Origin of the sequence: Agromyces sp. Leaf222 (genome assembly GCF_001421565.1) — a bacterium.
Classification (GTDB): Bacteria; Actinomycetota; Actinomycetes; order Actinomycetales; family Microbacteriaceae; genus Agromyces.
This window is the reverse complement of record NZ_LMKQ01000002.1, coordinates 228,305-285,975: the sequence shown is the minus strand read 5'-3', so window position 1 is coordinate 285,975 and position 57,671 is coordinate 228,305. Positions and strand designations below refer to the sequence as shown.

Genomic DNA, 57,671 nt, shown 5'->3' with positions numbered 1-57,671 from the left:
CGTCGAGTACGAACGAGAGCACGGCGCCCTGCCCGCGAGGCAGGTAGCGCTCGGCGAGGTCGTGCGAGGGGTTCGACGGCAGGCCGGCGTAGTTGACCGACAGCACCTCGGGCTGATCTTCGAGCCAGGTCGCGAGGGCGGCGGCCGTCGACGACTGACGGCCGACGCGCAGCGAGAGCGTCTCGATGCCCTGCTGGATCAGGAACGCGTTGAACGGCGAGAGCACGGGGCCGAAGAGCGCGGCCGTGACGCCGCGGATGTACGCCGTGTAGGCACCGGCACCGTGGGCTTCGAGGTAGCTCGCGCCCTGCAGCCCGGTGTCGGGCTCGGTCAGGTGCGGGAACGCCCCCGGCGTCGCCGACCAGTTGAACGTGCCGGCGTCGACGACCACGCCGCCGAGCGCGGCGCCATGGCCCGAGAGGAACTTGCTCGCCGAGTGCACGACGAGGTCGGCGCCGTGCTCGATGGGGCGCACGAGGTAGGGCGTCGCGAGCGTGTTGTCGACGATGAACGGCACGCCGGCCGCCTGCGCGACCTCGGAGACGCCCGACAGGTCGATGACGTCGTTCGTGGGGTTCGCGATCGACTCGGCGTAGAGGGCGCGGGTGTTCGGGCGGATGCGGCGGCGCCACTCGTCGAGGTCGCGGGCGTCGTCGACGAACTCGACCTCGATGCCGAACCGGCCGAAGCCCTGCGTGAAGAGGCTGCGCGTGCCCGAGTAGACGCTCTGCGCCGAGAGCACGTGGTCGCCGGCCTTCGCGACGGCGAGCACGGCGACGGCGAGCGCCGCCTGTCCGCTCGCGACGACGACCGCGTCGCGCCCGCGCTCGAGCTCGGCGAGTCGGCGCTCGAGGGCCGAGTTCGTCGGGTTGCCCGCTCGCGTGTAGACGTAGCCCTGGTCGTCGCCCGCGAACCGGTCGCGAGCCTGCGCGAAGTCGTCGAAGCGGAAGCCGGCGCTCAGGTAGATCGGCGTGATGCGCGCCCCGAAGGCGGCGTCGTCGTGCTCGCCGGCGTGCACCTGCTGGGTGGCGAAGCCCGGCTCGTCGAGCGCTGATCGGAATGGCATGCCCCATCTTCAGCCGCGTCCTCGCCAGCGTCGAATGGGAGGCGACGCGCGGTGTCACCGGCGGTCATGCGCCGTCACGATTCCCGGCGCGGAGCGCACGACGCCACCCGCACGGTTCGACGGGCTTCGGCCTCAGGATCGGCCACGGCGTGTACCGCCTCACCCACCGCCGGCGGTCGTCGAGCTGGCGCGCGAGCGGATGCCGCGGCATCCGCCGTTCGCATCCGTCTGTCGAGACCCTTGCCGTCGACGCTCCCGAGCGCGAGAGTGGGCGTGGGCGCACAGGGCGGTGCGCGCAGAACGGAGCTGACCATGAAGGATCCCGAGAACACCCCGCGTTCCTCCTCCGAGGCGGATTCCGAGGGCGTGCCCGGCGACTACACCGAGACCGACTTCGGTGAGGGCGGCGAGCAGTCGGAGCCGACCGCGACCGAGGGCGAGGGCGAGTACACCGAGACGGACTTCGGCGACGGAGCCGAACCGCCGGCGGGCGGCAAGGGCGACTACACCGAGACGGACTTCGGTGGCGGAGCCGAACCTCCGGCGGGCGGCAAGGGCGAGTACACCGAGACGGACTTCGGCGGCGGCTCGCATCGGGAGGCGCCGAAGTCGAAGTAGCCCGCGCACCGGCGAGGCTTCACGGCGCGTGTTCGGTGCTCCTGAGATCGGTGCGATGAGCGGATGCCGAGGCATCCGCTCATCGCCTGCTGCCGCCGCGGCGCTGTCAAGCCCTCGCCAACCGCTGGCAGACCCCGCAGAGTGGACCCACGCGCTGCTCGGCGCGGCGAGGGATGGAGCGACCATGAAGGATTCCGAGAACACCACGCCGCATGCCACGGGTGAAGACACCGAGGCCGAGGTCGGCGACGGCGGCCAGCCGTCAGACGTCGAGGTGCCCGCGCAGGTGCAGTCCGTCGACGAGGGCCTGCCGAACGACGAGCTGCCAGACGACGAGACCATCGTGCGCGACACGCAGAGCGAGTAGGCGCCGCACGTCAGAACAGCCGGGACTGCGCGACGACGGGCGCGCCCTCGAGCTCGAGCAGCAACCGCTTGCGCTCGAGGCCGCCCGCGTATCCGGTGAGCGACCCGTCGGCGCCGACCACGCGGTGGCACGGCACGACGATGCTGAGCGGATTGCGTCCGACGGCATTGCCGACACGGCGAGCGAGGTTGCGGTCGCCGAGGCGCACGGCGAGCTCGCCGTAGGTGACGGTCTCGCCGAACGGGATCTCGCGCAGCATGGCCCACACGGCGTGCTGGAACGCATCGCCGGCCGGGGCGAGCGGCAGGTCGAAGCTCGTGCGCTCGCCCGCCAGGTACTCGCCGAGTTCGACGCCGAAGCGGCTCACGACCGGGTCGGATGCCGCGTCGACCTCGACTCCGAGGCGGTCGGCGGGCAGCGGATGCCAGTGCCCCTCGAACGTGATGCCCGCGAGCGCGTCGCCGCTGCCGTCGTCGCTGCCGTCGTCGCCGCCGCCGTCGTCGCCGTGCTCGACGACGACGAGCAGGTCGCCGAGCGCCGTCGGGAGGGTCGCGTGCCGCCGGGTCATGAGTCCATGATCACCCCTGCGGCCGCGTGCCGGGGCGCTTCGGGCGGCGGGAATCGGACGTCATCCTCGGCGGGCGCGGCACTCCGGCGTTGCAGCGCTGCGGCACTCCGGCGCTCCGGCGCCGAACCTCGAGCCGAACCGCCCGACGCGCTACCGCTCGCCGAGCAGGAGCCCGCGCTGAGCGGTCTCGCGACGCATCGCGTCGACGAACTCGGCGTAGGCGTTCTTGCTCTTCGCGTAGCCGATGGCGCCGCCCTTGACCGCGCCGAGCGCGCCGTCTTGATCGAAGCGCAGCCAGGTGTTGCCGTGCTGGTCGACGCCGATGTCGAAGGTGAACGAGATGTGGAAGTTCTTGCCCGCCATCGCCCCCAGCAGCAGCGTCTTCGTCAGGTTGCCGCGCTCGAGCTTGATGCTGCGCTCCGACGGCTGCGTCGCCTCGTAGCCGAGGCCCTGCGCGATCGAGATGACGACCGGCACGGTCTGCTGTTCGGTTCCGGAGAGGATGAGTTCGGGCACGGATGGAGCTCCTTCTGGTGTGTGGCCAGACGACGATACCGCGGGGCCGCCGTCATCACCGACACCGGCTCCGAGGCGACCGAGGCGAACGCTCAGCGCCCGAGCCATCCCCCGTCGACGGGCAGCACGACGCCGTGCACGTACGCGGCATCGCTCGACGCGAGGAACGCCGCCGCGCCCGCGATGTCGTCGGGCGTCGCCCAACGACCGGCCGGGATCCGCTCCGAGATCTGGCGGAACCGCACCGGATCGGCCTGCAGGGCCTCGTTCATGTCGGTCGCCACGTAGCCGGGGGCGACCGCATTGACGTTCACCCCGTGCGCGGCCCACTCGTTCGCGAGCGCCTTCGTGAGCTGCGCGATGCCGCCCTTGCTCGCGGCGTAGCCGGGCACCGTGAGCCCGCCCTGGAAGCTCAGCAGCGAGGCCACGAACACGACCTTGCCGCTGCCGCGCTCGACCATGCCGCGTCCGAGCTCGCGCGCGATGATGAACGGCGAGCGCAGGTTCACGCCGAGCACGGCGTCCCAGTCGTCGGTCGGATGCTCCGCGGCCGGCGCCCGGCGGTTGATGCCGGCGGCCTGCACCAGCACGTCGGGCGTTCCGTGGCCGGCGGTGATGCGCGTCGCGAGGTCGAGTGCGGCATCCGGATCGGCGAGGTCGGCGGCGAGCCCGTCGAAGCTGCGGCCGAGTGCGCGCACCTCGGCTGCGACATCCGCGAGCCCTTCAATCGACGAGCCGACGCCCACGACGTCGGCACCGTCGCGGGCGAACCGTAGGGCGATCGCGCGCCCGATGCCGCGACTCGCACCCGTGACGACGGCGAGCCGTGCGACACCGGATGCCTCGCTCACGACGCCCTCCGCGGCGCCCCCATCGAGGCCGAGATCTCGGCGGCCGTGTCGACGATGCGGGCACCGAGCTCGCTCGCCGACTCGGGCAGCACGCGGGTCGCGGGCCCGGCGATGCTAACGGCGGCGATCGCCCGACCCTCGTAGTCGAACACGGGGGCCGCGAAGCCGCGGATGCCCTCGCGGTTCTCCTGGTTGTCGATCGCAAAGCCGCGCTCGCGGGTGGCGACGAGGTCGCTCGCGAGCGCGGCCTCGGTGACGATCGTGTGCTCGGTGCGCGGCTCGAGGTGCCGCGAGATGTGCGCGAGCCGGGTGTCGTCGGGCGTCCACGCGAGGATCGCCTTGCCGATCGCGGTCGCGTACGCCGGCACCGAGGCGCCGACGCGGCTGAACACGCGCACGGGGTGGGGGCTGTCGACGAGCTCGATGTAGACGACATCCGTTCCGCTCAGCACGCCGAGGTGCGCGGTCTCCTGCGTCTGCTCGACGAGCGAGCGCATCGACGGCAGCGCCGCCGCGCGCAGGTCGAGGCGGTCGAGGTACTCGGAGCCGAGCTGCACGTTGGCGACGCCGAGCGTGTAGACGCCGAGCTCCTCGTCGTAGCGCAGGAACTGCCGCGCCTCGAGCGTGCGCAGGATGCGCAGCGTCGTCGGCTTGGAGTACCCGAGGATCGAGCTGCACGCCGCGAGCGTGAGCCCGGGCGGCGGGCTCTCGGCGATCTGCAGCAGCACCTGGAGTGCACGATCCACGCTCTGCGTGCCGGCCGTGGCTCCGGCGTCGCGCCGGCTCTCCGACGTGTCGACCATCGGGCGTCCCTTTCGATGAGTGGTGAAGTCGGGCGGATGTCGCAGGTGGGTGGTGCCCCTACGCTAGCGGCAGCCCGGTGGGCCGTGGCAGCCCGTGGCGGGCCGCCTCGGTCAGGCGAGGGCCGTCACGGGGATCTGGTCCATGTCGGTGAACGCCTGGTTCTCTCCGGCCATGACCCAGACGAACGCGTAGTTCGTCGTGCCCGATCCGAAGTGCACCGACCAGCTCGGCGAGATGACGGCGTCGCGGTCCTGGAGCACGAGGGTGCGCGTGTCGTCGGGCTCGCCCATGACGTGCTGAATTCGGTGCCCCTCGGGCAGGCCGAAGTAGAGGTAGACCTCGGTGCGGCGGTCGTGGGTGTGCGGCGGCATGCTGTTCCACACGCTGCCGGGCTCGAGCGAGGTGATGCCGAGCACGAGCTGGTCGCTGCGCACGCCGTCGGCGTGGATGTGCTTGTGCACGGTGCGGCGGTTGGCCGTTGCGGCGTCGCCGGTCTGCGTGGTCAGGGAGTCCTGCAGGCGCACGAGCTTCGTCGGATAGCCGCTGAACGAGAGCGCGGAGGCGAGGTAGAACGCGGCCTCGTCGCCGCCGGCGCCGGCGGCGAACGTGACGCTCAGCGAGCCCTGGCCGATGTAGAGCACGTCGCGGTGCTCGAGCGTGTACTCGACGCCGTCGACCGTGACGGTTCCGGTGGTGCCGATCTGCACGACGGCGAGCTCGCGGCGGTCGCAGAAGCGCTCGCTGCGGAGTTCGGCTGGAGCCGTGAGCTCGATCGGCGAACCCGCGAGCGGCACGATGCCGCCGATGACCATGCGGTCCTCATGCGTGTAGACGAGCACCTGCTCGCCGGGCACGAAGAGCTGGTCGGCGACGAATCGCTCGCGAAGGGCCGCCTTGGGCAGCGCGCCGACGTCGGCGGGGTGTGAGGCGTGTCGGATCTGCATGCGTGGTGCTCCTGGTTCCGTGGGTGATGCTGATGCTCAGTGGATGACGTTGGTCGGCGTGCCGGCGGCGAAGGCGACGATGTTCTCGGCGGCGAGGCGGAACACGTCGTCGGCCTCGTTCGTGTGGAACCCGATGTGCGGGGTCAGCACGGCGTTGCTCGCGACCGACGGGAGGCCGGCGGTGTTCGGCGGCTCCTCGGTGAAGACGTCGATGCCAGCGCCGAAGATGCGGCCGGCGGCGAGCAGCTCGTCGAGTGCGTCAGTGTCGACGACCTCTGCTCGCGCGGTGTTCACGAAGATCGCGTCGGCGCGCAGCTGCTCGAGCAGCTCGCGGCTCACGAGCTTGTCGGTCTCGGGCGAGTGCGTGAGGTGCACCGAGACGACGCGCGAGGTCGCGACGAGCTCCTCGAGGCTCACCTGCTCGGCGCCGAGGGCGGCACTGCGGTCGGCGTCGACGGTGCGAGCCCAGTAGACGGGCTCCATGCCGAGGCCCTTCGCGAGCCGGATGACGCGGGCGCCGATCGCGCCGGCGCCGATCACGCCGATGCGCTCGCCGGCGAGCTTCGCGCCCTGGTGCTTCGCCCAGCCGCCCGAGCGAACGATGCCGTCGCCCTCGACGATGCGGCGTGCGACCGCGAACATCAGCGCGATCGCGTGCTCGGCGACGCTCTGGCTGGCGAAGTCGGGCACGTTCGTCACGGCGACGCCGGCCCGCTCGGCCTCGGCCATGTCGACGAAACGGCGGGCACCGGTGCCGACGAAGCTCACGAGCTTCAGGCTCGGCGTCTGTTCGAGGAGGCCCGCCGGCAGCGGCCCCTGGTCGCCGATGACGTAGAGCGCGTCGAACCCCTGCGCGGCCGCGATGGCCTCCTCGGGGCGATCGAAGCGTCCGCCGTCGATCCACGCGAACTCGTGGCCCTGCGCCTGCAGGGGCGCCACGACGTCGCGATCGACGATCTCGCGGTACTGGGCTTCGGTGTCGATGCAGACGATGCGCATCAGGGCGGCTCCTTCGTGTCCGGCGGTGGTTCAGGCGGTGCTGGTCGTGCTGGTCGTGCGGGCGGTGCTGGCGGTGCGGTGGTGCTGGTGGTGCGGTCGCGCAGGGCGACGGGGTTCAGCCGAGCGGATGTCGCGGCCGACGAACGGCCGTCAGCGGCATCCGCTCGGCTCGAATCACTCGCCCAGCCAGCGGTTGAACTGGTCGAGCACCTCGTCGATGTTCTCGGAGTAGTAGCCGACGTCCTGCTTGATGGAGTCGGTCACGTTGTCGCCGATCGGCAGGAACTGCTGCACGTCGTCGGGGAACGACGACGGCTCGAGGCCGATGACCGAGGCCGGGATCGGCGTCGGCACCTTGCTCGCGAACGCGATCTGCCCGTCGGTGTTCTCGATGACGTGGGCGAGCAGCTCCTGCGCGGCGGCGGCGTTCGGCGCCTTGGCCGGGATCGACCAGACCGAGTTCGAGTAGCCGGCCTGGTTCCACGTGATGGAGGCCGGGAAGCCGTTCTCGGAGGCCGCGACGAACGCGCGGTTCGCCCAGAGGATGCCGATGTCGCACGAGCCGTTCTCGAAGGACTCGATCGACTGGGCGCCGCTGGTCCACCAGGTGATGTCGCTCTTGATCTCGTCGAGCTTCGCGAGCGCGCGGTCGACGTCGAGCGGGTAGAGCTCGTCGGGTGCGACCCCGTCGGCGAGCAGGGCTGCCTCGAGGGTCCAGCCGTACTGCGGGTTGTTGAAGAAGCAGCGCTTGCCGGGGAACGTATCGAGGTCCCACAGGTCGGCCATCTCCGACGGCTTCTCGTCGGGGTAGGCCTCGTCGTCCCACGTGAGCACCATGCCGAACGTGCCGACCTCGATGCCGTACTCGCTGTAGGTGCCCTCGACGAGCTTGTCGACGGGCACGATCGAGGTGTCGATCTTCGCGAGGTATCCGTCGTCTGCGGCCTTCTCGGCGTCGTTCACGGTGGGCAGGAACGCGAGACTCCAGGGCACCTGACCGGCCTCGGAGGCGGCGAAGAACTTCGTCGCGGCCTCGTTGTAGTCGTCGGTCACGGTGACGCCCGTGTCTTCGGTGAAGTCGGCGAAGAGGGTGGAGTTCAGCTCCTCCCAGACCTGGCCGCCGCTGGTGTCGTAGAAGAGGATGTCGCCGCTGATGGCGCCGTCCTCGGCCGGGGCGGCGCTGTCGCCGGAGGAACACGAGGTGAGGGCGATCGCCGAGGCGATCGTCGCGGCTCCTGCGAGCAGGAGGCGGTGACGACGGATGGTTCTCATTGCTGCTCCTAGATTTCTCGTGACGCTGGGGGTGGTGCTCTGGCTGTGCGGTGCGGTGCGGTGGTGAAGGCTGGTGCGGTCGGTGCGGGTTCTCAGGCGGTCGCGGCGGGTTCTGCCGCGACGAGGGCGATCTCGCCTGGCCGCACGAGCAGCGCGACGCGGTCGCCGATGGCGGGCGCGGGCGCCGCGGGGTCGAGGTCGACCGAGCAGGCGATGCCGTCGGCGTCGAGGTGGATGCTGCGGCGCTGGCCGAGGAAGCGCACCTCGGTGATCGCGGCGTCGGCGATGCGCTGGAGGCCGGCGGGAACCGCCGAACCGCTGCCTGCGGCGCCGAGGATCAGCTGCTCGGGTCGCACCGAGCACACGACGTCGTCGCCGATGATCGCCGGGTTGGCCCGCGCCACGAGGTCGTTGCCGCCCACCCGCACGGCGGCGCGCGCCCCGTCGAGGCCCGTGATCTGACCGGGGAACAGGTTGGTCTTGCCGAGGAACTTCGCGACGAAGAGGTCCTTCGGCTCGCGGTAGAGCTGCTCGGGGGTGCCGAGCTGGCAGATGCGGCCGTCGCGCATGACGCCCATGCGGTCGGAGAGGATGAACGCCTCCTCCTGGTCGTGCGTGACGTAGACGGCGGTCGTGTTCGACTCCTGCTGGATGCGGCGCACCTCGGCGCCGAGCTCCTCGCGGAGTCCGCGGTCGAGGGCGCCGAGCGGCTCGTCGAGCAGCAGCACGCGCGGGTTCTGCGCGAGGGCGCGGCCGAGGGCGACGCGCTGCTGTTGGCCGCCGCTGAGCTGAGCGGGGTAGCGGTCGGCGAAGCCGCCGAGCGCCACGAGGTCGACCATCTCGGCGACACGTGCCGCACGCTTCGCGCCAGGGATCTTGCGCACCTTGAGGCCGTACTCGATGTTCTCGGCGACCGTGAGGTGCGGGAACAGGGCGTAGTTCTGAAAGACGAACCCGATGTCGCGCTTCTGGGTCGGCGTGCGCGTGACATCCGTGCCGTCGATGTGCAGGGTGCCGCGCGCGGGGTCGAGCAGGCCCGCGATGATGCGCAGCAGGGTCGTCTTGCCCGAGCCGCTGGGGCCGAGCAGCGTGAAGAACTCGCCCGCGTGCACGTGCAGGTCGGTGTCGGCGAGGGCCGGCACGCCGTTGTAGTCGAGGCCGATGTCCGAGACGACGACCTCGCCACGGCGGTCGCCGGCGGTCGGGGTTTCGGCGCCGCGCGTGCGGCGTGCGGTCGAGAGGGTCATGGCTTCTCCTGTCGGGCCGAGGTTCGGCGGCTGGTCGCACGGTTCGTCATGCTGCGCACGACGACGATGAGCACGACGACGAGCACGAGCAGCGAGGCCACGGCGGGCACCGTCGGCACGATGCCGCTCTCGAGGTACTTGTAGATCGTGACGGGCAGGGTCTTGGTCGGACCGGTCTGGATGAAGAGGGCGAGCACGACCTCGTCCCACGAAGTGACGAACGCGATCGCGAACGCGCCGATGACGCTCGGCATGATGCCGCGCACGACGATGGTCCAGAAGGCTCGCGCCCGTGAAGCCCCGAGGGTCCAGGCAGCGGCCTCGATGCCGCGGTCGGCCGAGCTCATGGCCGCGACGATGAGCGCATAGCTGAGCGGTGCGGCGATGATCGTGTGGGCGAAGATCAGCCCGATGACGGTGCCGGTGAGGCCGAGCTTGAGCTCGACGTCGAAGATGCCGATCGCGAGCAGGATCGCCGGGGTCACGATGGGCGCGAACGCGAGCCCGCCGATGACGGCCTTCCAGGTGGTCGAGGTCATGCGGCTCGTGACCCTGGCGAGGATGAGTGCCATGCCGACCGAGAGCACCGCGGTGCCGGTCGCCACGATGATGCTCTGCCAGATCGGGCCGAGCCACGCCTGGCTGGTGAACACCTCGCCGAACCAGCGCAGCGTGAAGCCGCGCGGCGGGAAGACGACGGTGCCGGTCTCGCCGACGGCCAGCGGGAAGACGAAGAGCACGGGAATCACGAGGAACGCGATCGTGATGACGCTCACGACGGCCGAGACCGCCATCCACGGCGACCAGCGGAACGGCAGCGACGTGCTGACGCCCTTCGCCTGCGCCGGGCCGATGCCGCCGGGCTGGAAGCTGCCGGCCACCTTCACGACGCCGACGTAGCAGATGATCGTGGCGATGAGCAGGAGGATGCCCATCGCGCTCGCGATGCCCCACTGGTACACGTCGATCTGCTGCTGGATGTAGACCGAGATGGTCTGCTCCTGCGGGCCGCCGAGAATCGCCGGCACGAGGAAGAAGCTGAGCCCGAGGATGAACACGAGCAGCGCGCCGCTCACGAGCGACCCGCGCACCATCGGCAGGTAGACGGTGAAGAAGGTGCGCACCGACGAGGCGCCGAGCGTGCGGGCGGCGAGCACGAGGTTGTCGTCGACCGAGGTCATTCCCGCGTAGAGCACGAGCACCATGTAGGGCAGCAGGTACATGACCGTGCCGACGAGCGTGCCGGCCTGGGTATAGAGGAGGGAGGTCTCGCCGAGCCCGAGCGCGAGGCTCAGCTGGTTGACGATGCCGTTGGGGCTGAGGATCGACGTGACCGCGAAGAGGCGCACGACGATCGAGACCCAGAACGGCACGAGGATCAGCAGCAGCAGCAGGCCGGCGGTGCGCTTCGGGAGCCGCGAGATGAAGTACGCGGTCGGGAACCCGAGCAGCACGGTGAGCAGCGTCGAGTTGATCGCGAGCAGCACGGTGCGCCATTCGATGCGCAGCAGGAAGTCGTCGACGAAGATCTTCTGGTAATTCGAGAAGTCGATCACGGGCGCTGCGGCATCGAACTTGCCGTCGGGGCTCAGCGAGCGCAGCAGCACGCTGACGACCGGCCAGACGAAGAAGACCACGTAGATCGCGACGACGGGGGCGAGCAGCGCGACGCGCGCGGCGATGGTGCCGATGCGTCGCCGGATGACGGGGGCGGCGTTGATCGCCAGGGGGGTCGTGGGGGTCGGGGCGTCCGTCGTCACGGTCATGTCAGCTCCTCTCGTTCGGTTCGTTCGGTTCGCTCTGGTGCGAGGTCATGATTTTGAAACACCGTACCGAAATCGGATTTCGGTCAGATGTCGGCGGTGTTCCGCTGGGTTTCGGATGCCGCGTCGGGCGTGTCGGCGTCGGCTGCTGCCGCGGTGTCGACGTCGGCCGGCGCCGCTGCGTCGAAGATCGTGTAGACCTTGCGCACGGTCGCGGTGACGCGCCAGGTGCCGGTCCAGCCGGGTTCGAGCGCGACCACGGTGCCGGGCGCGATGCGGGTCGCCGAGCCGTCGGCGTGGGTGATCGTGCCCTCGCCCGAGAGGAACTGCATGACCTCGCCGATGCCGTGCTTGGCCGAGGCGAACTCCCCCGGCGTGACCTCCCAGACGCCGATCTCGAGGCCCTCGCGTGCGACGAGCACGTGCTCGGCGGTCTGCGGGTCACCGGCGAGCACCCGGGCGGGTGCGCCGGTGGGCTCGAGCGCGAGGTCGCGCAGGTCGGCGGGCGAGTAGTCGGCGGCGAGGCTCATGAGTGCTCCAGCGTGGGGGTGACGGTCGTGGCAGTGGTGGCGGTGGTGACGGATGCCGCGTGGCGGCCGCCTGCGCCGGGCGCGAAGGCCGCGGCATCCGAAAGCCCCTGGCGGTTGACGAGCGACGGGATCTCGCGGCCGCGCAGCACCGCGGCGCAGCGTGCCGCGAGACGGGCGCGCAGGCGCTGCTCGGATGCCTCGGAGTACCAGGCGAGGTGGTTGGTGATGATCGTGTTTGGCGCCGAGAGCAGGGGGTCGTCGGCGGCGGGCGGTTCGGCCTCGAGCACGTCGAGGGCGGCGAACGCGAGCCGCTCGCCCTGCAGGGCCGCGGCGAGCGCGACGCCGTCGACGAGGCCGCCGCGCGAGACGTTGACGAGCGTCGCAGTGGGCTTCATGCGGGCGATGGCGTCGGCGCCGACGAGGTGGTGGGTGTCGGCGGTGAGCGGGCAGTGCAGGCTCACGATGTCGCCTTCGGCGAGCGCGGTGTCGAGGTCGACGAGCTCCACGTCCTCGAGGTCGCCGGCGAACGGGTCGTGCGCGATGATGCGGCCGACGAACGGGCGCATCATGCGGATCACCTCGCGCCCGATGCGACCGACGCCGATGAGCGAGAGGGTCGCCGTCGAGAGCGGACGGATCGGTCGCAGCTGCGCCCAGTCGGCCCATTCGCCGCGGCGCACGAGCGCGTCGGCGGCGGTGATGCGGCGGTTCGCGTCGAGCATGAGGGCGACGGCGTGCGTCGCGACCTCCTCCTCGCAGTAGTCGGGCACGTTCACGACGGCGATGCCTCGGGCGGATGCCGCGTCGAGGTCGATCGTGTCGACGCCCACGCCGTAGCGGCCGATGACCTTCCACGTGGGATTCGCGTCCATGACGTCGCCGGTGATGTTCGCGTACTGCACGAGCACGCCGTCGGCGGGCCGGCCGCCGTTCAGGCTGCCGAGTTCGCTGCGCGCGTCGCGCACCATGACCTGAGCGGATGCCGCGGCCGCCGCCTCGATCTCGACGCTGCCGTACGAGGAGTCGAGCACCTCGAGCAGCGCCTGCGCGCCGCCTGTTCCCCACGTTGTCGACACTCGATCACCCTCCGTCGTTGCGATTTTGGAATGGTATTCCAAGATTCGCGGATGCCGCAAGGGTCAGTTGGACGGATGGTCGCGCCGGGGCCTCCGCACCCCCTGCCCCGTCGCTGCCGCCTCGCGGCCCGCGTCGCGCTCACCTGCCCTCCCCACCGCGCTTCCCTGGTGACCCGGATCGGCATGTGGACAGCCGCGATCGCTGGCCGGCGGGCCCGCCTATGGTGGTGGGCATGCCCTTCCCCCGTGCGCGAGGAGTCGCGCTCGCTGCCACCGCTGCTGCTGCGCTCGCGTGCGCGATCTCCCTCAGCGGATGCGGCGCCTCCCCCGAACCCACCGCCGCGCCGACGCCTGCAGCGAGCGACGCCGCCGCGCCCATCTTCGCGTCGGACGAGGAGGCGCTGGCCGCGGCCGTGGCCGCCTACGAGGCGTACGCCGAGGCGTCTGACGCCATCATGCGCGAAGCGGGTGCGAATCCAGGCCGCCTTGAGGGGCTCGTTACTGCTCGGTACGCACCTCAGCTCTATAAAGAATTCGAATCGATCGCGGAATCAGGTATCCGTGTGGACGGCCCATCCAAGGTCGACACAACTTCGATTGCTACTCGCGACGAATCCGATGGCTCAGCCGAGGTCTCCATTTATATGTGTCGAGACGTGACGGGAGTACGAGTACTCAACGCAGCCGGTGACGACATAACACCGCCCGACCGAGAGGATCGTGTCCCCTCTCAGGCATTCCTCGTGTCAAGTGCAAATGACGCCCACATCTTGGTCGTTGATGAGGTGACGAGATGGTCTGGCAAGAGCTTCTGCTAACAGCGGTGCTCTCGATCGCCCCCCAGCCCGGTTTCTCCGTGGCAACAGGTTCACCGGATGAATGCTCTGCCTCCTCTGTGTTCATTGGTTGTCCTGACGTTGCCGCCCGCTCGGACGGAAATGCCGTCGATCTCATTGGCGTAATCGCGGGCGCTGACCAGTCCCGACCTCCACAGACAGATTCAGACGGCTTCGCTGACTCGTCCGGCCCTGAACCGAAGCGGGAGCCAGTCGAGTGGACCGAGGTGTGCCAGGCCGGGCACATCGAGTGCGTCGAGGTTCCCATCCCCCCGGGTCCGCCCGCGACTCCGGCACCTGGCGCCGCGCCCACGGTGGTGACGCTCCGCGACATCGCCGCGTTCCGTCCCTCGACGCCGGGCAACGGCATGGAACCCGGCGGGTGGGCCGTGGTCGGGCTTCCGGCGAACTTCGTGGCCGCGGCATCCGCTCAGGTGGTTCCCGGAACGCTGCTCGGGCAACCGGCCGATGTGCGCTTCACGCCGGTCGGCTACCGCTGGCTGCACAGCGACGGTGCGACCGTCGAGAGCGCTGGCCCCGGCGCGACCTGGACGCAGCTCGGCCAGAAGGAGTTCACGACAACGGCCACCAGCCACGCCTACGCGGAGTCGGGTGAGTACACGGCCACTCTCGAGGTCGCGCTGGCGGCGGAGTACCGCTTCGGCGGATCCGCGTGGCAGCCGATCGCCGGAACGCTCTCCGTCGCGAGCGAGCCCACCCGCGTGCTCGTCGGCGAGGTGGACACGGTCCTCACCCGAGGGGACTGCACGGCCGCTCCGGGCGATCCGGGTTGCTGACCCGGAGACTCGCGCAACTTTGCAACATTGCAACCGCTTCTGTGGGAGTAACTCTCACCCGTCGACAGGCGCCGCGATGACCACTCCCGGCGATCGCGACGCACGCTGAGCACCGCGAAGCGCTGCTACCTCGCGCCACGACACTCGCACGCCCCTACGCCTCCGGCACTCCAGCACTCCAGCGCCCGGCACCCCGGCACCCCGGCACCGCGACACTCGGACGCTCCCACCTCCGGCACTCCGGCACTCCGGCACCCCGGCACCGCCCTCGAGCGCGAGACACCTGCTTCAGCGCAGCGACTGCGCTCCGATGACCGACAGCAGTTCCAGCTTCTCGGCGCTCTCGCTCCCGGGCACGGCGGTATAGACGAGCAGCGAGTGCGACTGCGCCGGGTCGAGCAGCGTCTGGCAGGCCAGCTCGAGCGTTCCGAGCTCCGGGTGCACGAAGTGCTTGACGTCGCGCGGCCGCACGCCGACCTCGTGCAGCTCCCACACCGAACGGAACTCCTCGCTCTGCGCGAGCAGCAGCTCGACATACTCGGCTGCCCGCGAGCCCTGGCCGCGCAGCGTCGCGACCTCGCGCAGCCCCGAGACCCACAGGCGCGAGAGGAACTCGTGGTCCTCCGGCGCGTAGAGTTCCCGCGCGGCCGGATCGGTGAACCACCGGTAGCCGATGCTCCGGGCCGGCCCACGATACGAGGTCAGGTCACCCGTGAGCGCGACCCCGAGCGGCGTCTGCCGCAGGCTCTCCCCCAGCTCGGTCACGATCTCGGCGGGGGTGTCCTGCAGGCGGTCGAAGATGCGCTGCAGGCCCGGGCTGATGTGCTCGCTCGCGACGCCACGCGTCGGCGGGGTGTGCCCGGCGAGACGGAACAGGTGGTCGCGCTCGGCCAGCGAGAGGTGCAGGCCCTGGGCGATCGACGCGATCATCTGCTCCGACGGTTGCGGCCCGCGCTCCCGCTCGAGGCGCGAGTAGTAGTCCGTCGACATGTGGCTGAGCGCGGCGACCTCCTCGCGCCGCAGCCCGCTCGTGCGGCGACGCTGGCCGCGCGGCAGCCCGACATCCTCTGGTTGGAGCGATTCCCGGCGCCGGCGCAGGAACCCCGCCAGTCCGGCCCGATCGATCTCCATGCGTCCCCCTCGCGGCTGCCGCTCCCTTTCTACCGCGTGAGCAGCAGCGCAGCCACGGCCCGCCGATCCCCCGATCAGCACCGGGCCCCGCTCAGCACCCGCCCCGATGAGCCCGAAGCCTCGGATCGCGTATCCGGGGATCAGCAGGCCCTGAATACCTCGGCGCCGATCGACGACGGTGGAAGCAACGACCCACGACGACGCAAGACCAACGACAGGAGCAGCCCATGCCGCGCAAGAACCTCGACATCACGGTGCCCGACCTCACGGGCAAGCGCGCCGTCGTCACCGGCGCCAGCGACGGCATGGGCCTCGGCATCGCCGCGCGCCTCGCCGCGGCGGGCGCCGAGGTGATCATGCCCGTGCGCAACCGCGCCAAGGGCGAGCGCGCGATCACGCGCATCAGAGAGGCCGACCCCCGAGCGGATGTCTCGCTTCGCGATCTCGACCTGGCCTCACTCGTGTCCGTCGCGGCCCTCGGCGAGACCCTGCGAGCAGAGGATCGCCCGATCCACCTGCTCATCAACAACGCCGGCGTGATGACGCCGCCCGACCGGCAGACCACTGCCGACGGCTTCGAGCTGCAGTGGGGCTCGAACCACCTCGGCCACTTCGCGCTCGTCGGTCACCTGCTGCCACTGCTCAAGGACGGGCGGGCGCGAGTGACCTCGCAGATCAGCGTCGCCGCGAACCAGGGCGCGATCAACTGGGACGACCTCGACTGGGAACGCTCGTACGACGGCATGAAGGCCTACAGCCAGTCGAAGATCGCGTTCGGGCTCTTCGGCCTCGAGCTCGATCGGCGCAGCGCGGCCAACGGCTGGGGCATCACGAGCAACCTCTCGCATCCGGGCGTCGCCCCGACGAACCTGCTCGCCGCCCGCCCGGAGCTCGGACGCGGCGAACAGGTCTCGGGCCGCAGGCTCATCAGCGCCCTGTCGTCGCGCGGCATCCTGCTCGGCACCGTCGAGACTGCAGGGCTCCCCGCGCTCATGGCCGCCACCGACCCCGGCGCGAAGCCCGGCGCGCTCTACGGTCCGCGAGGGCTCGGGCACCTCGGCGGTGCGCCCGCCGAGCAGAAGCTCTACTCGCGCCTCCGAAGCGCCGACGACGCTCGCCGCATCTGGGAGACCTCCGAGCTGCTGACGAAGACAACCATCGCGGTCGGCTGACGCTGTGGCTCAGATCCAGCCCTGCTGCCACGCCCGCTCGGCCGCCTCATGCCGCGACGACGCGTCGAGCTTCGTCATGGCCGACGACAGGTAGTTGCGCACCGTGCCCTGCGCGAGGTGCAGGCGATCGGCGATCTGCTGCACGCTCATCGTCGACCGGCTGTAGCGCAGCGCGTCCAGCTCGCGGTCGGTGAGCGGGCAGCGCTCGGCCGTCAGCGCGGTCGCCGCGATCTCGGGGTCGATGTACCGCCGTCCGGCAGCGACATCGCGGATGACGTGCGCCAAGTCCTCGGCGGCGGTCGACTTCGGCACGAACCCCGACACCTTCGATGCGAGCGCCCGCCGCAGCACGCCCGGGCGTGCATGTCGCGTCACGATCACGACACGCGTCGGCACCGCGGCGAGGATGCGCGCCGCCGCCTCGATGCCGTCGGCCTCCGGCATCTCGAGGTCGAGCAGGCACACGTCGGGCTTCGTGGCGATCGCCTGCTCCACCGCGGCGACCCCGTTGTCGGCACTCGCGACGACCTCGATGTCGGGCTCCAGGTTCAGCAGCGCGACGAGGGCGCCGCGAATGAGGTGCTCGTCATCCGCGACCAACAGGCGGATGCCGCGTGCCGCACCGCTCCCGCCGGCGACGGCGGCCCCGCTCACGCTGCCACCCGCTCGCCAACGGGCACGGTTGCACGCAGCTCGAAGCGGCCGCGCGCGGCATCCGTCACCGTTTCGAGCGCCCCGCCCACCGCCGCGAGCCGCTCGCGCAGCCCGGCGAGCCCAGACCCCCGCGCCTCGGCACCGGCACGGCCACCACTACCGCCACCCGCACCCGAACTCGCGCCGGCCCCGGCGACGCCGCCATCACGCGCAGCGGATGCCGCGGCATCCGTCACCCCGTCGTTCGCGATCAGCAGCTCGGCGAACCCGCCCGCCGACGTCAGCTCGATCGTCACCGCCGTGGCCTCGCTGTGCCGCAGGATGTTCGTCGTCGCCTCGCGCACGACCGACGCGAGCGCGCGCTGCGCGGCGGCATCCGCCGGCAACGCCCCGAGCCGCAGGTCGCAGGATGCGCCCGACGCCGTGAGCACCTCGCGGGCGTTCTCGAGCTCGTCATCGAAGGCGACCTGGCGGTAGCCGGCGACGAGCGAGCGGGTCTCTTCAAGGGCCTGCTTCGCGATGAGCCGCGTCTCGTGGATGTGCTCGCGCGCTGCCGCCGGATCGACCTCGAGCAGCCGCTCGGCGAGCTCGGCCTTGAGCGAGATGACCTGCAGGTGGTGCCCCTGGATGTCGTGCAGGTCGGACGCGAACCGCAGCCGCTCCTGCGTCACGGCGAGCTCGGCGGCGGTGCGGCGGTTGCGGTCGAGCTGCACGACGACCTCCCACCACCACAGGCTCGACAGCAGCATGATCGGCAGCATCGCCGAGAAGAGGCTGAGCACGAACGGCTCCGACGTGGCGGTGACCGAGAACGGCACGCCCGTGATCCACGCGGTGAGGATCGGGTGCGAGACGTACAGGCCGATGCTCGCGAGCAGCAGCGTACGTCGGCGGGGCGTCGGCAGCAGGCAGGCGATGACGGATGCCGCGGCCCAGAGCGGCACGGCGGACGCGAGCTCGGTGCCCGGGATGAACAGGCCGAGCACCCAGACGGATGCCGCGGGCACGAGCAGCGCCGCCGTCCAACCGGGATGCGGCAGCCCGCCGCCCCGCCCGGCGCGGAGGAACCAGCAGTACCGCAGTTGCATCGCGGATGCGACAAGCGTCAGCAGGACGAGCACCGCGGATGCCGGGTCGCCCGTGGCACGGTACGTCTCGAGCATCGTCAGCAGCACGACCAGGTCGAGGAAGCCGATGAAGAACACGATCGACCCGAGCGTGTAGAGCCACGTGGTGTGCACGCTCCGGGCGGGTTCGGCAGGCATGGGTCAGAGCCTAGGCCAGTGACATTTGTCACGCTCCGGCGTGCGGAATCGCCCGCGAACAGCTGACACGGCGGCACTGCCGCGCCTCGTCCGGGTCGCGGAGGCTTGACCCATCGCCACCGGTTCACTCCGAACGGTGGCTCGGTACACCTCCGCTCTCCGCACCTCCCGCCCCCGATGAAAGGCCCCGTCATGATCGACGTGCTCCAGGACTTCACCTCCTCCTTCCCCGACTTCCTCCGCTGGCTCGGCGTCATGATCGTCGCGGCGGTGCCGTTCGTCGATTCGTACTTCGGCGCGGTCATCGGCGTGGTCATCGGACTGCCGACCGCGGTCGCGATCGGCGCCGCCGTGATCGGCAACGTCATCTCGATGCTGGTCTTCGTGTTCACCGCGCACGGCGCCCGCACCAAGGCGGTCGCGAGCCGCCAGCGCAAGCGGGCGCTCGTCGCGGCCGGCGGTGCCGGCGGTCGCGATGCCGATGAGAACGCGGATGCCCTCAGCACGACGGCGACTGAGGAGTCGCCCCGCCGTGAGAAGCTGCGCCGGGCCTTCGACCGGTACGGCGTCGCCGGGGTCAGCCTCATCGGCCCGACGATCCTGCCCAGCCAGATCACGTCGGCGGCCATGGTCTCGTTCGGCGCGAACCGCAACGTCGTGATCTTCTGGCAGATCATCTCGATCATCCTCTGGGGCACCGTGTTCGGTGTACTGGCGACGCTCGGCGTCTCGCTCTCGCGCTGATCAGCGCCGGATGTCAGCGGCAGGCGGGGCCACGCCGTCGAAGCCGAACCCACGAAGGGCCGCGAGCATCCGCTCCCGGCCCTTCGGTTCGCGGAATCGGGCTACGCGGCTACATCGCGACGACTGGTACCCCGACGGATGCCGCGGCACGGGCGAGGTGCCCATCGAACGTCGCGAGGGCCGATCCTGTCGCCATGGCCGCGTCGAGCACGCAGCAGTCGGGGAGCTTCAGCCCGGTGTCGACGCGAAGGCGGACGAGCCGGGCGGCTCCGCCCGACGACGGGATCCACTCCGACGCCCCCAACGCCTTCAGCTGCTGCTCCGCGAACTCGCCACGGCCAATGCGGGTCGGTCCGACCAGGATCTCCGTGAGCGTCAGCGTGTGCACCAGGAAGTCATCGTCGAGGTGCTCGAGGAAGAACTCGGTCGCCCGGCGATGATGCACGTCGTGCGATGCGAACTGGGCGATGACCACGCTCGCATCGAGCACGATCATTCGGGCCACTCGGCACGCAGCCGCTCCAGGTAGTCGGGCTCGTACGCGGTGTCGAGGCTGCCTGCGGAGAGGTCGACCGCCCCGCGCCTGACTCGACGGCGCTCGGCGCGCTCGCCCTCGATGGCATCGGCGCCGGCCTGGAACAGCCGCAGCACCCGCTCGGCGCGACTGAGTTCGGGCCACGCCTGCTCGGCGACCTTGAGGGCGTGCTCGATCTCGGGCGTCTCAGTCACCTGAAACCTCCGCAGCAACGTGGGCATGACGCGAGTGTACCACCGTCCGCCTCGGTGCAACACTTGGCTGCACATGCACGCAGCTCCGTGAACGTCGCAGTGCCGGCCCGCCAGCCGCAGGAACACCTCGACCCGCTCGCCAAGGTCACAACTGGGTCACTTGTCCCAGTTGGCTCTTGACCCGGATGCACGCAGTCCCCATGCTGATCTGACCCGAACCCCCGTCACGATGGAGTGTCATGCGTCAGGCCCGCCGTCCGATCGTCGCTGTCGCCGCGACCTCCGCTCTCCTGATCGTCCAGGCGGTGATCGATCCGACCGGACTCCTCGCGCTCGTCGGCTGGCCCGGCGGCACGCCGCAGCTCGACCTCGGCTGGCCGGTCGCCAGGTACCTCGTGTTCGTCCCCGTCATGCTGGCCGTGGTGTGGTGGGCGGCCGTACGGGCCGGCGAACGCTTCTGGACGATGACCGCGGGCGTCGTGCTCGCGGCGCTGGTCGCGCAGGCGGCGGCGTGCTTCGCGATGACGGGCGACCTCGCGCTCGCGGCGTGGGCGGGCGGCTTCATCACGGCGAAGGCCGTGCCGTCGGCGCTCATCGTGGCCGCGGTCGTGCGCTTCGCGGGCGGCCCTCGCGACATCCGCCTGCACGAGCGCGGCTCGGTGTGGCCCGGCGCGATCGCGTTCGGGGCGGTGGCGCCGCTGCTCGCCGGCGCGTGGTGGACGGGTGCCGCGTACGCCCCGCTCATCCCGTCCCCCCGGCCCGACGACGGGCTCGTGCTCATGCTCGTCGCCATGGCGCTGCTCGTCGGCTCGGCCTGGCTCGGCCTCCGGTGGATGCGCCGGCGCGTCCCCGGATTCCTCGGAACCTGGCTCGGCGCGCTCGTCGCGGGCGGACTGTTCGGCCTCGTCCAGGCGGTCATCGGACTCGTCGTCGACGACGGCTTCCGCGGCGACCTGTGGCCACTGCTGGCCGCCTACATCCACGTCGCCGACGGGCTCGCGTTCGGCGCCTGCACCGGCTGGATCGTCGCCGTCGTCGCGCTCATCGCCGATCGACTTCGGGCGCAGGCGCAGGCACGACGCACGGCGACGGATGCCGCGGCGGGCCCGCCCGAGGCATCCGTCACGGCCGCACCCGAAACGCCCGAAACGGTGACGCCCGAACCCGCATCGCCGGCGAAGGTCGCCGCCGGCGCCGGCATCGCGCTGGCCGTGATCGCGGCGGCCGCCCTCACCGCCTCGCTCCTCACCCCGGCGCCGGCCACGGCGAACGCCGGCGCGACCGCAGCCGGCCGCGCCGAGACATCCGCGACCGAGTTCCTGCGCGTCGCGAACGGGCGCATCGCCGACGGCGACGACAATCAGGTGCTGCTGCGCGGCGTCAACGTGAACCAGCTCGTCGACTTCTACCAGGCCCGCGCCGAGGTGCCGGTCACGCGCCCGCTCACCGAGGCGGACTTCGCCGACATGGCCACGTACGGCTTCAACGTCGTGCGCCTGAACCTCTCGTGGTCGGCCCTCGAGCCCGAGCAGGGCGAACTCGACGCGGAATACCTCATGAAGGTGAAGCAGGCCGTCGGCTGGGCGAAGGCGCACGGCATCCGCACGGTGCTCGACATGCACCAGGACGGCTGGTCGAACGCCCCGACCGCCGAGGGCACCGAGTGCCGCCTCGGCACCGACCCGATGTGGGGCTACGACGGCGCACCCGAGTGGGCGACGCACTTCGACGGCGCCCCGCGCTGCTCGTTCACCGGCCGCGACATCTCCCCCGCGGGCGACCGCGCGTTCGAGCACTTCTACTTCGACACCGACGGGGTGCAGCAGGCGTTCGTGCGCACCTGGGGCGAGCTCGCAGGCGAGTTCGCCGACGAGCCGGCGGTCGCAGGCTTCGACCTGCTCAACGAGCCCGGCTTCGGCGAGACGGCGCCGGTCACGACGTCGCTGAAGCTCGGCGAGTTCTCGGATGCCGCGATCGACGCCATCCGCGAGGCCGGCGCTCCCCAGATCGTGTTCGTCGAGCCGAGCATCCTGTGGTCGGGCCTCGGCATCGACAGCGGGCCGTCGCTCGGCTTCACGGATGACCCGAACGTCGTGTTCTCGCCGCACCTCTACGCCGAGTCGATCACGATGGACCGCTCCCTCGGCATCCCGACGATCGTGAGCACCGAGCGCCAGTTCAAGCTCGCCCAGCGCGTGGCCGACGAGCACGGCATGCCGATGTGGTCGGGCGAGTACGGCTACTGGGGCGACATGGACTCCCGAGTGGAGCGCCTCGAGCGGTACGCCGCCGAGGAGGACCGCCGCATGCAGGGCAGCGCCTACTGGGTGTGGAAGCAGGCCTGCGGCGACCCGCAGAACGGTATCGGCGAGTTCGGCAACGCGCTCGTTCCCGAGGATTGCGCGACCGGCGAGGACGCCCCTCGCCCCGAGCAGCTGCTCGGCATCCTGAGCCGCGCCTACCCGCAGGCGGCACCCGGCACGCTCACGAGCCTCACCGCCGGGGTGGCGGGCGACGACGGCGAGCGGATGTCGCTGACGGGCGTCGTCGACGAGCCCACGTGCGGGCTGGTGGTGTGGGTGCCCGGCGAGGCCGAGCCGGCGATCGCCGACTCGACCGGGCTCACCCGCGTCGAGGTCGAGGAGCAGCCCGGCGGATGGCGCGTCACCGCCTGCGCCGACGGCGAGTACGCGCTGGCGACCGCGGGGTGACAGGCGACGGGCGGCCTAGTCGACGTTGGTGGCCAGCAGATGCCGCGACTGATATCGCACTCGACTTGTGCTGATGGTCGACTACGAAATTCGCTTCGCCTTCATGAGCGCGCGATCCCAGCTCGGACCATGCTTCGCCGACAGTGCGATCGATTTCTCGACAGTTCCGTCAATGACTTCAGCGATTTTCGCGGGTGCATCGAGCGAAACGATTTGCTTCACTTCAGCGCGGATGCCCTCACGGATCTGGACTCGGTGCGCTCCAACTAGATCCGCATCTTCGAAGACCGCAAGGTCGAAGGCTGCAAGGGCTTCCCTGTACGCCTTCGACCGAAGCTTCGGGTCGGCGACTGCGGCCTCGAGCACCTTCGACTTCAGTCGGTTCAGCGTAGGGAACCGACGATAGTCGGGCATGTCACTCGTTGCCTCGATCCGGAACACGACATAGTCGAACTCCACTGGGCGCACTGTTCCGTCCTTGTACTCAGCCATGAGCTGTTCATCACGAAAATGCAACCAATCGCCGAAGTTCTCGGACTCATCAACGTTGACGACCGCGTAGAAGCCAGTTGTCAGGGCTCCGAGTCCGGTCTCGTCAGCCGAATCGAACCCGTTCTGAACGCCAACTATCGGCCGCAGGTCACCAATACCCAGCAAAGACTCCGCACCGTCCTTCAACGGTTCGATCAGGTTCAGCGACTCGCTCAGGGCTTTCCCTCCCAATGCATCACTGAAAGACTCGAGTACTCCGACGAGGTTGTCGAAATAATCGTTGGCCACCGAAGCGAAGAGACCGACAGCGACGTTTACAGTGCCACCGATATAGGGGGTCGGTCCGAGAACGTCAATGTTTCGAACGACGAGAGTCTTCGCGATCCCCTCGTCGGATAGCTTCGATTTTCCTGCCACAAACGGAATCGTCACTTTGTTCTCCCCCTCACGGGACAACTCGACGAACGAGTGTGCCACTGGGACGAAATCACGCCAGAGAATACCCGCGTACCGAAGTTGCATGCGAACGATGGAGATGCTGAGATACACCTCGTTCGGGACAAGCGTCGTTCTGGCCCCCGGCCCTTCTACACGTTCCGGCCGAATGGCCGCGAAAGTCCGTGGCTTCGGATCACGCAGCAATGCGTCCTTAAGAACCGCTATCGCTCTGTCGACTTTGCCGGCCATGATGCTCCCCCTCGGGTTCAGCGGTCGAAACCAAGCAATACTCTGAATACACAAGGTCGCGCCAGACCACCTTCGAGGGACGCGACCGAGCGCTGCCGGCGATTTAGCACTACTGAGGACGACTGAGCGTGAGCGCCTGGGCGTGCCCGCTCGTTCCCGAAGATGGCGAGGACGCCCCTCGCCCCGAGCAGCTGCTCGGCATCCTGAGCCGCGCCTACCCGCAAGCAGCACCCGGCACGGGGTCGCGCGCGACGACGGCGAGCGGATGTCGCTCACGGGCGTCGTGTGGGTTCCCGGCGAGGCCGAGCCGACGATCGCCGACTCGAGGGGGCTCACCCGCCTCGAGGTCGAGGAGCAGCCCGGCGGATGGCGCGTAATCGCCTGCGCCAACGGGGAGTACGCACTCGCAACTGACGGCTGACGGCTCACGGCTCACGGCTCACGGCTCACGGCTCACGGCTCACGGCTCACGGCTCACGGCTCACGGCTCACGGCTCACGGCTCACGGCTCACGGGGGACTTTGCCCAGCGAACTCGCGCAACTTTGCAACTTTGCAACTTTGCAACTTTGCAACTTTGCAACTTTGCAACTTTGCAACCGATTTCACCGGAGCAGCACCTCGCCCAACACTTCCCCGCCAGCCCGCTCTCGACCCCACCGCCCCGCGGGGTGACCGGCGTCGAGGGCCGGGCGTAGGCTGTGCCGCATGGCCGCCACCGAGGTTCGCGATCCGGTCCGTGCAGCACTCGAATCGGTGCTCGAGGAGGTGCGATCCCGAACCTCGGGCGAGGTCGCGTCGTACATCCCCGAGCTCGCTCGCGTGGATCCCGATCCGCTCGGCGTCGCGCTCGTCAGCGTGCACGGCATCGTGCACGAGGCCGGCGACACCGACGCGCATTTCACGATCCAGTCGGTGTCGAAGCCGTTCGTGTTCGCGCTCGCGGTCGACGCGTTGGGCCTCGACGAGGTGCTGAAGCACGTCGGTGTCGAGCCGAGCGGCGAGCCGTTCAACGCCATCAGCCTCGAGCCGGCGACCGGCCGCCCGCTGAATCCCATGATCAATGCCGGTGCGATCGTGATGTCCTCGCTCATGGCAGGCGACACCGCCGACGACAAGTTCGCGGCCATCCACTCGGGCATCCAGAAGTTCGCCGGACGCGACCTCATCGTCGACGAGGCGGTGTTCACGTCGGAGGCGACGACCGGCGACCGCAACCGCGCCCTCGCCTACCTCACCCTCGCGGCCGGAACGCTCGGCGCACCGGTCGACGTCGCGACCACCGCGTACTTCCGCCAGTGCTCGATCTCGGTGACCGCCCGCGACCTCGCGACGATGGCGGCGACCCTCGCCACGGGCGGCGTGAACCCGATCACGCGCGAGCGGGTCATCAGCGAGAATGCCGCGCGCTGGACTTCGGCCGTCATGACGAGCTGCGGCATGTACGACGAGTCGGGCTCCTGGCTGCTGCGCGTCGGCATGCCGGCGAAGAGCGGGGTCGGCGGGGGCATCGCGGCCGAGCTTCCCGGGCAGTTCGGCATCGGCACGTTCAGCCCCAGGCTCGACGCGAAGGGCAACAGCGTGCGCGGCGTCGCGATGCTCGAGGCGATGTCGGCGCGCTTCGAGCTGCACCAACTGCAGCACCGCGGCGACCCGCTCTCGCCGATCGGGTCGCTCACCCGCGACGACGACGAGACGGTCGCGTCGCTGCGCGGCGAGATCTTCTTCGCGGGAGCCGAAGAGGTGCTCGCCCGCCTCAGCCCGCTCGTCAGCGATGACGGATGCCTCGTGCTCGACTTCGCGGATGTCACGCGCATCGGCGACGCCGCCGCCCGCATGTTCCGCTCGGCGCCGGGCGTCGCCGGACGCCGGGCCGACGGCGGCGGCGAGAAGGTCGTCGTTCGCGACCCGGAGGGCCTGCTCGGCCACTGAGCACGCTGCGGTCGGACCGAATCATGGACGCACGATTCCCGACGTCGTGTCGATCCAACCCGGTGCCGTTCGACGCATGAGTAGGAGGCGCCCAACGGCGCCCGACGACGAAAGGTTCGATCATGACGCAGTACTTCCTCACCGTTCCGCACGATTCCGCCGACGAGCCGACCATGGCATCGATGCAGGAGGCCGACCCGGCCGAGCTCGCCGCCGTGATCGCCGCGGTCGACGAGTTCAACACCGCGCTCAAAGACGCGGGCGCGTTCGTCTTCGCCGGCGGCCTGTACCCGCCGTCGACCGCGAAGACCGTCGATCCCACCTCGGGCGAGCCCCGCGTGCTCGACGAGCCGTTCGTCGAGGCCTCGCAGTACGTCGGCGGCTTCTGGATTATCGAGGCCGCCGACGATGCCGCGGCCGTCGATTGGACGACCAGGGCGGCGATGGCGCTCCAGGGTCGCATCGAGGTGCGCGCCCTGCAAGAGGTGCCCGAGGCCTGACGGCCATCGCCGGTCGCGCCGACGCGACGCGGTTCACTCGCGCGGGGAGCGGTGCCCTCCGCCGGTATCGAGATCGTCGCCCGCCTCGAGGTCGGGGCCATCGCTCTCGGTGATGTTCGCCCCCTCGAAGAACGGATCGACGCCGAGCTCACGAGCGTGCTCTGCGCGCAGGCGCCGCTGCTCGTTCGCGTCGTCGGCGAAGTCCCGGTCGTCGGGCAGGTCCTGATCGTCGCGTCCGGTGGTGTCGCTCATGTCGTCCTCCTCGGTCGATACGTTCAGGTTCCTTCGCGGGCGGCTCGGGCGCAAGGGCTTGCGGAACGAGATCGCCCGGCGGATGTCGCGAGCAACGCCGTGCGCGGCGAAGGGGCCGGAAGCATCCGCCTCCGACCCCTCGCCCCTACGGACTCGCTACTTCACCACCACCGGCACCGGCTTCGAGGCGGTCTCGCCGTTGGCGTTGGCGAACACGGCGACGAGCGAATGCGTGCCCGCCGCGACATCCGTCAGCTTGACCGTGGCGACCTGGGCGCTCGGCGTCGCCGCCGTCAGCGAACCAGACCCGACGGCGACCCCGTCGAGCTCGAAGCGGTACGACGTGGCGTTCGTGCCCCACCAGAGGTTGGCGGTCGCGGTGAACGAGCCGTCCTTGTCCCAGTTGTCGTGCGACACGGCCGGCACCGCGGGCGCGGCCTGCGTCACCTTGACCGCCGTCGACGACGTCGCCGTCGTGCCGAGCGCGTTGATGAGCTCGCCCGTGTACACGTAGGTGCCGTTGGGCTTGCCGGTGAACGTGACGCCGGTCGTCTGCGAGAGACCGCCGGTCGAACCGAGCACCTTCGTCGCGACCAGCGACCCGTTCTCGTAGAGGCGGAAGATGCTGCCCGGCGTGCCGTGCCAGAGGTTCATGACCACGTCGTAGTCGCCGTTGTGCAGGCCGTTCAGCCATCCGCTCGTGTTCGAGAGCGTGCCCTTACCGGGCACAACCGAAGCACCGGTCGCCGGCACCACGAGCAGCGTCGACGACGCCGTCGAGACGAGTCCGGCATGGTTCGTCGCGGTCACGAGCACCTCGACGTCACCCGCGAGCCCGAGGGCCGCGAGGTCGACCGCGGCATCCGGCTCCACGACCGAGCCACCCACCGTCACGACCAGTGAGCGGATGCCGCTCTCGGCGTCGTCGGCGGTGATCGCGAGCTGCAGCGGCTCGTCGTCGACGACCGTGCCCGAGGGCAGTCCGGCGATGACGGGCGCCGTCTCGTCATCGGCCGGAGCCCCGACGTACGCGATCGACGCCGCGGGCGGCTCCGCCATGTCGGCCCCGATGAAGAACGACGGGTTCGGCGGCTGGTTGTACGCCGAGTTCTGCCCGGCGACGCCGACGCGGTACTGCGAGTCGTGCATCAGGGTCGGAATGCGGGCGTCCGTGACATCCGTCGTGGTGTAAATGCGGATGCCGCTGCCATCGTCGAGCCGAACCGCGAGCTCTTCGCGCCAGTCGCCGAACAGGTCGGCCTGCACGACCGGGTTGCCCTTGGTCGTGTTGTTGGTGAGCGTGCCGTCGAGTCGCTTCAGCAGCACCTGCTTCTGCGCCGCCGGATCCCACTTCGAGATCGTCGGCACGCCCGTGGCGCTGACCGTGTCGTAGTCGTGGTCGGTGATCTCGCGGGTGAGGTCGCCGTCCCACCAGGTGACGAAGTTCGCCGCCGGGATGTCGGTCGACAGCACCTCGCCCGAGGCGGACTTGAGCGTGCCGACGGGCGAGTTCCATGCGGCATCCCCGCCGATGTTCCACGCCTCGGCGCCGGGGTGGCTCGGGTCGATGTCGGCGGCGACGCCGCGACCGGTGTCCTTCGTGGCCTTCGTGGTCCAGAGCACCTCGCCGGTCTCGGCGTCGCGGAAGCTCGCGCCGAGGCCGCCGTTGCCCGAGACATCCTCGTGCACGCCGTAGACCTCGAGGCCCTCGCGATCGGTGTCGAAGTCGCCCACGTGCAGCGCGTCGCCATGGAACAGGCGCGTGTTGTAGAGCGGCGTGCCGTCGTCGTCGATGGTCATGGCGCCGAAGACGATCTCGTCGAGTCCGTCGCGGTCGACGTCGGCGGGCACGAACTGGTGGTTGCCCTGCCCGGTGTAGGCCGAGCCGGCGTCGTTCGAGTCGAACGACCAGCGCTGCTGCAGCTGTCCGTCGACGAGGTCCCACGCGACGATCACGGTGCGCGTGTAGTAGCCGCGGCTCGTGATGAGCGAGGGGTGCTCGCCGTCGAGGTAGGCCACGCCCGCGAGGAACCGGTCGACCCGGTTTCCGTACGCGTCGCCCCACGAGCTCACGTTGCCGCGGCCCGGGTTGTAGTCGACCGTGTCGATGGCGGCGCCCGTCGTGCCGTCGAAGACGGTGAGGTACTCGGGGCCGCTCAGGATGTATCCGCTCGAGTTTCGGTAGTCGGCGGCCGCGTCGCCGATGACCGTGCCGACGCCGTCGGTCGTGCCATCCGCCGTCTTGAATGCGACCTCGGAGCGACCGTCGCCGTCGAAGTCGAAGACCTCGAGCTGCGTGTAGTGGGCGCCGGCGCGGATGTTCACGCCCAGGTCGATGCGCCAGAGGCTCGTGCCGTCGAACTTCACGGCCTCGGCGTAGACCTTGCCGGTGTAGCCCGACTGCGAGTTGTCCTTCGAGATCGACGGGTTCCAGAGGAACACGAGCTCGTACTCGCCGTCGCCGTCGAGATCGCCGACCGTGCCGTCGCCGGGTGCGTAGGTGACGGTCTTGCCGTCGGGCAGCACGTCGTCGGCCGGCTTGTCGAGCGGGATGTCGAGGTACTGGTCGTCCCAGACGCCGAAGTCGTCGGCGACGGTGACCTCGCGGTCGCCCTGCAGCGCCGTCACGAGGTACGTCGACTCGGTCGTGCCGTCGGGGTCGACGAGGTTCGTCGCCCCCGTGATCGGCTCGTCGTTCACGAGCGCGCCATCGCGGTACACGTTGAATCCGAGGTCGCGCGCGTCGAGGCCGAGCAGGCGCCAGCCGACGTAGACGCCGCCGCCCTCCGCCTCGGTGCGAGCCACGGCGACGGGCGCCCGGTCGAGGTACTCGGCCTGGCGCACGAGGGTCGTCGCGACCTCCGTTGCGAAGGTCTCGGATGCCGCGGACGCCCCGCCCGCGTTCTGCGCGACGACCTGGTACAGGTAGGGGCGCGTGGTGAGCACGTCGGTGTCGGTGAACGTGGGCTCGGTGACCGTGGCCACCTGCTCGAACGCGATGTCGGCGCGCGTGGAGCGGAACACCTTCCACTGGATCACGTCGTCGGCGTCGCCCCATCCGATCGTCACGCTGTTGCGCTCGATGGCGGAGGTCGCGAGCCCGGTCGGTGTTGCGGGTGCCGCGACGTCAGGGTCGACGACGGATGCCGCGAGCCGGCCGCTCTGCCGCGAAACCCGGTCGCCCTTCACCGTGGCGATGGCGTAGTCGTAGCTCTCGCCGAGCTCCACGTCGGTGTCGTCGAAGCTCGTCGTCGCGGCATCCGTCACCTGGCCGATGGCGACGAGCTCGCCGCCGGGTGCCGAGCGGAAGATCGTGTAACCCGTGGCATCCGCTACCGGCTGCCAGCCGAGCGTGACGGCGAGGTCGCCGTCGGCGGCGACATCCGTGACTGCGAGGCCCGTGGGCGACGCGAGCGGCGTCTGCACCTTGATGCCGTTGACGCGGCCGTCGCCACCCGTGACGCGGATGTTCAGCTGCCCGTCGGCGACCTGGATCGCCGGGAAGTAGGCCTCGTGCACGTTGCCCGTGGTCGTTCGCGGACCCGAGTAGGCGGTGCCCTCGATGTCGAAGTTCGTGCCGTTGCTGGCGATGAGGTCGCCCGCGAAGGTCGTGACCTCGTAGGCGCCGTTCGGCACGTCGACCCCGAACGCCTGGTTGTTGGCGATGGTGAAGTCGCGCGCCATGAAGTCGTCGCCGCCGCGGTCGCGGAAGCCCGCCGTGGGCGGCGCGGTCGTGAAGCCGTAGCCCCTCGTGGCGTCGTAGGCGGTGCCGGGGTTCACGCCGAGCCAGCCGGCGGCGACCGGGGTGGACGGGCCGCCGAAGTCGAAGGCGAGGTCGACATCGCCTTCGGCGGCGGATGCGGGCGTCGTGGTGAGGGCGGCGCCGGCAACGAGTGCGGCCCCGGCGAGCGCGGCGATCCCCCGCCGCGCTCGGACATGTCGGGCGTCTGAACCCACTGGATCTCCTTCGATCTCGCCGCGCGTCAGTGCGCGGCATGGTGCTGGCAGCGTCCGTGCTCGCCATGAGGATTCGTGGTGATCGCAGTCCGACATTGTCGGGAAAGCGATTTCCCTTGAATCGTGTCAATCCTCACCTGCGGCGAGCGGGGAGTCAAGAGGCGCATGCGTGATGACGGCACCCGTGTGCGGTCTCGCGCTGAAGGTCCTGATCTCGGGGTCGTCCGACGCGACGGCGCCACTCCGTCAACTGCCCCGTGTTTCCGCGCTTCGAGCTCGGTTCCGCTACGAGTGCTGGACGCCTGGAGCAGGCGATTCCGGGTCGATCACGGAATCCTCAGCCCACCAATCCGGGCAGGCCGCCTGCAACGCATCCGCGATCTCGTACGGTTCCATCGCGCCGTCGGAGGCCACCCGGACCACGAACGCGACCGCATCGTCCTCATCCATCACGACGTTCCAGCCGTTCAGCCGGAGGAACGCGATGGTGATGACCCACGCCGTGCGCTTGTTGCCATCCATTAGGGGGTGGTTCCGCGCGAGCGCTGTCAAAAGCGCCGCGGCCTTCGCCCAGATACCGGAATGGACGTCCACGCCGAACACCGGCATCGGCGCGGCGAGGGCCGAGAGCATCAGCCCCCGATCGCGGTAGTGGAATCCCAGCCGGTCGACGACGAGCGGATCGACATCGTCTGGGGTGATGTAGATGACCGGCTTCTCGTACCGGGTCATGCGTCAGCGAGCTTGGCGAGGATGCCGGCGTCGCGCTCGATCACGTAGTCGAACGCGGCGCGCACCCGAGCGGACTTGTCGTCGCGCGCGGCCTTCTCCTCGATCGCCATGATGACGATCTCGTTCTTGGAGCGGCGTTCGGCGGCAGCGAGTTCGGTCAGGAGGCGGTCTTGCTCCTCGGTGAGGCGCAGCGTGAGTGCCATAGCGAGCCCTTCCGGAGTGGTATCACCATAGTACCGCAGCAACACGAACTTGTCGGCGGGTGATATCACCGCGATATATTCGACGCCATGACCGCCCGCGAGCCGGATGCCGCAACGCTCGTGCGCCGCGCGCGCGAAGACGCCGGGCTCTCGCAGCGGGCGCTCGCGACCCTGGCCGGCATCAAGCAGCCGAACCTCGCGATGATCGAATCCGGCGCCCGAGTGCCGAGCGACGAGCTCCGCGAGCGCATCCTCCGGGCCGCGCGGATGCGCCCGTCGATCCCGCTCGAGCTCTTCGCCGAGCGCATCCTCGACCTCGCCCCGAAGTACGGGGTCAGCGACATCCGCGTCTTCGGGTCGGCCGCTCGCGGAACCGACACCGCCGACAGCGACGTCGATCTGCTCGTCGATGCAGGACCCGACGTCGACTTCCTCACCCTTGCGGCGTTCCGTCAGGAGGTGGCAGAGCTGATCGGGTTCCCGGTCGATGCCGTCGTCGACGACGACGCGGATCCGGTCGTGCGTGCACTCCGCCGCGAGGCGGTTCCGCTGTGACCGACGGCGACGCCGAAGTGCCGCGCGGCCGTTTCAGCGCACGCCCGCGGATCGAACCCGAGGGCTCGGGCTCAGACCTCTCGGAGCGCTCGGAGCGCTCGCGCGAGCGTCTGTCCGACGAAGTCGCGCGGCTTCGCTCGCGCTTCGCGCGCGCAACCCGCGACGGGCGCGAGAGCTTCGCGGATACCGACTCCGACGCCTATGACATCGGCATGCTCGCGGTCATCCACCTCGCCGACCTCGTGAACCTCCAACTCCCCGACGAGATCGCGGATACCCTGCCTCGACTCGCACGCGACGGGCTCCGCGCCACCCGCAACATCACCGCCCGCAACGCCGCGCACGGAGACAACGCGCGTCTCTGGGAGACCGTCTCGAGCCACGCGCCCGCGCTGCTCGACGCGATCGATGCTGCCCTTCAGGCGGCGTCGGCGTCGAGCGTCCCCGGGTAGAGCTCGTCGAGCAGCCGCAGCGCCATCTCGCGCAGAAGCTCCTCGAGCTCGCGCTCCACGCGCGGCACCCGCTCCTCACCGTCGCCGCGCCGCGCCCAGATCGCGGCGAGCCGACCCTGCTCGGCCACGACCGCGTCGACCACCATCGGCCGCCAGTGCTCCGGATACTCGCCCTCTCGCCAGGCGCCGCGCCCGCGTCCGTAGTGCGCGACCGCGAGGTAGCGCAGCAGCGCCGAGGTCACGAGCCCGTCGAGGAACGCCTCCTCCCAGCGAAGGCTCGACTCGGTGCGGCCGCGCACGACGTTGACGCCCTGCGCGACGCCCGCGCCGCCGAGCGCGCCGATGATCGCGCCGGCGACCATGCCCGCGCCGAATGTGAGCCCTCCGGCCAGGAGGTCGGCGCCGAGCCCCGTGAGCGCCCCCGAGACGACGCCCCCCAGCGCGGCGGTGCGCGTGCCGTCGAGCGGTGCGTCGAGGTGCACGCCGTCGGCCACGCGCTCGAGCACCTCGTCGGCGGCCCGCCCCTCGAGCCGGTGGATCGCGATGAGCTGCTCCATGCCCCGCCGCAGGTCGGCCTGCAGCCGGGCGGCCATCTCGTCGGTGGCAGCCGCTCGCGCCTTGGTGCGCGCCGAACTGGGCAGGCCGAACGAGCCGGTGACCCGGTTCGTGAGCGGTTCGGCCGGCAGCGTGACGCGGTCGGCGGCGGCCCGCGCGATCGGCCCGGCGAGCGCGCCCATCGACGCGTCGAACTCGCTCATGCGCAGCTCCCGCCAGGCGGCCGACAGGCGTGCGAAGGCCCGCCCCGAGGCATCCGGAACCAGCGGTTCGATCGCCTGGAACAACGTGAACTCCTGCACCCAGCAGCGTGCGAACGCGTCGAAGGCGAGCACGTCGCGCACGTTGGTGGTGGGGCCGAGCGCGGCACGCCAGCGCGCGGCATCCGCTTCTTCGACGGCCCGCTCGCGCGGCGGACCGGTCTGGTTGAGCAGCACGAGCACGGGCTTGCCGATCCACTCGAGCACCTCGAGCTCGGGGGCGAGGTAACCGGCGTCGGCGGGCGCCTCGGCGGCGTTCACGAGGTAGAGCACGACGTCGGCCTGCTCGGCGACGTTGCGCACGGCGAGCTGGCTGAGCCACAGGGCGCGGTCCTGGTAGCGGTCCCACACCTGCGTCAGGAACCAGCCGATCGGGTTGCGGTCCTGCCGCAGCCGGCGCGCGAGGCGCACGCTGTCGCCGAAGCCCGGGGTGTCCCACAGCGTCAGCAGGTCGCCGTCGGAGGTCTGCACGAGCGGGAACGGCGTCGCCTCAGCGGTGACGTGCGGGGCGTCGCGCACCTCGCCGACGTCGCGCCCGAGCAGCGTGCGCGCAAGCGTCGTCTTGCCCGCGTTGGTGTGCGAGATGAGCGAGAGCGACACCGCGCCGGCGTCGAGGCCCTGGATGTCGGCGGGTCGGTCGCTCATCGCGACCTCCCGTCGGGCCGGCCGTTGCCTTCGTGAGCGGATGCCGCAGCCGCGAGTTGCGCCTCCGCCGCCGCCAGGTCGGGATCGGCGAGGTCGACGAACACCGGAACGCTTCCGTGCGCCTCGAGCAACTCGCGCCACGCCGTGCGGCGGTCGTCGCGGCGCTGCGCGTCGTCGCCCCAGCGCGCGAGGAACGCGGACTCGTCGACGAGCGCGACAGTGGTTCCGGATGCCGCGAGGAACGCGCCGTGCGCATCGTCCTCGGGCGTGGCGGTGAGGCTGAAGAGCGGCAGCACGGTCTGCGGCTGGCCCGCGGCATCCGGGCTCACCCAGTCGTCGCCCCACGCGACGGGCTCGTCGATGGTCGCGGCGGCATTGCCGTACGCCCGCGCGACGATGGCCTCGAGCCCGGCGCGCGCCTCGGGCTCGAGGGTGTAACTGTACGGGATGACGCGCACACGCGCCGGCTCGCCCACCCACCCGGCGATGAGGCGGCGGTAGTACGGCTCGTCGAGCGGCAGCACGACGTTCTTGGCGCGGCGCCGTTCGACCAGCCCCGCGACGAGGGCGAGCACCAGCCGCGGAATGATGACGACGACCGCGACGGTGCCGGCCATGAGGTGCATCCAGATCGCAGCGTTCTCGCTCGCGGGCGCACGGATCGCCTCGATCGCCGCGACGTCGGGCACCGGGATGCCGGTGAGCCACGATCCCGGCGCGAGCGTCACGGCGAGCAGCGCGTGCACCTGCTCGGCCCCGAGGAACGTGCTCTCCCACGACGCGCGGTACTCGAACGCGAGCCCGCGCAGGTAGAGGCCGGCGATCAGGCCGAGCGCGGTGGCCGCCGCCGCGAGGTGCAGCACGCGTGCGGCGCGCGCTCCGTAGAACGGTGCGGCGACGCGCGCCCAGTCGCGGGGCAGCGCGGCGAGCACGGTGCGCCTGGCGGCGGTCGCGGCATCCGCTCGGCTGCTGTCGCCGGATACCCGCACCGACGCCGCCCGGATCAGCACCGACCGCACCGGCCCGGCCGCCCCACGCCGGAGCACCAGCGGACGCACGAGCAGCCAGACGTACACGACGAGGTTCCACGCGACGAGCGCGAACACGGGCGGCGCGAGCAGGTTGATGCTCGACCCGCCGCCGATGCGATCGATGAGCAGGCCCAGCACGAACGCGGCGATCACCGTCACGACGCCCACCCACGGACGCCACCGGATGCCGCGCACCGTGCGCGTCACGGCGGGCTGGCGTGTGCCGACCCGTTCGAGCACGAGCTGCGCGCGCCGCCCGAGGAACTCCTCGGCGCTCGCCCGCTCCCCCACGATGGCCGCCGCCGCGCGGCTCGCCCACTCCCGGTCAGCATCGGACCACAGCACGCGATCGCGGTCAGCCGTCTCGACGGCGCGCGCCGCGGTCGTCTCGAGGGCGGCCGACTCGTCCATGCTGCGGAGTCTATGCCGCGGGGGCGCGGGAGTAGTGCGTTCTCGCGTGGCCGCCCGACCGCCGTTGCGGGGAAGGCGAAGTCGCCAGAGGGATCAGCCCACCAACGGCGCGTCCTCGATTCAACTCGGCGGGCGCCGAGGCGCTCGTTCATGCGAATGCAGTGGCCCGCGAGTAACACCGTGAGACACTGAAGCCCGTTACCCCTCGTTTTGGGGTTACGGCCATCTGATCCCAGATCAGCTGGCATTTCGCATCATTAATCAGCTTCAAGAAGCCTGTCCTGCGCATCGGCGCCGAACGGCAAGAGTAATGTCTGTCAGCTGTCCGCACGACGGCGATGCAAACTGTCAAGGTACGCATTCGAATCACACCGATTGCAGGCACGATGAGAAGTTCGACGACGAAGCAGTTGGCTCCAGCGGCCAGGCACCAGAACACCGCGTTGAGGCGGTGTGAGCGCGGCTGCGCCCGTCGTGCATGGCGCCTGTCTTCATCGGTCGCTGCACCCGCCGAAGGCGACCAGGGATGAGCACATCGCAACCGCCGGATTTGGACGAGCCTGACGCAGATTTCAACTCCTTGCACTGGCTGATCGATCAGCCAGAAGCCGTCGCCGATGAGGACGATGGCGACGGCTTCGAAGATCTGGACCTCTTCGCCTTCGACGACGAGATCCAGTTCGGCTTTCAGCTGGTTCCGCTTCAAAACGAGGCCGAAGAGACTCACGACTCCGATGTGATCTTGTTCACATCGAGCTCAGAGTCGCCATCTCGTACACCGCGACGAGCGGTGACTCATCGCCACACTGCTCTCTCCGGTGAGATTCCCGCCCGATACGGCCACATCCCTGGTGCTACCGCTGACCCGGTCAAGGACTACCTGAAGCAGATCGGCAAGGTCGCGCTGCTGAACGCGGCCGAAGAGGTCGAGCTCGCGATGCGCATCGAAGCGGGCCTGTTCGCAGCGCAGAAGCTGCCGCGCATGACGGAGGCCGAGAAGCGCTCGCAGCTCGGTCGCGAGCTGCAGTGGGTCGCGAAAGACGGACAGCGCGCGAAGAGCCACCTCCTCGGCGCGAACCTGCGACTCGTCGTCTCAATCGCAAAGCGCTACAACGGCCGAGGTTTGGAGTTCCTCGACCTGATCCAGGAGGGCAACCTCGGCCTCATCCGTGCGGTCGAGAAGTTCGACTACACCAAGGGCTTCAAGTTCTCGACCTACGCAACCTGGTGGATCCGTCAGGCGATCACCCGCGCCATGGCCGACCAGGCCCGCACCATCCGCATCCCCGTGCACATGGTCGAGGTCATCAACAAGCTCGCCCGCGTGCAGCTCCAGATGCTGCAGGACCTCGGTCGCGAACCCACGCCCGAAGAGCTGAGCCGCAAGCTCGACATGACGCCCGAGAAGGTCATCGAGGTCCAGAAGCACGGCCGCCCGATACGTTCTTTGGATCAAGTCGTCCAGATGGAAGTCATCGAAGGTGAGCTTCATCCCATCGCGCTCGGGGATCTCATCGATGACCCAAAGAAGCTCGACCCCGCGAACGCCGTGGGCTTCACGATGCTGCAGAAGCAGCTCGAGTCGCTCCTCGACTCGTTGAGCGAACGTGAGGCGGGGGTGATCCGCATGCGGTTCGGCCTGGGCGACGGAGAGCAGAAGACACTCGACCAGATCGGCGACAAGTTCGGCGTCACGCGCGAGCGCATCCGCCAGATCGAATCCAAGACGATGGCGAAGCTCCGCCACCCCTCGCGGTCGCAATCGCTGCGCGACTACCTGGACGACGATCTGTGGCCGGATCTGGGGCTCCACGAGGTTGCAACGCCTTCGCAATCACTGAGTGGTTCACCTCGACCTGCTCCATCCCGTTCTCATCAAGAGGTAGTCAAGCCGAAAGCAACTACGCCGATGCCGTCGGAGCCGGAGGGCCATCCACCAGCCGATCTCGCAATGAGCGAACCTGCCGCGCGCGAAGGAGTCACCCCGAAGGCCGGGACCCGCGCAACCTCGACAACGAGCTCCACCTCATCAGACGGGCGCTGGAGCGCCACGACACTGAATACACCGCAACAAACCGATCTCCCAACCAGCATCAAGCCGACGACGACCAGCCCGATGAGGACCCCGTCGCTGATGGATTCCTACCGGATGGGAACGTCATTGTCTCGAATTGCCAGCGCCACAGGTGGCACTGAACGCTCCGTGGTGGAAGAGGTGTGCCTGGCCCTTCTCGGATACGTTCCGTCCGACATGCCAGGAAGCACCCCACCGAACCACGGACTTCCCTACTCTCTCGAGGACCTCCAACGGATCGTCGAACGCTACGAAGACGGAACCACCATCGAGGCCATCGCGACAGAACTCGACCGGACTCCATTCGCTATCGCCTGGCAGCTCGTTGCGCGGTCCAAACTGAACCCAGGGACGCTGGCGGCTAGCTCCGCAAGTAACGATGCCTCGCTCGGTGATCAATCCGATCAGAAACCCGTGACCGACCGCTCAGAGCCCCGTTCACCGACAGCCTCAGCAACGCTCACTCGCGAACGCGAACGCCCTCGCATCCCCACACTCCGCCAACTCCTCAATCGACGACGGGGGTCACTTTGAACTGGGCCACGCCCGATCCTGATCTCGTGGCGTTCGTCACGGCGCAGCAGACGACGGCGATCGAAACGTACCGGCTCAACCCACGGCTTCTCGATGAGCACGTGGGTGCAGAGGACAGCTATAGGGAGGGCGGATACGGTCGACGCCAGATCGCCGAGCTCCTTCAGAACGCGGCAGACGCACTGACCGAGGCCGGCATGCGCGGCAGGGTCGAGCTTCGGATCGCGGACGGGAGCCTCTATTGCGCGAACGAGGGAAGCCCATTCAACGAGAAGGGCATCACGGCACTGTGCTATGCCTTCATCAGCGAGAAGCGAGACGAAGAGTCGATCGGCCGATTCGGGCTCGGCTTCAAGTCGATGCTGGCGATCACCGACCATCCGCAAATATTCAGCTCGTCGGTCGCGTTCGCGTTCAACGCTCCTGAAATCCCCCGGCTGTTCGAAGGGCTGAAGTCGAGGAGCGGCCGCCTTCCGCTCCTCCGAGTTCCCAGCCTCCTGGACTCCGCTGTGGCGATGAACGAAGACCCACACCTCGCGGACCTTGCCACGTGGGCGACGACCGTGGTGAAGCTCCCGCTGGCTCGAGAAGCCGAGCGAATCCACGCCGAGCTTGCCGGATTCCGTACCCGCTCTCTGCTCTTCATGAAGTCTGTCGATCGTCTCGACATCCTCCTGCAAGGCCCGGATGGAACCCTGAAGTCCACATGCCACCAACGAGCCGCGCAACAGACCGGTAACGTCGTCCTCACCGATCCCGACGGGGTCGAATCCCGATGGCTTTTCGGCGAGCGCGAGTACTCGCCGTCACCGGTCCTTCAGCGTGAGCTGCCGGCGACGATCAGTCGCAATCGGATGACGGTGAGTTATGCCGTTCGGCCGGATGGCGGGAATGAGATCGGTGAGCTGTGGTCATGGTTTCCTCTTCAGGACAGGACGACGGCACGAGGAATCTTCAATGCTCCGTGGCACATCAGCGACGACAGGACGACGCTCGTTTCGGAGAGCGAGCTGAATCGGGAGCTCCTCGGCATCTGCGCCGACCTCTTCCTCGAGGTCGCACCTCGAGCTGCCACGACCGAGGATCCGGCCGCACACCTGGATCTGTTCCCCGCGCGAGGCCGAGAAGTTCGAAGCGATGCCGATGCCGAGCTTTCGATTCGGATTCCTGCACTCGGCCGTTCCCGAGCAATCATCCCCGACCGAACCGGAAAACTCCGGCGACCCGATTGGTTCGACGGGGTACCGATCCTCAATGTTCCCGTCGTGCCCGTGGATGTCGTCGACAAGTGGCTCGGCGTCATCGATCGCGAAACATTTCCGCATCCGAATTGTTTCTCGACGAGCCGAGACCGGTTCACGCGCTTCCGTGCGCTCCTGCGGACGGACGATCGTTTCCCGGCTCGGGGTGAGATTGCAGTCTCGGAATGGCTCGTCGAGTTGGCGACAGCCGACGACGATGATGCCCTGGCGGTTGCACTCGATCTTTACCTCACTCTGGCGGAACGCGGATTCACGCCCGGGCTCATCGACGGCGCGGCCATCGTGCCGACCGAAGGCGGCGATTGGATCAGTCCGTCGAGCGCACCCCTAGGTGCACTCATCCCGGTCCCGGATGCTCCCTCCGCGCCAGGAATCACCTACGTGGCCCGCTGGGCTGCGGAACGTCCAGGCACCAGGAAACTCCTGCACCTGGTGGGATTCCGGGATGTCTCCACTGATGAAATAGCGGTGGCCGTCGGCGCGTCGGTACAGGCATCCTGGTCGTTTGAGGAATGGGCGAGGTTCTGGTCTGCTCTTCGCGACGCGACGCCGCAAATAGCCGCCGAGACTCTCGCGTCCGTCCGCTCGCGCGATATTTCCATTCGCATCTTGACCCGTGCCGGCACCCTGTCCGAGTCCCGCGAGGTGTTCGCTGACAACACATTCGCTCCTTCGGTGGCACATCGTCACGCGGATGTCGGCCTCCAAGATCGCGTCGATCTGCTCATCGCGTCCGGCTGTCTCACCGGTCCTCGTTCCGACTTCCCCGTTCACGAGGAGCCTGTCTTCGACATCTACGCGCAGGAGATCAGGGCCGACGTATTACGGAAGCTCGAGAAGCGCGGGATCAGAGCTCGCCACGTTCCTCGCATGGAGTTGACCGGCATCGGGCCGTTGTCCATCTTCGTCGAACTCGAAGCCGAGATCGCCGAACTCGTCGTCTGGACCCGTGCTGTGCTCGAGAAGCTCGAGGTTCATGAGATGACTCTCGAGGTCCCCGTGGGGGATGGTACTCGCCACGCCGAGGTCCCGATTCGTCGGCCCGATTGGTGGATCGCTCAGCGCCTTGGCCTGGTGATCACGTCGCTGGGTGCCACCCGAACCGCCGATGCCGTCGGCTCTGATCTCGTCGAGTACGCCGCTTTCCTCCCAGTCGCAGCGAAATCCGATGACGTGAAATTGGGCGGCCCCTCCAACCTCGCCAAGATTCCCGACCGGGTCATCGAGGCGTTCCTGGGCAGACACGGCTACGTCGTTCCGAACGTCTCTCGCCTTACGGAAGTCGTCGTCACAGCGGCGGCCCGGTCTCGATTCAGCGGAGTTCCGATGATTCCCGCAGCGACGCGAGGCCAGGTGGTCCTGGCACCGGCCGCGGATGTCGTGCTGGCCGTCTCCAGTGACGACCAGATCGTGCTTGATGAGCACGGGGTGCCGTACTTGGACGGAACTGTCGAGCGGGCGAGTGCGCTGGTGCGGGTGTGGGGTCTCCAAACAAGCGACGTCGCTCTCGCACGAGCTGTCGTAGTACGTGATGAGAGCGAACCCGACGTATTGACCGACCGGTTCCCGAGCCTTCAGCAACGCGCTCAGCTCGGGAAAGCTGTGTTCCGAGTACGATCCAGCCCGGAAATCCTCCGCCGCGTCACGACCCCGACCGGCGAGGTCGAGCAACGGATGTCGAGCGTGCGGTTGGATGACGTCATCGTCGTCGACGACACGCTCGATGACTCCGGCGTCCTCGAACAGGTTTCACTTCGTCTTGGCCTTCGGCTGACGAAAGACGATATCGACTGGATCCTGTCGACCGACGAGACGCTGCGGCGCAACGAGCTGGTCGAGCAGTCGCGCGCCGCCGCCACCGACGTTGATCGGCTGCACCTGCTCATCGGCGTCGATGCCCTTCGGTCGAATCTGCCGAACGGCCTGTTGGCCGCCGTCGAAGCAAAGCAGGGGCAACTTGACGACCGAGCCGTGGCAGATCTCTTCCTCCGCGTCCGCGGTCTCGATTCAATCTGGTGGCTCAAAGATGAACTCCGAACACGTGGACTCAACGTCCCGCGGGAGTGGGAGGGTTCGAAGCAGGCGCAGGCCTTCGTGAGGTCGCTCGGATTCGCCTCCGAGTTCGCCGGACAACGCACCCGGTCGCGACCGGCCAGCCAGCAGGTGAGCGGGCGCGTCGAACTCTCTCCGCTCCACGACTACCAGGAGGACCTCGCTACTCGAATCCGCGACCTGGTTCTGACCGATGACCAGGCGCTCAAACGCGCCCTCCTCTTTCTCCCGACGGGCGCGGGCAAGACGAGGGTGACCGTCGAGGCCGTCATCCGGATGCTCGTCGAGAATGAGCTCCGCGGTCCGATCCTGTGGATCGCCCAGTCGGAGGAGCTTTGTGAACAGGCGATCCAGACGTGGACGGATGTCTGGCGTGCCCTCGGCGACAAGCGACCTCTCGACGTGTCACGTTTCTGGGGCCGCTATGACGTCGAGGAGTCCGCATTCGAACTACAGGTGGTCGTGGCAGTCGACGACAAGATCGCTGCACGAATCGGTTCACACTACGCAAGCGACTACGCGTGGCTCGCGGATGCCTCCCTCGTGATCATCGACGAGGCACACACTGCTCTGACGAAGACGTACACCAAGATTCTTCGCTGGCTCGAGATCACTCCGACGAAGACACCGCGACCGCTTCTTGGTCTGACCGCGACTCCGTATCGAGGCAGGAACGCCGATACGAACAGCCGATTCGCCGAACGGTTTGGACGGAACAAGCTCGAGTCCCTGGATCCCGACGATCCGATCGGTCAGCTCCGGCACGAAAAGATCCTCGCCGAGGTCGACCATTACGTGCTCGACGGTTCCACGCTCACTCCGACCGGAACCGATCGAACCGAATTCCACCGCATGCGCGAAGTGACCAAGTCGATGCTCGACAAGATCGGCCACGATCTCGAACGGACTCAGAGGGTCGTCGACGATGTCCTGCGTCAGGACCCGAATTGGCAGATCATCGTGTTCGCCGCCTCCGTTTCCTCTGCCCACACCATCGCCGCGCTCGTGCGATTGGAGAACCGTTCGGCTGCCGCCGTCGATGGCAGCATGCGGCCGCAAGAACGACGTCGGATCATCGACGCGTTCAAGGCGAACGAGATCCGGGTACTCGTGAACTGTGATCTGCTCACCCAAGGCTTCGATGCACCCGATATTCGAGCGCTCTACATCGCCCGACCGACGTTCAGTCCCAATCGCTATCACCAGATGATCGGCCGCGGCCTCAGAGGTCCACGCAATGGCGGGGATGAGCGGTGCCTGATCGTCAATGTCGCCGATACCTTCGAGGAGTTCGGTGAACGGCTCGCTTACAACGAGTTCGATTACCTCTGGAAGCCCGAATCAGGAGCCGAATAGCGGATCTCATGACTTGGCGATCCCAAGATCCGCGATCAGAGCCGCTCGTAGTACGAGCGGATGACGTTTGCCATCAGCTTTCGACGCTCCTGCAGGAACTCCGGGTACTCCTCCGCGGTCAGGGCTGCAAGGCGCGAGGGGATCGCATTCTCGACGAAATTGCGCTGCAGCTCGTCGGCATCCGTGATCTCTCCGAGCGTGAGCCGGCCAGACTCGATCTGCGCCTCGACCTCGGCCAGGTAGCCTGCCGGGGGCTTGTTGCTGATGCTGATGTTGATCGACGTCTCGGTCAGCGCGAAGTTCGCGACCTGGTTGTAGTCCGCGCGGTCGGGGAACCCGTTCTTCTGCAGATAGTCCTTCGGGACGATGTGATGGATGTCGCCGGACTGCTGGTGCATCGCCGCGATCGTGATGCTCTTCGAGAGGAACCCGCGAACCCCGGTGGCGACCTGAGCAGCGAGGAACGCCTGGAAGAAGGGGCTGACGGTACTCGTCGTCTCGAGGGAGTTCGGCAACGAGACCTGCCAGAAGCCGTCGGAGAGATCGGATTCCTCGATCTGCGTGAGGTACTCGGCGGCCCCCTGCGCGGAGATGCGACGGATGTCCTGCTCCCAGGTTCCCTCGAAGCTGCCTGAGTGTCGCCCGGTGAGCATCGACATGACGAACCAGCGGCGGACGATCCGCTTCCGCTCCCCCTCTGACATGGAGACATCGGCACGGAGCCGCAGGTACAGGGCGTACGCGAAGTTCAGGGCGTTCTTCGAGCCGACCATGTCGGGCGCGATGAATCCCGCGGACTTGATCAGCATGATGAAGTTCTCGTAGTGGTACTTCTTGACGATCTGAAGGAGCGCTGCTTCGAGCTTGTCGTACGCCACGGGGATGCGCGATTCGTCGACCTTGCGCGTCTCAGGATCCCGACCGGAAAGCTCGCTGACGATCGAAGATGCCCTGCCACGACTGAACCCGAGCAGCCCTGCGACACGGATGACGTCGCCGTATGCGGGGTCGTACAGGTCTTCGGCGTCGTCTTTCAACCATGAGATCGCACTGATGAACTTCGATGCGGCGAACTCCGAATCGTTCTCCTGGATGTCGGCGAACGCGTGCGGCGCGACGGCGAGATGGCAGAAGTAGTCGATGAGCTTTCGGAGATTGCGACCGCGATCGCCGTAGGTCGCGATCTTGCTCATCGCGAAGTCGGCGCTGCTGAGCGGCACTCCCTTGGAGTTGATCCTGATGAAGATCTCGGAGACGGTTTCGACGTCGAGGTCGTCGGCCAGGGCGATGATGCCGATCTGCGCGTTCTTGATGCCCTCGAGCCGTGCGATGTTCGCCTCGACCGCGGCATGGTCGATGTTCGCGTTCGCCTCGAAGTACGACTTCACGAATGTGTAGGTGGAGTTTGCGGTGAAGAGCTCGCTGATGTCCGAGATCCACTCCGGATTCTTCGCGATGACCGGTGTCAGGGTCGCGAATTCCTCCGTGACCGGATTGAACGCGATCGTGATCCGGATCTGCTTGTAGCGCTTGTTGATCACCTTCAGACCGGCGACCGCCGCGCGGAGCGCGGTGATGCGCTGCTGCCCGTCGATCAGAATCTGCTGGTGAGCCGCGACCTGACCGCCCTTCAAATGTGCGCCGACCGACTGCCAGGTGATCAGGTACCCGACCGGATACCCCTTGTACAGCGAGTCCATGAGGTCGCGGACTTTTACGCTGTCCCATACGAATGGGCGCTGAAGCTCTGGGATCGCGATGTGCTCGCGTCGCACGTCTTCGAGCAGCTGGGTGACCGCCGATTGGGTGACTTGATACTTCGCCATCGTGATCCTCTTTCTCATCGGCCACGCTCATCGACGCTCAGGCAGACACCGATGCGCCGATCCCGGGTGCTGCAGAGCGATGCGACTCAGGATATCCGCGGCTTACTCTGAGCGGAGGAGCAACTCCGACGGCTTCCCCTTCCAGGTCACGACGAGTTCGTCGCGGGCCCGACTGGCAGCCACGTACAACAGCGACCGCTCACGCAGCATGACATCGGCCCGGTCCTCGGCCGCGACGCCCTTGAGCGACCACGACGTCGGGAACGATCCCTCCGAGATGTCGAACAGGATGACGCGCGAGAACTCCATGCCCTTCGCCGTGTGCATCGTGAGAATGACGGGGCGGTCCCCCACCTGCTTCGCGGTGCTGAGGATCGTACTGGCGATTCCGTGGTGATCGAGGGCGTCGTGCACGTCTTTGGCCGCGTTGTTCGAGGTCGTCAACACCGCGATGGTGGCGCCGTCGACGCCCGCGTCCAGCCAAGATCGGACCTGCGTGGCGAGCGCCGCGAACTGCTCCGACGCGGATGCCGCCGTGACGGCGACCGGCTCCGGTCCGAGCCGTGACGAGCGGTATCCCGCCACTCCTTCTTCACCACCCTGGGCATCGATGAAGGTCCCTCCTTCGAGCAGCCCGAGGGCGTAGCGGAGGTTCTGTTCGGTCGTGCGGTAGTTGAGCGTCAGCCTGCGTGATCGGCCGACGATGGCGATGTCGAGGCGCGAGAGCACGACGGGTTGACCGTAGATGCGCTGGTGCGTGTCGTCGGCGATGAACATGTCGTCAGGCCCCGAGGCCGTCACGGCGCGAAGGAACCGCCAGTGCGAGGGCGTGAGGTCTTGCGCTTCGTCAATGAGGATGTGGTCGGCGAATGTGCGGGGTGATTCGCCGTCGGCGCCCTCGAGCCACGCGGCCGACACCGATGCGACTTCGGCGTACGACAACCTGTTGGCGATGCGCGCATTCTTTCGATACTGCTCGACGACCGCCCACACCTGGGCGCGCTTCGCTCGATCGAGTGCCACGCCGCGCCCCGGACGCCGAACCGTGAAGTAGGCGTCCTTCGTCACGATCCGGTTGGCGAGGATCACCTGCAGGTACTCGACTGAGAGGAAGCTCTTCGAACGAAGCGCCGCCGGCAGATCGACGTCGGCGTCGTCGACCGCGTCATCCCAGCCGGAGTCGTTCGCGACGACGGCGCCGCGCGATTCGACGACTGCGCCGAGCACGCTCTGCGCGGCGGCGCCGAACCCGGTTCCGGCGGCATCGCGCACCGCGGCGACCAGCTGGTCGACGCCTCGCACGAGCACACCGGGGTCCCCGGGTGCCGACGCCTGCGCGATGTCGGGGTCGAGGCGCTCGAGATCGCGGCGGAGGTTGTCGGCAAGGGCTCGCGTGTACGTCGTGAGCACGACCCGGTGAGTCGGATGCTGCTCCGCGAGGTGCTTTGCGCGATGGAGCAGCACGACCGTCTTGCCGGTGCCCGCGCCGCCGGTGAGGCGGAACGGCCCCTTGTACGAGCGCGTGGCGTAGCGTCGCTGGTCAGGGTGGAGGAACACCCGCCATGCGCCGAAGTCGCCTCCGTCGATGACGCGCTGCAGTTCCTCCTCGCCTTCGATGAAGGTGAACTGCATCTGGGCGGCCGGGTGCTTGAGCGCCTCGACGAGTCGTTCGTCTTCGGTGCGATCAGGCTCGGCGACCTCGTCGGCGACGGCCGGCTCCGCAACGACGGCGTCGTCGTCGGCCTCGGTGATGCCGAGCGACTCCTTGATCTGCGAGATGGCGAGGTTCATCGCCATGCCGAGCAGCACCCCCGACTGCCACTCGTTCTCGAGGTCGCTCGCGAACGCGAGGAGTTCGTCCTCGGTCGCGGCCGCGAATGCCTCGGCGGCGAGATCGGCCGGAAAGCCGAACTCGTCGGTGAGGTCGGCGACGAAGTAGCTCTTCTCGGTGAGGAACGACGATGGCGCGGCCTCGGCCTCGGCCTGTGCCGATTCCGCCCAGACCTTCGGCACTGCCGGTGCGGGTGCGTCGACGGCCGGCTCGGCCTCGATGAGTTCGGCGATGCCGTTCACCGGATTGATCTGCAGCTTGCGCGTCCGCGCCCGTTTGATCGCCTCTTCGTGCTCCCAGGTGCCTGCGTACACGTAGGTGCGCTCGCCGGCGAGCGGTTCGAGGCAGTAGAGCACCGCCCGCAGGTGGATGTCCACCCGCCCGGTGCGCGCTCGGGAGTCGAGCGGTTCGTTCATCGGCTCGATGTGCAGGCCGGGGAGCGTGTCGTCTTCGGTCAACTTCGAGAGGAACGACATGATCTTGGCACGAACGGCCTTCTCATGGTCTTGGCCCTTGAGCTTCGTCATGATGAGGTTGGGCATCGGTCGCCTTTCAGAGCGGTCGTCGGTCAGACGGAGGTTTCGAGGGCGGCGGCGATCGCGGACGCATCGGCCGGGACGACCTGCCATCCTGCGGCCAGCAGGTCGTGAAGGTCTTCCTCGGCGAAGTCGAACCCGGAGGCGACTCGGCGGTCGCGCCACGCGAACGGCACGGGGATGCCGTCGGCGACCTCGATGCCGAGCTCGGGCACGGCGACTCCGCCGATCTTCGCGAGCTCCCGGATCAACGCCTGTTCCGCGAGCGTCGCCTGCGGCAGCAGCGCGCCCCATTCGACGGAGATCTCGTCGTCGAGCACGACGTCGGCGGGCCCGATGCCCGGCTGCGGCGCCGGGGCATCCGTCTGACTCAGCGCGAGGATGCGTGCCGTGTCCACGTCCAAACGCGCACCGAGCAGGTTCGCGAGCTTGAGCCACAGCCGCCACGCATCGATGAATCCGTCGGCGGTGATCGTCGGAGCGCGGTCGTCGAGCATCGCGACCACGTCGGTCTTGCCCGCTGTGATGAACCGCGTGGTCATCGCGAATGCTCCGAATCGAAGCTGCCAGCTCATCGGCGACGTCCCGCTCGACGCGCCCGCACGGAGCGTCTCCGCCGTGAACTCGACGAGCGAGTGCGACCCGGCGTCGACGAGCCCCGCGGCGGGCAATCGGGTCAGCATTGGCAGCGCATCGGCGATGGTCTCCCACCTCGATTGCGCCTTGTCGGGGTTCTGCATCCACTCCATGAGTTGGGAGACGGGGTTCGCGAGCACGTGATCGAGCGCCGCGAGCGGCAGGTTGTACATGCCGAGGAAGTCGCCGGCGGCCGCCGGGTCGAACCAGGCGGCCTTCGGTTCCGGTTTGCCGTCGCGCGCACGGATGAGCTCGTCCCAATGGATGCCGAGCACGAGGTATCCGTCGTATCGCGCGAGGTCGCGCTTCTTGGCGTCGTCGGCGATCCGGTTGTGCTGGGGCGTCGCATGGAACGCGAATCCGTCGGTGTAGATCGCGATCGGCTTGGCGCCGCCCCCGAACTGCTCCAACACGAAGTCGGGTGTGGTGTATCCGAGCTCGACCTGCGGCCGCAGCATCCAGATGCGCCGGTTGCCCGGGAACGAGACCTGGATCTTGTTGCCCTTGTCACCGGGGATCTCTTTGACTCCGGCGCCGAGCGCCTTCGCCCGGTCCATGAACACCTGTCGGAAGAGCTGTTCGATGACCGACTCGCCGACCTGCACCCCGGGGTCCTGACGCGTCACGACCCACTCGGTGGGCTCGCCGTCGTGCACGCCGAGCAGCACGGCGAGGCTTCGTTCGGCACTCGCACGCGAGACCCGGTCGGATGCCGCGCCGGGGGCATACGGCAAGAGGCACCGGTGACAGGAGGAACGCCCCTCGGTCTTGCACGGGCAGTCGCGCACGGTCTGCCAGGCGACCGTGAGCAGCTCGCGCATCTGCGTCTCGTCGGCGAGTTCGGCGAGATAGCCGGTCCCGCCCGGAACGGAGTCGTGCACGAGCAGCGCCGGCACGTTCTCGGTCCCGTCGGTGAGCACCGGCTCGACCGTCTCGACGATGCGCAGGTGGTCGGGGTCTCCTCCGATCACCTCTCGAAGTCCGCGAAGCAGGGCGGCCGACAGGCTTGGAACGGCGAGGGTGTCGCCGATGGTGAGTTGCGGCGGCAGACGCAGGAGAATCCCCTGTGTCGTGAGCGTTCGACTGAGCGCTAGCGACGTCGTGTTCTCGGTGGTCGCGTCGCGCACGGCGCACCAGGGCTTATGCTCGCGACGCGAGTTGGTGTTCGCCTCGCCATCGAGCTTTCCGCACACGGAGCACACCCTGAACAGCGGCGCCTGGCGTTCATCGCCCGCGATGAAGCGGGTCTCCCCGAAACCGCCGACGCGGCCGAGGTTCAGCCAGCGCACGGTGAGGTCGCGCAGGTAGGTGACGCCGAACGCCTCACCTTCGACGTACCAGGCGTCGGTGATGCCGGTCGGATCCACGTCGGCGGCCACCTGCATCACGAAGCGCTCGCGCCGACGCTCATCGCGTCCGTCGCTGATGGATGCCTCGTCGCGCCGCACCTCGGCCGACACCTGTTCGAGCTCGACGACCTGCAGGTGCTGGGCCGTGTCGGCGATGCCGGTGCTCCCGCACCGCGGGCAGGACGTTCGGAGGGCTTCGACTGTTCCGTGGTCGTATCCGTGTCCGCAGGCGGGACAGAACGACCAGGTGCGCACGGCCTCACCGCCGCTGCCGAGATCGATGGAGTCGATGCCGATCTCGAGGCCCTGAGCGTAGAACACCGCACCGGGCGCGAGTTCGCTGATCGCCACGCCGGCACCGCGCTCGTAGCTGAATGCACGATCTCGATATTCGAGGCTGTCGGGGTCGATCCAGCTGAGCGCGACGTCGAGCCGCACCGAGTCGTCGATGAGCGAGTAATTCGGCAGCAGTCCGAATCGCTCGAGCGCGGAGACCCAGTGCTCCGACCGCAGATCGGCGAGCTGCTTCGTCGCCATCGCATACGACGCACGAGCCGAGCGGTACTCGCGCTTCTCGTCGTCGCCGGCCGTCGGGTGGTCGGCGGCGCGCTTGAGCTCGTCGAGCGAATCCGCAACGGCGTCCTTACGATGGCGCACGAGGTCGACCTGCTCGGTCCAGCGCTGCACGGCGTCACGTACCGCCGTAGCGAGGCGGCTCGAACCCGCATCTTCGCCGGGCGTCGCCCACGCGCGCAGCGCGTCACGAGCCCAGGTGCTCAATGCATCGACGGGGAACGTCGAGAGGAACGACTCGACCCGCTCGAGGTGCTCGGCTTCGGCATCCGCGACGATGTCGCCGAGCAACGTCCCGGGCTCCGAACTCTTCAGCACGTCTCGAGCCTGCCGGGGCGGGTCGGCGAGGTCGGCAGCCCGACGGTCGACGAGCGCGGCGAAGTACTGCCGGCGCAGGATCTCTTCGGCGTTGAGATACGTCGCAGGAGGGCGCACCGCTCCGTTGATCACGGAGAGTGGTTCGCCGAGCTTCGGCAACTGTTCGCCGCGTCCGGTGACGAACGCGAGCGAGAGCGCATTGCCGGTGAGTCGACCCGCGCGACCGACGCGCTGCAGGTACGACGCGACCGACCTCGGCAGACCCGCGAGCATCACGGTCGACAGATCGCCGATGTCGATGCCCATTTCCAGCGTCGGAGTCGCGACGAGCACATTCGGCGTATCGGGATCGGCCCCGGACGACTTGAATCCGTCTTCGTAGGCGAGCCTGGTCTCGTCATCGAGCAGGCTCGTGTGCTCGCGGGCGACGACGCGACGCATGTCGCCGTCGTTGTAGAGCGTCCGGTAGTAGTTGACCGTGGCTTCAGAGCTTCGCAGCCGCCCGGGGCATCGAGCCGACGTGCACGGACCGTCGACGAGTTGATCGATCACGGTCGTGCTGCCGGGCACGGGGTTCTGACAGACGTCGCACACCAGCAGATGGCGCCCGGCTTCGAGGTCGGTGAGTTCGACCGGGTGCACCATGACGGATGCCGCGGCCAGGCGGTAGACGGTGGCAGCCCCTGAGCCGATCGCCGTCGACGTGATGACCCCCTCGTGGTCGAGCTCGGCGAGGAGCGCGCGTGTGAGGTGCGCTCCGACGCTCGCGGGGACGCCGAGCACGTCGCGCGCCCAGACGGCGAACCAGCTCTGGCTCGAGTTCGCGACGTCGAGGTTGCTCTTCTGGCCTCGACCCGCGCCGGCCGCGACGCTGCCGACCCGGGGAAAACCGGGGGCATCGCGACCGTCGGGGAAGGCAGGCATGCCGACGCCGCGCGGGCGGCCACCCCAGAGGTACCAGCGCCTGCCGTCGTTCTCGATGTACTTGCGGAACCACTCGTGGTCGATCGCGCCCCGATCGCGCATGCGCTCGAGCACCCCGCGCACCCACCGCACGACCGTGTCCTTCGGCACCTCGGCCGTCGGCTCCTCGTCGAGCGGCTGTGCCCGCGAGTACCCGGTGAGGGCGGCGCGGCCGATCGCGTCGAGCTTCGCCGCTGCGCCCGCGTTGACCTCGGCGGCGAGGCTGCCCGTGAGTTCGAGGGTGCGGCCGACCCTCGATTGCAGCCCGAACTCCATCGTGAGGTCGAACAGCAGTCGCTGCCGCACACGCTCCTCGACGTTCGGGTCGACGTCGGCCGCCCGTTCCGCCTCCCAGAACTCGCGGAAGTTGTCGTGATCGACGATCTCGGGTGCGAGCAGTCGATACCGCGCGGATCGGTCGTCGCCGGCATCGCTGAGCAGCAGTTCGACGAGCTTCGGCAGGTTCGCGGCGCGGGAGCCGATGGCTCGGCGGATCGCGTTGCGCAGTGAGAAGACGTGCGATCGGCTCTGCACGAATCCCGCGCGGTGCGCGGCATCCTGCACGCTGTCGGTGAAGACGAGTGCCTTCTTTTCCGCGGTGTCGAGCCCTGCCTCCCCGAACAGCGTGGTGACGGCCACCGAGAGCATGGTCGCGATGGCGCTGCCGAGAAAGCGGATGCCGTCGGCGCGTCCGCACGACGGACAGTCGTCGTTCTTCGAGCCGTCTTCGGCGTCGACGCCGGTGAGCACGAGCACCGGCAGCACGACGGTCTCGTCGCCGTCGTCGGCAGGCGCCTGGTCGAGGATCATCCGGTCGCGCACATGGAACCAGCGCAGTCCGTCGACCTCGTGGGGGCTATCGAGGCGCGCCTCCTTCGGCGCATGGATGAGGGCACGGAACCCGCGCTCACCGTGCAGGTGGTTGCCGCGGACGTCGACCTCGTCGTGATCGAGATAGCTGCCCACGGGCGCAAGCTGCACGCCCCATCCGCTTCGGCCACAATGGCGGCAGTACACGGCGGGGAACGCGGGTGCCGCTTCAGCATCCGCCGCGTCGGTTTCGATCATCCCGTCGTCGCTCCACCGGAATCCGACGACGGGTGCGGCCTCCCGGTCGATCCGGGTGAGGGCCCGCACCCAGAGATGCAGGTCGATCGAGAGCGCGGCGCGCTGCTCGATCGCACGAACGTGGCTGAGGGCGCTGAGCAACGTGACCAGGAATCGTCGGCGAATGACAGCCCGATGCTCGTAGGTCTCGTCGGCCGCGAGTCCGGCGGGGAGCATGGCATCCGCGAGCTGGTCGATCTGGGCGGCATCCGTGGCAAGCTCGGTCAAGTTGTGAATGATCGGATGCGCACGAACGAGTGCGAAGACCTCGGCTCTGGTCAATGTGGCCGACGCGACAGCATTGCCGTCTTCTCGCTCATAGAGCGACGCGACGATGGCGGCCGTCATCGCGTCGAGGTCTTCGGGACCTGCTTCGTCCAGCGACGCGAGCACGTCTTCGACGAGCGGCGTGCCTACGGGCTTCGCCCGGAGGCCGAGCCTCGTCACGACCTCGACGGCGTTGCCGGCCCATTCGTCGTAGGTCATGCGTGTCTCGGTGACGACGGACGATTCGTCGAAGTCGTCGCCGAACACCGTGCGCGCGAAGTCGATCATCGCGCTCGGGTCGCCCTTGTCGCCGAGGGTGGCCGACGTGGCGACCGCTGTGACGTCGCCGAGCGGCCGGGTGGTCGTCGTGCTCGGGGCGGCGTGAGCGCCGGCGGCATCCGATCGGAATCGTTCAAGCGTGAGCCCCAGGCGACGCAACAGCATGGCCACATCGGTGCCCTGCGCCCCGTCGTACGTGTGGAACTCGTCGAGCACGAGGTACTGCAGGCTCTCGGCGCTCTGCTTCCACAGCGGCTGGTCTTCGGTGCGCAGCAACAGCTGGTCGAGCATCTTGTAGTTCGTGAGCAGGATGTCGGGCGCCTGCGCCCTGATCGCGGCACGGCTGGTGATGAGTCCGTCGGTCGTCACCGAGGAACGTTCGGCACCGCCTTGGCCGGTGTAGATCGCCGCACGGATGCCGCGGAGTTCGTCATGAGTCGTCAACAGCTCGGTCAGGCGTCGGGCCTGGTCGTTGGCGAGGGCGTTCATCGGGTAGAGGATGAGGGCCTTCACGCCAACGACGCCGTCGCGCTTGGCGCGCAGGACGTGATCGAGGATCGGATGCAGGAATGCCTCGGTCTTTCCGGACCCGGTACCGGTCGTCACGAGCGTCGGCAGCGGTCGCGGTTTCTCGGCGGACAGATTCGCGCTGCTCAGCCGGTCGAACGCCGACGCCTGGTGACCGTACGGCGTCGGACCCTCGTACCAGTCGAGACTCGTACGCCACCCATCGACAGCCGGCTGGAACGGAAGCCTCACCCGAACGTACGGGCCTCGAAAGATACCATCACGAGGGTCGTCGAGGAACGACTCGAGCGCACTGCTCGCATCGCTGTCGGAGAGCGCGAAGGTGGTCGTGAGATACCCGAGCAGGCTCCGGCGAACCTGTTCGGCCTCAACGGAGGGCAGGAGCTCGCTCATGACCGTTCCTTGAGGATCCGCTCGAAATGCGCATACGCCTGTCGCATGTCGGCTTCGCGATCGAGCGTCACGAACGGCAACTCGTAGGTGTAGTCGATACCTGACCCCGGATGCGGCGAGGTGCGTTCCTCCGCGGAGATATCGCCACCTTTCTGCCGCCAGACGGTGAGAACGGAGTTCGGCACGAGCCGACCGTTCGCATCATAGAACGTCGAACGGTGGTCGTAGCCGTATAGCACTGCGAACTGGGTGCGATAAATGGTGTTCAGTTCGTCTATCGATAGGCCAAGAAGGAGAGCGACAATCGCGTCCAACTCGACTTGGGCCTGAAGCCTATCCGACGCGCGACGAAGGGGAACCTCTCGATGCCAGCGCACCGAGGGGGAGCATAGTTCTGGCCGTTTCTCATATGACAACCCGCCGGACCACTCGTCGGCGCCGAACCCTTTGGAGTAGTTTTCTGCCCAAAACTCCGCGTAGACGTCAGCAACCGCGTTTAGGCGAAGCCAGCGATGAGCGAGCTCGGGTTCGAGCGTGGCACCTCGGACCAAGGGCATCCGGTCGATGGTGCTAAACAGGATCTCGGACTTCGGCGCGACTCGCACCAGGAAGTCGGAGACCAACGAAGAAAGGAAGGCCCCGACCACCGGCAGCGCCTCGGGACTTGTTAGCGATGCGGCCGAATAGACAGGGTGCACATGTGCAGCACCCTTGGGGATCAGTGCCGTCACGAGGGTGCGTGCTCCCGTGTTCGCCGCCATTCGCCTCCAGGCGATACGGAAGTGGTCACGGGCGGGCTCACGGTCAGGACCCCAGTGAGTGTAGCTGGCGTCGTACTCTGCCGGCGGTTTGGCAGGCTTGTACGCGGTGACCGGTAGCGCGTCGGGCGCGAGCGCCTCAAGGTCGACGGCCGACCAGTCCTGGTTGTGCAGCATGGTCGGGTTCGGCGACTTGTAGTACGGATTGGCGACGAAGAGATGCGGCCCCTGAAGGATCGCGTCGCGCCATGACTCGACTTCACCCCAACGAACCTCGAACATGCCTTTCTTGCGATCGATGCTCTCGTCCCATCCTCGAGAGAACTCCAGCCCGAGAGCGCCGATGCGCGGCGCGGCCGAGAGTTTGCGCAGCACCTCACTCGTTGCCCTGTTAACGGCATAGACCATTCGCGCTTGCCTCACGGGCACCGCGTCGCTTTCAAGCACCGCGTGCCAGGTCGCGAGGGCCTCATCCGTGACCATCGTGATCCGCGAGGCGTGGGGTCGGAGATCCCACTTGCCATCGCGGTCTTTTAGCCCGGGCTCCTCGCCGGATCCGTCGTGACGTAGTGAGGCCACCACGGTCTCCGGGTGGTAGAGCGACGTCGCCATCAAGAAACCCGGACTCGATTTCGCCCCGTACACGTGGACTCCGTACGAGACATGATGGTCGATCTCGAACAATGACAGCTCGTTCACGAACTGCCAATGCCGGCGCAGTCGCTGGTACGTTGCGGCCCGCAGCACGCCCGCTTTCTCATCGGTGAAGTGTGTTTCAGGGTGGATGAGTCCGATGACCCCACGTGGGCTCTGGCGGTTCCACGTTGCTTCCATGAAGCAGCGGTAGAGATCGGGCTGGAGCCCCGCCAGATGCGGATACACCGTCGGGTCACCGACGAAGGCCGCGGTAACGGCGACATCCGCGGTGCCGTCGATGACGAGATCCGACATGCCGGGGAGCTCCAATGTGAGCGCGCGTTTCCCCGCGATCTGCGATTGCGTGGGCTTCACGGCCAGCTGCCACCACGGATCGCCCTCGGCCAGCAGCGCGTCGACATCGCTCCGCGGCCGGACCCATGGCGGGTTTCCGACCTGCAGGTCGAATCCGCCGCGCTCGAACACGGTGGCGAAATCGAGTTCCCAGTGGAAGAACCCCTGCTGCGCAGCAATACGCTCGACTGCTCCCAGCCACGGTGTCGACGCGACTAGGTCGGCGACGCCTTCGGCGCTCGCGAAGTCGAGGTTGTCGCGCTCCTCCTCGTTGAGCTCCTCCCAGCCACCGCTCGCGTAGGCGAAGGTCGTCTGTCCGAAACGGGCTGCGACGCCCTTGGCTTCGGTGTGCTCACCGAGGATTCCTCGTAGGCCCGCGATCCACTCGTCGAGCGAGGGCGGCGTGGCGCCCCCCGTCAGCGTGTCGGTCAGCGGCCAGAACCACATGGCGTTCCAGGCGTCCATCACGCGGCGGAGGCGCTGGAACGCGCCTTCGGGATCGTTCAGCTTGCGTTCGATCTCCGCGCGACTCACCGCTGCACCGCTGGCTGTGTGACGCTCTGCACTCTCCCAGAGGGGAATGTCGCGCCGAGCCTCGCGTTCGGCGATCGTCAGCCGGCGAAGCGCGAGCTGCCAGAGCGCCTCCACTCGATTCGAGAGGCTCGCCAGCTGATCGAGCTGTTTCTTGGTCGGCTTGGCGAAGATGGACTTGCGCCACCCCCTGAGCCGCGCCAACGCCTCGGGAGCGAGCTCTTTCGCCTCCTTCGCGTCGACGGCGGACCCCCATCCGGCGGCCGGTAGCAGGAAGTGGTGGATCGCACCCGCGGCGCCCTCGGCGAGACGGCCGGCGGCGATGTTGTCGGCGAGATCACGAACAGACACCGGCCTCGGCGGATCCTTGAGCCAGGACTTCTTGTTCACCTGATCGCGGGAGTAGACCGCCCGACGAGAACCGATGAGCGAATTGCCACGCTTCAGGTGCAGGCCGAACCATGGCGCCGAAAGTCCCTCCACCATCGTGTCGAGCCAGAGCGAGATCTCCGCCAGCTCGACAGCGGTCGCATTGAGGTCGACGCCGTAGACCTGGTGCAGGGCGATCGAGGCCTTGACCCGCTGCAGCTCGCGGGGCCGCTGCTCGGGATCGACCTTCTTACCGACCTCCAGCTCACGGCGCTTCAGGTACTCGTCGGCGAGCTGGCGCACCGCCTCGATCGCGAACGCGCCGGACCCGAGGGCCGGCTCGCAGACCGTGAGCTCGAGGATCTCGGCCGCCGTGGTCGTGTGGCCGTCCTGGTCGAGGAGCTCTTCGAGCGACTGGCTGACCACGAACCGGGTGAGCACTTCAGGCGTGTAGTACGAGGCCGACTGCTGACGCTCACGGCCTGCAAGGCGGTACACGAAGCTGCCGCGCGGGTGCAGCACTCTCTTCACCTCGCCGGTCTGCGGATTCTCGGCCCGAACGAAGTCTTTTCGCTCGATGCCCTCGCTGCGGTCGGTGGGGACGACCCACGACCCCTTCGACGCGTCGCCGTCCTTCGCCACCTCGAACAGATCGGTCTCGGCGAAAAAACCCGTGTACGACATCAGGCCCTCGTACACAGCACCGAGCTGGTTGATGCCGAGATCGGAGTAGCTGATGAAGCCGCGGTCCCGACCTCGCTGCTCCTTGCTCAGCAACAAGTGCGCGAGCACCCGCTGCATCGCCTCGTCGCCGAGCCCGACTTCGTCGATGTGCGCCGTCGCACTCGATAGGAAGAGGTCGGCGGTCAGGCGATTGAACACCAGGCCCTCGGGCAGATCGGATGCGGCCGCGGCATCCGATGCCGTCGTCACCGCGGCATGGCCGCCATCGACCAGGCGGAAGAGCACGCGCAACGACCCGTGCAGGTGGGTGCGATCGGCGGCGTCACCGGGCAGGTCGACGAGCACGAGCTCGCGCAGCCGATCGAGGCTGTAGCCCTCTTCATATTCGCCGCTGCCGACGGGCACGACCTGCAGCTCGGGCGAGGCCTCGGCATAGAGCAGGAACAGGATGCGATAGAGGTATCGCAGTGCCTGCTTCGCGAGCGGCTGCGCCTCACTCGACGGCAGCGGTTCGAGACGACACATCGCTCGACGGCGCACGACCTCGTTCGCGATGATCTCGATCGAGGACCGCACGCCCTCGCGCAGGTCTTTCGAGACGCCGACGGTGTGCTTGATCGACTCGTCGAAGACCGTCGCCCACCACACTGTGCCTTCAGCGTCGGGCAGCAGCGACTCGGCGGCGATGCACGCGAGGGCGCGATCAAGCTCGCCGCCCTTCTTCTGGTCGTTGCGGTCGACCGCGAGTTGCAGGTTCACGGCGAGGTAGCGCCCCTCGGCCCACCGCTCACGTTCGGCGAGCAGCACCCAGCGACCCGCCAGCACCAGGGCGAACGCAGGACCGTCTTCATCGGCGAACAGCACTGAGAGCAGTCGCGCGGCCGACGCGATGGGATGCTTCTCGTCGTCGATCGGCGCGAACGGCTCTGACAGCGTCTCCGCATCTCGCTGCAACAGATCGTCGATCTCTGCGACAGGCACGGCGTCGACGATCGCCACGTGGGCCGGCTCATCGAGCCCGCGCTGGGTCACGAAACCGACCGGGCCGCGCTGCTCGAGCTCGTACAGGCCCGAGGTGAAGCCGAGGCTCTGCTTCAGCAGCCGAGCGACACGGGCGGCGGCATCACTCACG

General features: G+C 68.5%; 41 protein-coding genes and 1 pseudogene (2 of these 42 running past the window's edge). 14 read left to right on the top strand and 28 right to left on the bottom strand.

Annotation, left to right across the window (positions count from 1 at the left end; all coding sequences use genetic code 11):
- A protein-coding gene (locus tag ASE68_RS16185; protein WP_055862073.1) for an O-acetylhomoserine aminocarboxypropyltransferase/cysteine synthase family protein crosses the window boundary here: on the bottom strand, positions 1-1,066 show its 5' portion. Its footprint begins 335 nt before the window's first position; only the first 1,066 of its 1,401 coding nucleotides appear in the window; its start codon is at positions 1,064-1,066; the stop codon falls past the left edge of the window.
- A 312-nt stretch (positions 1,067-1,378) separates the two neighbouring features.
- On the opposite strand from ASE68_RS16185, the gene ASE68_RS16180 reads away from it, so the two are divergent.
- Together ASE68_RS16180 and ASE68_RS16175 are read left to right on the top strand one after the other, a co-directional pair.
- Complete coding sequence (locus ASE68_RS16180) at positions 1,379-1,684, top strand: hypothetical protein (RefSeq protein WP_055862070.1); 306 nt, start codon at positions 1,379-1,381, stop codon at positions 1,682-1,684.
- A gap of 184 nt (positions 1,685-1,868) precedes the next feature.
- Complete coding sequence (locus ASE68_RS16175; RefSeq protein WP_055862067.1) at positions 1,869-2,051, top strand: hypothetical protein; 183 nt, start codon at positions 1,869-1,871, stop codon at positions 2,049-2,051.
- A gap of 10 nt (positions 2,052-2,061) precedes the next feature.
- On the opposite strand, the gene ASE68_RS16170 is transcribed toward ASE68_RS16175, so the two are convergent.
- The 11 genes from ASE68_RS16170 to ASE68_RS16120 form a co-directional block, all read right to left on the bottom strand.
- A complete protein-coding gene (locus ASE68_RS16170) occupies positions 2,062-2,619 on the bottom strand; it encodes a methylated-DNA--[protein]-cysteine S-methyltransferase (protein ID WP_055862064.1) in 558 nt (185 codons plus the stop codon).
- A 150-nt stretch (positions 2,620-2,769) separates the two neighbouring features.
- Positions 2,770-3,135: a hypothetical protein gene (locus tag ASE68_RS16165; protein ID WP_055862060.1), complete on the bottom strand. Its 366-nt coding sequence runs from the start codon at positions 3,133-3,135 to the stop codon at positions 2,770-2,772.
- A gap of 92 nt (positions 3,136-3,227) precedes the next feature.
- Positions 3,228-3,986, bottom strand: coding sequence for an SDR family oxidoreductase (locus ASE68_RS16160; protein WP_055862057.1), 759 nt, complete (start codon positions 3,984-3,986; stop codon positions 3,228-3,230).
- Positions 3,983-4,789 (bottom strand): IclR family transcriptional regulator, encoded by an 807-nt coding sequence (locus tag ASE68_RS16155; protein WP_055862054.1) that lies wholly within the window; start codon positions 4,787-4,789, stop codon positions 3,983-3,985. Before ASE68_RS16155 ends, ASE68_RS16160 begins: the two co-directional genes overlap by 4 nt.
- A gap of 111 nt (positions 4,790-4,900) precedes the next feature.
- Complete coding sequence (kduI, locus tag ASE68_RS16150; RefSeq protein ID WP_055862051.1) at positions 4,901-5,734, bottom strand: 5-dehydro-4-deoxy-D-glucuronate isomerase; 834 nt, start codon at positions 5,732-5,734, stop codon at positions 4,901-4,903.
- Positions 5,735-5,770: 36 nt separating this feature from the next.
- Positions 5,771-6,733: a 2-hydroxyacid dehydrogenase gene (locus tag ASE68_RS16145; protein WP_055862049.1), complete on the bottom strand. Its 963-nt coding sequence runs from the start codon at positions 6,731-6,733 to the stop codon at positions 5,771-5,773.
- Between the two features lie 174 nt (positions 6,734-6,907).
- Positions 6,908-8,005: an extracellular solute-binding protein gene (locus ASE68_RS16140; protein WP_055862046.1), complete on the bottom strand. Its 1,098-nt coding sequence runs from the start codon at positions 8,003-8,005 to the stop codon at positions 6,908-6,910.
- Positions 8,006-8,097: 92 nt separating this feature from the next.
- Complete coding sequence (locus ASE68_RS16135) at positions 8,098-9,252, bottom strand: ABC transporter ATP-binding protein (RefSeq protein ID WP_055862043.1); 1,155 nt, start codon at positions 9,250-9,252, stop codon at positions 8,098-8,100.
- Positions 9,249-11,018 carry an ABC transporter permease subunit gene (locus ASE68_RS16130; RefSeq protein ID WP_055862040.1) on the bottom strand — a complete coding sequence of 590 codons (1,770 nt, stop codon included), beginning with the start codon at positions 11,016-11,018 and terminating at the stop codon, positions 9,249-9,251. Before ASE68_RS16130 ends, ASE68_RS16135 begins: the two co-directional genes overlap by 4 nt.
- 83 nt (positions 11,019-11,101) lie before the next feature.
- The gene (locus ASE68_RS16125; protein WP_055862037.1) at positions 11,102-11,545 is read right to left on the bottom strand and encodes a cupin domain-containing protein; all 444 of its coding nucleotides are present in this window, start codon (positions 11,543-11,545) and stop codon (positions 11,102-11,104) included.
- Positions 11,542-12,621, bottom strand: coding sequence for a C-terminal binding protein (locus tag ASE68_RS16120; protein WP_055862032.1), 1,080 nt, complete (start codon positions 12,619-12,621; stop codon positions 11,542-11,544). The genes ASE68_RS16125 and ASE68_RS16120 overlap by 4 nt, the downstream gene beginning before the upstream one ends.
- Positions 12,622-12,854: 233 nt before the next feature.
- Here ASE68_RS16120 and ASE68_RS20340 point away from each other — a divergent pair, with 233 nt between their 5' ends.
- Complete coding sequence (locus ASE68_RS20340; RefSeq protein ID WP_157421729.1) at positions 12,855-13,439, top strand: hypothetical protein; 585 nt, start codon at positions 12,855-12,857, stop codon at positions 13,437-13,439.
- Between the two features lie 335 nt (positions 13,440-13,774).
- Positions 13,775-14,254, top strand: a complete 480-nt coding sequence (locus tag ASE68_RS16115) for a hypothetical protein (protein ID WP_157421728.1) — start codon at positions 13,775-13,777, stop codon at positions 14,252-14,254.
- Positions 14,255-14,542: 288 nt separating this feature from the next.
- Here ASE68_RS16115 and ASE68_RS16110 read toward each other — a convergent pair whose 3' ends face one another.
- Positions 14,543-15,385, bottom strand: a complete 843-nt coding sequence (locus ASE68_RS16110) for a helix-turn-helix transcriptional regulator (RefSeq protein WP_055862027.1) — start codon at positions 15,383-15,385, stop codon at positions 14,543-14,545.
- 227 nt (positions 15,386-15,612) lie between these two features.
- On the opposite strand from ASE68_RS16110, the gene ASE68_RS16105 reads away from it, so the two are divergent.
- Positions 15,613-16,557, top strand: a complete 945-nt coding sequence (locus ASE68_RS16105; protein ID WP_055862023.1) for an SDR family oxidoreductase — start codon at positions 15,613-15,615, stop codon at positions 16,555-16,557.
- Between the two features lie 9 nt (positions 16,558-16,566).
- Here the strand turns inward: ASE68_RS16105 and ASE68_RS16100 are convergent, their stop codons facing one another.
- Both ASE68_RS16100 and ASE68_RS16095 read right to left on the bottom strand, forming a co-directional pair.
- Positions 16,567-17,211: a DNA-binding response regulator gene (locus ASE68_RS16100; protein WP_055862021.1), complete on the bottom strand. Its 645-nt coding sequence runs from the start codon at positions 17,209-17,211 to the stop codon at positions 16,567-16,569.
- The gene (locus ASE68_RS16095; protein WP_055862018.1) at positions 17,208-18,476 is read right to left on the bottom strand and encodes a sensor histidine kinase; all 1,269 of its coding nucleotides are present in this window, start codon (positions 18,474-18,476) and stop codon (positions 17,208-17,210) included. Before ASE68_RS16095 ends, ASE68_RS16100 begins: the two co-directional genes overlap by 4 nt.
- 192 nt (positions 18,477-18,668) lie before the next feature.
- On the opposite strand from ASE68_RS16095, the gene ASE68_RS16090 reads away from it, so the two are divergent.
- Positions 18,669-19,220, top strand: coding sequence for a hypothetical protein (locus tag ASE68_RS16090; protein ID WP_055862015.1), 552 nt, complete (start codon positions 18,669-18,671; stop codon positions 19,218-19,220).
- A 109-nt stretch (positions 19,221-19,329) separates the two neighbouring features.
- Here the strand turns inward: ASE68_RS16090 and ASE68_RS16085 are convergent, their stop codons facing one another.
- Positions 19,330-19,716, bottom strand: a complete 387-nt coding sequence (locus ASE68_RS16085; protein ID WP_055862012.1) for a type II toxin-antitoxin system VapC family toxin — start codon at positions 19,714-19,716, stop codon at positions 19,330-19,332.
- The gene (locus ASE68_RS16080) at positions 19,713-19,949 is read right to left on the bottom strand and encodes a hypothetical protein (protein ID WP_055862009.1); all 237 of its coding nucleotides are present in this window, start codon (positions 19,947-19,949) and stop codon (positions 19,713-19,715) included. The genes ASE68_RS16085 and ASE68_RS16080 overlap by 4 nt, the downstream gene beginning before the upstream one ends.
- A gap of 305 nt (positions 19,950-20,254) precedes the next feature.
- On the opposite strand from ASE68_RS16080, the gene ASE68_RS16075 reads away from it, so the two are divergent.
- Positions 20,255-22,660, top strand: coding sequence for a cellulase family glycosylhydrolase (locus ASE68_RS16075; RefSeq protein ID WP_162238290.1), 2,406 nt, complete (start codon positions 20,255-20,257; stop codon positions 22,658-22,660).
- A gap of 81 nt (positions 22,661-22,741) precedes the next feature.
- Here the strand turns inward: ASE68_RS16075 and ASE68_RS16070 are convergent, their stop codons facing one another.
- Positions 22,742-23,839 (bottom strand): hypothetical protein, encoded by a 1,098-nt coding sequence (locus ASE68_RS16070; protein WP_157421727.1) that lies wholly within the window; start codon positions 23,837-23,839, stop codon positions 22,742-22,744.
- Between the two features lie 265 nt (positions 23,840-24,104).
- On the opposite strand from ASE68_RS16070, the gene ASE68_RS20335 reads away from it, so the two are divergent.
- From ASE68_RS20335 to ASE68_RS16060, 3 genes are all read left to right on the top strand, one after another.
- On the top strand, positions 24,105-24,260 hold the full coding sequence (locus ASE68_RS20335) for a hypothetical protein (RefSeq protein ID WP_157421726.1): 156 nt from the start codon (positions 24,105-24,107) through the stop codon (positions 24,258-24,260).
- A gap of 286 nt (positions 24,261-24,546) precedes the next feature.
- The gene (gene glsA / locus ASE68_RS16065; RefSeq protein WP_055862002.1) at positions 24,547-25,770 is read left to right on the top strand and encodes a glutaminase A; all 1,224 of its coding nucleotides are present in this window, start codon (positions 24,547-24,549) and stop codon (positions 25,768-25,770) included.
- Positions 25,771-25,892: 122 nt separating this feature from the next.
- Positions 25,893-26,270, top strand: coding sequence for a YciI family protein (locus tag ASE68_RS16060; RefSeq protein ID WP_055861999.1), 378 nt, complete (start codon positions 25,893-25,895; stop codon positions 26,268-26,270).
- Between the two features lie 33 nt (positions 26,271-26,303).
- Here the strand turns inward: ASE68_RS16060 and ASE68_RS16055 are convergent, their stop codons facing one another.
- The 4 genes from ASE68_RS16055 to ASE68_RS16040 form a co-directional block, all read right to left on the bottom strand.
- Positions 26,304-26,522 (bottom strand): hypothetical protein, encoded by a 219-nt coding sequence (locus ASE68_RS16055; protein ID WP_055861996.1) that lies wholly within the window; start codon positions 26,520-26,522, stop codon positions 26,304-26,306.
- 156 nt (positions 26,523-26,678) lie between these two features.
- The gene (locus ASE68_RS20900; RefSeq protein WP_055861991.1) at positions 26,679-30,479 is read right to left on the bottom strand and encodes a hypothetical protein; all 3,801 of its coding nucleotides are present in this window, start codon (positions 30,477-30,479) and stop codon (positions 26,679-26,681) included.
- A 285-nt stretch (positions 30,480-30,764) separates the two neighbouring features.
- A complete protein-coding gene (locus ASE68_RS16045) occupies positions 30,765-31,211 on the bottom strand; it encodes a type II toxin-antitoxin system death-on-curing family toxin (RefSeq protein WP_055861990.1) in 447 nt (148 codons plus the stop codon).
- Positions 31,208-31,414 (bottom strand): ribbon-helix-helix protein, CopG family, encoded by a 207-nt coding sequence (locus tag ASE68_RS16040; RefSeq protein WP_055861989.1) that lies wholly within the window; start codon positions 31,412-31,414, stop codon positions 31,208-31,210. Before ASE68_RS16040 ends, ASE68_RS16045 begins: the two co-directional genes overlap by 4 nt.
- Positions 31,415-31,501: 87 nt before the next feature.
- Between ASE68_RS16040 and ASE68_RS16035 the strand changes: the two genes are divergently transcribed.
- Together ASE68_RS16035 and ASE68_RS16030 are read left to right on the top strand one after the other, a co-directional pair.
- Entirely contained in the window at positions 31,502-31,969 is a 468-nt protein-coding gene (locus ASE68_RS16035) for an XRE family transcriptional regulator (RefSeq protein ID WP_055861986.1), read from the top strand.
- Positions 31,966-32,421: a hypothetical protein gene (locus ASE68_RS16030; RefSeq protein WP_055861984.1), complete on the top strand. Its 456-nt coding sequence runs from the start codon at positions 31,966-31,968 to the stop codon at positions 32,419-32,421. The genes ASE68_RS16035 and ASE68_RS16030 overlap by 4 nt, the downstream gene beginning before the upstream one ends.
- Here ASE68_RS16030 and ASE68_RS16025 read toward each other — a convergent pair.
- Positions 32,388-33,881 (bottom strand): DUF3482 domain-containing protein, encoded by a 1,494-nt coding sequence (locus ASE68_RS16025; protein ID WP_055861982.1) that lies wholly within the window; start codon positions 33,879-33,881, stop codon positions 32,388-32,390. The two genes, ASE68_RS16030 and ASE68_RS16025, sit on opposite strands and share 34 nt — an antisense overlap.
- The gene (locus ASE68_RS16020; protein WP_055861979.1) at positions 33,878-35,323 is read right to left on the bottom strand and encodes a DUF2868 domain-containing protein; all 1,446 of its coding nucleotides are present in this window, start codon (positions 35,321-35,323) and stop codon (positions 33,878-33,880) included. Before ASE68_RS16020 ends, ASE68_RS16025 begins: the two co-directional genes overlap by 4 nt.
- Before the next feature lie 478 nt (positions 35,324-35,801).
- Here ASE68_RS16020 and ASE68_RS16015 point away from each other — a divergent pair.
- Positions 35,802-37,106, top strand: a pseudogene (locus ASE68_RS16015) (RNA polymerase sigma factor); the annotation flags it as partial.
- A gap of 851 nt (positions 37,107-37,957) precedes the next feature.
- Positions 37,958-42,601 carry a DEAD/DEAH box helicase gene (locus tag ASE68_RS16010; protein ID WP_055861976.1) on the top strand — a complete coding sequence of 1,548 codons (4,644 nt, stop codon included), beginning with the start codon at positions 37,958-37,960 and terminating at the stop codon, positions 42,599-42,601.
- Positions 42,602-42,636: 35 nt separating this feature from the next.
- Here ASE68_RS16010 and ASE68_RS16005 read toward each other — a convergent pair whose 3' ends face one another.
- From ASE68_RS16005 to ASE68_RS15990, 4 genes are all read right to left on the bottom strand, one after another.
- Positions 42,637-44,427, bottom strand: coding sequence for a DUF262 domain-containing protein (locus ASE68_RS16005; protein WP_055861973.1), 1,791 nt, complete (start codon positions 44,425-44,427; stop codon positions 42,637-42,639).
- Positions 44,428-44,529: 102 nt separating this feature from the next.
- Positions 44,530-46,800, bottom strand: coding sequence for a 3'-5' exonuclease (locus tag ASE68_RS16000; protein ID WP_055861970.1), 2,271 nt, complete (start codon positions 46,798-46,800; stop codon positions 44,530-44,532).
- 26 nt (positions 46,801-46,826) lie between these two features.
- Positions 46,827-53,207, bottom strand: coding sequence for a DEAD/DEAH box helicase (locus tag ASE68_RS15995; RefSeq protein WP_055861966.1), 6,381 nt, complete (start codon positions 53,205-53,207; stop codon positions 46,827-46,829).
- Positions 53,204-57,671 carry the 3' portion of a DNA methyltransferase gene (locus tag ASE68_RS15990; protein ID WP_055861963.1) on the bottom strand. 230 nt of this gene lie beyond the right edge of the window, so the window shows 4,468 of its 4,698 coding nt (coding positions 231-4,698); its start codon lies off the right edge, out of view — the gene reads right to left on this strand; the stop codon is at positions 53,204-53,206. The genes ASE68_RS15995 and ASE68_RS15990 overlap by 4 nt, the downstream gene beginning before the upstream one ends.

What these genes read in the sequence shown, in the direction of transcription:
- ASE68_RS16180 (WP_055862070.1), top strand. Translation starts at nt 1,379, where the DNA reads ATGAAGGATCCCGAGAACACCCCGCGTTCCTCCTCCGAGGCGGATTCC.
- ASE68_RS16175 (WP_055862067.1), top strand. Translation starts at nt 1,869, where the DNA reads ATGAAGGATTCCGAGAACACCACGCCGCATGCCACGGGTGAAGACACC.
- ASE68_RS16170 (WP_055862064.1), bottom strand. Translation starts at nt 2,619, where the DNA reads ATGACCCGGCGGCACGCGACCCTCCCGACGGCGCTCGGCGACCTGCTC.
- ASE68_RS16155 (WP_055862054.1), bottom strand. Translation starts at nt 4,789, where the DNA reads ATGGTCGACACGTCGGAGAGCCGGCGCGACGCCGGAGCCACGGCCGGC.
- kduI (WP_055862051.1), bottom strand. Translation starts at nt 5,734, where the DNA reads ATGCAGATCCGACACGCCTCACACCCCGCCGACGTCGGCGCGCTGCCC.
- ASE68_RS16145 (WP_055862049.1), bottom strand. Translation starts at nt 6,733, where the DNA reads ATGCGCATCGTCTGCATCGACACCGAAGCCCAGTACCGCGAGATCGTC.
- ASE68_RS16140 (WP_055862046.1), bottom strand. Translation starts at nt 8,005, where the DNA reads ATGAGAACCATCCGTCGTCACCGCCTCCTGCTCGCAGGAGCCGCGACG.
- ASE68_RS16135 (WP_055862043.1), bottom strand. Translation starts at nt 9,252, where the DNA reads ATGACCCTCTCGACCGCACGCCGCACGCGCGGCGCCGAAACCCCGACC.
- ASE68_RS16130 (WP_055862040.1), bottom strand. Translation starts at nt 11,018, where the DNA reads ATGACCGTGACGACGGACGCCCCGACCCCCACGACCCCCCTGGCGATC.
- ASE68_RS16125 (WP_055862037.1), bottom strand. Translation starts at nt 11,545, where the DNA reads ATGAGCCTCGCCGCCGACTACTCGCCCGCCGACCTGCGCGACCTCGCG.
- ASE68_RS20340 (WP_157421729.1), top strand. Translation starts at nt 12,855, where the DNA reads ATGCCCTTCCCCCGTGCGCGAGGAGTCGCGCTCGCTGCCACCGCTGCT.
- ASE68_RS16110 (WP_055862027.1), bottom strand. Translation starts at nt 15,385, where the DNA reads ATGGAGATCGATCGGGCCGGACTGGCGGGGTTCCTGCGCCGGCGCCGG.
- ASE68_RS16105 (WP_055862023.1), top strand. Translation starts at nt 15,613, where the DNA reads ATGCCGCGCAAGAACCTCGACATCACGGTGCCCGACCTCACGGGCAAG.
- ASE68_RS16095 (WP_055862018.1), bottom strand. Translation starts at nt 18,476, where the DNA reads ATGCCTGCCGAACCCGCCCGGAGCGTGCACACCACGTGGCTCTACACG.
- ASE68_RS16090 (WP_055862015.1), top strand. Translation starts at nt 18,669, where the DNA reads ATGATCGACGTGCTCCAGGACTTCACCTCCTCCTTCCCCGACTTCCTC.
- ASE68_RS16085 (WP_055862012.1), bottom strand. Translation starts at nt 19,716, where the DNA reads ATGATCGTGCTCGATGCGAGCGTGGTCATCGCCCAGTTCGCATCGCAC.
- ASE68_RS16070 (WP_157421727.1), bottom strand. Translation starts at nt 23,839, where the DNA reads ATGGCCGGCAAAGTCGACAGAGCGATAGCGGTTCTTAAGGACGCATTG.
- ASE68_RS20335 (WP_157421726.1), top strand. Translation starts at nt 24,105, where the DNA reads ATGTCGCTCACGGGCGTCGTGTGGGTTCCCGGCGAGGCCGAGCCGACG.
- glsA (WP_055862002.1), top strand. Translation starts at nt 24,547, where the DNA reads ATGGCCGCCACCGAGGTTCGCGATCCGGTCCGTGCAGCACTCGAATCG.
- ASE68_RS16060 (WP_055861999.1), top strand. Translation starts at nt 25,893, where the DNA reads ATGACGCAGTACTTCCTCACCGTTCCGCACGATTCCGCCGACGAGCCG.
- ASE68_RS16055 (WP_055861996.1), bottom strand. Translation starts at nt 26,522, where the DNA reads ATGAGCGACACCACCGGACGCGACGATCAGGACCTGCCCGACGACCGG.
- ASE68_RS16045 (WP_055861990.1), bottom strand. Translation starts at nt 31,211, where the DNA reads ATGACCCGGTACGAGAAGCCGGTCATCTACATCACCCCAGACGATGTC.
- ASE68_RS16040 (WP_055861989.1), bottom strand. Translation starts at nt 31,414, where the DNA reads ATGGCACTCACGCTGCGCCTCACCGAGGAGCAAGACCGCCTCCTGACC.
- ASE68_RS16035 (WP_055861986.1), top strand. Translation starts at nt 31,502, where the DNA reads ATGACCGCCCGCGAGCCGGATGCCGCAACGCTCGTGCGCCGCGCGCGC.
- ASE68_RS16025 (WP_055861982.1), bottom strand. Translation starts at nt 33,881, where the DNA reads ATGAGCGACCGACCCGCCGACATCCAGGGCCTCGACGCCGGCGCGGTG.
- ASE68_RS16020 (WP_055861979.1), bottom strand. Translation starts at nt 35,323, where the DNA reads ATGGACGAGTCGGCCGCCCTCGAGACGACCGCGGCGCGCGCCGTCGAG.
- ASE68_RS16005 (WP_055861973.1), bottom strand. Translation starts at nt 44,427, where the DNA reads ATGGCGAAGTATCAAGTCACCCAATCGGCGGTCACCCAGCTGCTCGAA.
- ASE68_RS16000 (WP_055861970.1), bottom strand. Translation starts at nt 46,800, where the DNA reads ATGCCCAACCTCATCATGACGAAGCTCAAGGGCCAAGACCATGAGAAG.
- ASE68_RS15995 (WP_055861966.1), bottom strand. Translation starts at nt 53,207, where the DNA reads ATGAGCGAGCTCCTGCCCTCCGTTGAGGCCGAACAGGTTCGCCGGAGC.